The sequence below is a fragment of the Coleofasciculus sp. H7-2 genome (genome assembly GCF_042747725.1).
GTDB lineage: Bacteria > Cyanobacteriota > Cyanobacteriia > Cyanobacteriales > FACHB-T130 > FACHB-T130.
On the sequence record NZ_JBHZGO010000014.1, the window covers coordinates 2,777 to 50,022 of the forward strand.

Consider the following 47,246-nt stretch of genomic DNA (forward strand, 5'->3'; position numbering starts at 1 on the left):
ATGCCATAGATGATGCCGTCGCCACCAGAGAATACCTGCTTGAAGTTCCATCCAGTGCCAACTTTTTTGCCGCCGTCACCCGCTGTCCATCTGAAAGTGCCGTCAGCTCTTCCATCGTGGCGATACCACATTAAGTCGCCATTATCTTTGATGCCATAGATGATGCCGTCGCCACCAGAGAATACCTGCTTGAAGTTCCATCCAGTGCCAACTTTTTTGCCGCCGTCACCCGCTGTCCATCTGAAAGTGCCGTCAGCTCTTCCATCGTGGCGATACCATTTGAGATCGCCGTTATCCATTACGGCGTAGATGATGCCTTGCACGCTCTCTTGTGTCCTGCTTTGGGCAATAGAAAACTGCCGAACAGGACTGCTCTTAACAGTAGAAGCTGAGACTAGAGGAGTATGGACACCCAGCGATGTAGCAGATACTCTTGGGACGGAACAAGCAGCACCGATCGAAGTTGCGATGGCAACTAGCAGAGCTGTTCGACGCAGAATGGTCGTATTGGTAAGTGAATGAGACTTTGATGAGAAAAACATGGTGAACCTACTTTGTGTGTAAAGATTGCAGTGAGTTGAATACTGAGTTTGTACTCTTCTGATGACTGATACGTTTGGTATTTGGATTTAGGCACCCACGATGCCTAATCCTAATTTGCTCAGTCATAGATGGTTGCTACCCGTTATCGTGTAGTAACGGACTCCTCAGTCCAGGGAGAGCAAGTCGATCGCCCTAAAAAGTGTGAGTTGCAACCTTGGACTTTGAGTGTATAAACACGATTTGATTGAACATTGTTGAAAGTGAATGATCCGGAGCGATTTTCTAGTTGTTTTTCTCCACCTCCTACTCGTGCATATCGAACATTGAAAAAGTCCCAACCATCATTAGTAAATTTGAAGATAATCTGATTGCCGGACTGATACCCTGTGATACATGGTTGGCCAGCAGGGCAAAGTTTGACATCGTTACCAAAGCCGCCAGCCATAGCACTCTGTCCAAAAGACAAACTCAGACCCGCCAACATTGCGGATAGAAAGCGAGCATTTAGTGTGTTCATTTTTGTTTTCCTTAGTTGGTTCAATTCAGTTCTGATTTTCTTAGTCATAGTCGAATTTTGGTAGAGTCCCTGATTGAACCAGAAGGGTCATATCGGTAGCTAGTTAATCGTTGATTACTCACCTAAATTAGGCTTTCATTTCTGCTTCATGTCTACTATGGTTACTGATCAGAACTCGATCTGATAACTGGGGAAGTTCTGGAAGTTTCTATCAATAAATCAGACAAACTTAGGTTGCAAATCGTGTTTGAAGCAAAAAGTCTGGAAAAGTCAGGTTAAGTTACCCAATTGCTTCACTTATCAATCCTTGATATAACCAAGGGTATTCACCTTGCTTATCTAAGTTATGCACCCTGAATCAGAACTGTCTTGGGAGCAAACTCAAAATCTAGTTGGCACACTGGTATTTAAACATACTGGAAAGCATCTCAGCGACATTGAAATCGAGGTGCTGCAAGGTGCGTGGGAAGGCAAGAGTTATGAGGAGATTGCCGAACAACTCTTTCGCAGTGTTAGCTACATCAATAAAGACATTGGTTATCGATTGTGGAAGAAGCTCTCGGACGCATTAGGAGAAGACGTTACTAAAAAGAGCTTTCGACAGGCGCTCAAGCGAGAATGGCAAAGGCAAATTGATTTAGAAACCACCTCACCAATGTTAACTTTTGCAACAAATTTAGAATTTCCAGACGGACCCCTCGCGTTAGATTCTCCTTTTTATATAGAGCGTCCCCCAATTGAATCCGACTGTTACAAAGAGATTTTGAAGCCGGGTTCTCTTATTCGGATTAGAGGTCCCAAACAGATAGGGAAAACCTCTTTACTCCATCGAGTTTTAGCCTATGCCAAGCAACAAAATTATCAAGTTGTTCGCCTGAATTTGCGAAAAGCTGAAAAAACAGTCTTTACAAACTTAAATAAATTTTTACGCTGGTTTTGCTTGAACGTTACCAGACAACTGAATATAGAACCAAAACTTGATGATTATTGGGACGAAGAAATTGGTAGCAAGGTAAGTTGTACAGGCTACTTTCAAACTTATTTATTAGCGCAACTAGACACAAATTTAGTAATCGCCTTGGACGAAATTGATACCGTTTTTAACTATCCTGATATTGCTGAAGATTTTCTGGCGCTACTCCGAGAATGGCATGAAGAAGCCATGATTGAGGAAAGTTGGCGAAAACTTCGATTGGTTATAGCGCACTCAACAGAAGTGTATATCTCCTTAAATATCAATCAATCTCCGTTTAATGTTGGGTTGCCGCTAAGATTGCCGCCGTTTAATCAACAGCAAGTCCAGACTTTGGCTCAGGTACATGGTCTGACTTGGACTGTTGAAGAAACCCAACCATTAACCACGATGGTCGAAGGGCATCCCTATCTGATTCGACTTGCCTTGTATCACCTTGCACACCAAGATGTGACACTGGGGCAATTACTGCAAGCTGCTCCCACTCATGCTGGGATTTATAGTGACCATTTGCGGCGTTGCTTAGGGCATGTGAAACAGCAGCCAGAATTAGCCGCAGCATTGAAGCAGGTTGTGACTGCTCAAAGTCCAGTTCAGTTGGAATCCGTGGCTGTCTATCAGTTAGACAGTATGGGACTCGTACATCTCAATGGCAACCAGGTAACACCGAGTTGTGAGCTATATCGTCAGTATTTCAGTACCAATCTTTCTTGAGAGTTGAGTTCTCCAAACCTAGCAAAATGATCAATACAATCTATCACGGAGATTACGAATATAAGGTTGGAGGAAGCTTACCGCCCAATGCACTTTGTTATGTAACTCGGCAAGCTGACCAAGAACTGTTAGCAGCTTTGGAAAAGGGTGAATTTTGTTATGTATTCAACTCTCGGCAGATGGGAAAGTCGAGCTTGAAGGCGCGAACGATGCAACTGTTGGAAGCCAAAAAAATTGCTTGTGCAGCAGTTGATGTAACTAAACTCGGTGCAAAGCAGGTGACTGCTGACCAATGGTACAAAGGGTTAGTGGTGGAATTGGTCAGAGTTTTCAAGCTTTCAGGAAAGTTTGATTTGAAAGCTTGGAGAAGCGAACAAACCGAACTCTCGGCAATTCAACAACTCAGTCTGTTCATTGAAGATGTTTTATTGGTCAAAGTTTCTAGTCCTAGAGTCTGTATTTTTTTAGAAGAAATTGATAATGTCAAAAGCTTAAATTTTTCAACCGACGATTTGTTTGCCTTAATTCGCGCTTGCTATGAACAGCGCTCGCACAATCCCCTCTACGATCGCTTAACCTTCTGTTTATTGGGAGTCGCAGTCCCAGCCGAGTTGATGGTTGATAAACAAAGAACCCCCTTTAACATCGGTCGAGCAATCGATCTGACCGGGTTTAAACTGGCAGAAGCTAAGTCACCTTTAACTCAGGGATTAATCGCAAGCGTAGATAATCCGGTGACGGTTTTACAAGAGATTTTAGACTGGACAGGTGGGCAACCCTTTCTCACTCAGAAGTTATGTAAGCTGGTTGCAGAGAAAGCTGAAAGCCGAAAGCCAAACATTGAGCAGTTGGTTCAACGGTATATTGTTGAGAATTGGGAGTCTCAGGATAATCCTCCGCATTTGAGGACAATCCGCGATCGCATTCGAGGCAGTGGTCAGCGCAGAGGTCGGCTTTTAGGGCTTTATCAGCAGATTTTACACCTCAAAGCAATAACAGTAGATGACAGTCCTGAACAAATGGAATTGCAACTGTCAGGATTAGTCGTCAAGCAACAAGGCAAGCTCTGCGTTTATAACCGCATTTATGAATCTGTTTTTGATCAGACTTGGGTTGAGAAAGAATTAGCCGCCATTCGTCCTGATTTTTATTCGGTAGCGTTAGCAGGTTGGCTTGAATCAAAGGGACAAGAAGAGTCATGGCTGTTGCGCGGAGAGATGTTACAAAAAGCCCAGCAGTGGGCAGCAGATAAAAGCATTAGCGACCAAGATTATCGCTTTTTAGAGGCGAGTCGCGAATTAGAACAAAGCGATTTACAACAGCGGTTTCAGGCAGAAGCAGAAGCTTCCGGGATTCTGGCAGAAGCCAACCTGGTACTGGCAGACGCCAATCAAACCTTGACACAGGCAAACCACAAGGCTACTCGACGCATCCGGACAGGCGGGACGATCCTGGCGCTTTCCCTATTGGTGGCGATCGCAACGGGAATCTGGGCGGTAAGGATGATCCAGGAGACACAACTGGAAAGAATCAAATCCCTTAGTCTCTCCTCAACGGCTGCACTAAATGCCAATCAAGAACTGGATGCCTTACTCGCTGCCCTCAAAGCTGCCATTCAGTTAAAAGCCGCTCCTTGGGCCGATGCCAACACCCAAGCATCTGTCCGGTTGGCTTTGCAGCGATCGCTATTTCAAATCAGTGAACGCGATCGCTTAGAAGGTCACAACGATCAGGTCAGAAGTGTGGATTTTAGTCCAGATGGCAAGACTCTGGCAACTGCGAGTGAGGACAACACAGTCAGGCTGTGGAGTATTGATGGACGAGAACTCCAACGACTATCGGGACAAAATCAGTCTTTCAGAAGTGTGAAGTTTAGCCCGAATGGACAGCGAATTGCAGCGATCAGTGCCGACAACACGGTTAAAGTGTGGACGGTGGAGGGCAAAGAATTGATCACCTTCCCTGGGCAAGCCGATGAAGAAAATTTTATGGCTGATCTTTGTTTTAGTCCCAATGGTCAAGTGATTGCGGCTTCTGGTACCAACCATAAGGTCAAACTTTGGCGGATGGATGGGCAGGAAATCAAAACACTGGCGGGACATGAGTTACAGGTTTGGAGCCTTAGTTGCAGTCCGGATGGACAAACCATCGTCGCTGCAGATCAAGGGGGAATTGTCAAACTTTGGCGGATGGATGGGCAGGAAATCAAAAGCTTCCGGGCAAGTCCACAAGCAATTTTTGGAGTCAGTTTTAGTCCGGATGGTAAGTCATTTGTCACAGCAGGTGGAGACACCCAGATTAAACTGTGGAACCTAGAGGGAAAGATGATTACAAAGATTGGCAAACATGATAATTTCGTCATTGGGGTGCGTTTCAGTCCAGATGGTCAGACAATCGCCTCAATCAGCGCCGATAAAACTGCCAAATTATGGAATCTGGAGGGACAATTACTCAAAACGTTCAAAGGACATCACAACTTTGTGTTTGGACTTAGTTTTAGTCCCGATGGTCAGGCGATCGCGACTGCTGGCGGAGATGATACCGTCAGGTTGTGGAAGTTGAGCAATGAAAATCATCAGACCTTGATTGGACATACCGATTCTCTATATAGTGTGAGCGTTAGTCCCAATGGCAACACCATTGCCACAGCCGGAGATGATCAGACAATTCGGTTGTGGAGTCGGGCGGGGCAAGCGCTGGCAACGATTAGCGCCAAGAGCGGTAATTGGAATCGTATTTGGAGCCTCAGCTTTAGTCCCGATGGCAAAACCATTGCCTCTGCCAGTTGTAACAAAACTCTCAAACTTTGGAACCTCAAGGGACAACTCCTGAAAACCTTCAAAGGGCACAGTAATGAAGTCCGTGAGGTGAGTTTTAGTCCCGATGGTCAGACCCTGGCGACTGCCAGTTACGATGGCATCATTAAGCTGTGGCAGATTGACGGTCGAGAACTGAGAACGCTCAAAGCAAATGCGGGTAAGGTATGGAGTGTGAGCTTCAGCCCCGACGGCAAGCTCATTGCCTCTGCTCACAACGACGGCACGATCAAACTTTGGAACCTTCAGGGACAAATCTTAAAAACATTTCACGGGCACAGCAACTACGTTACCCGCGTCCGGTTTAGTCCCGATGGCAAAACCATTGCCTCTGCCAGTCGTGACAAAAAGATTAAACTTTGGACGCTAGACGGTCATGAATTGAAAACACTCACAGGACACTCTGCTGGTGTGACAGCACTAAGCTTTAGCCCCGACGGTAACAGCCTTGCCTCTGCCAGCGATGATGGCACAATTCGGCAGTGGAATGTTGGCGAAGGGCAAGAGATCCAAAGGATCACAGGACATGGTTATCCATTCTGGAATCTGACTTTTAATCCGGATGGTAAAACCCTGGTTTCGGTCAGCGATGATGCCCAAGTTGAAATCTGGAATACCCAAATGCTAGAACCTGAGCAGTTAATAGATCGGGGTTGCCACTGGTTGAAGGATTATCTCAAGCATAACGTTAGGGTCAATCCGCGCGATCGACAGATGTGCGATCACGAAGCGCTGCTGCAAAGCGCAGATCGCATTTATTAAAGAGTGAGAATTTTAAATACAGAAACACTTAATCCGAAGTTTCCAAAACTATCATCTTGTTTAGCAACCGAGATTTTCTACTGCCACAGCAGGTTTAGGAAATTGCCGTCAATCTGACTCTGTTGAGTCAAGGAGTTATTTATGAATCGTCGTGAATTTTTAGCCTTTTACACTCAAGGTCGGTATCTATATGACAGGCTCGGTAACAAAGTAATCTTGCGAGGAGTCAACAAAATGTCGGTATGGGATGGAGACGATCCCACAGGCAGTATTTCCTTTCCAGAGATTCGCAAAACGGGAGCTAATTCAGTCAGGATCATATGGGCTATAGCAACTCAACAAGGTCCAACAGACCTTAATGTGCTCGATCAACTGATTACCAATGCTAAAAACAACCATCTCATCCCGATGATTGAGTTACATGATGCTACAGGCGACTGGAGTCGCCTCCAGGAATTGGTGAACTATTGGGTTCAGCCCACTGTTGTGACGCTTATTCGGAAACATCAAAAATATCTATTAGTAAATATTGGCAATGAAGTTGGGGATGACAAGGTGAGTAGCGATCAGTTTACTGCTGGTTACACAAGCGCTATTAAAACCATGCGCGCCGCAGGAATTCGTACCCCTTTGGTGATAGACGCGGCGGAGTGGGGTAAAAATCTAGCAGTTCTCAATACTACTGCACCTACTCTACTCAACGCTGACCCGGACAAAAATTTGCTTTTCTCAGTTCACCTTTATTGGTCTATGTCCGATGGTGCTGATGCTAACTTTATCCGATCAAATTTACAAAAGGCAGTTGATCTAGGCTATCCCCTGATCGTGGGAGAGTTCTCTAGTTTTGGAGGATACGCTGGTCAGCATAAAAGCATATGCAGCCCAGATGGGAAAATCGACTATAAAACCATCTTAGAGGAATGTCACAAGCACGAAATCGGTTGGTATGCTTGGGAGTGGGGACCTGGCAACGCTTTTAATGATTCCCTTTGCGCTGTGATGGATATGACTCCTGATCGTTTGTTCAACAATCTCAAGCCGGGATGGGCGACTGAAGTGGCAGTATCCAGCCCTTACAGCATCAAGAAGACCTCGGTTACACCACCCACTATGTAACACCTACATTCCACAGGTTGTTGATAGAGCCAGAGGTATTTTGGGCAAGAACCTCGGTATTTTGCGCGGGGATTGCCTTTGTTGCAAGTCTAGCGGGTCGAGCCAAAACGGGAGCGAGTTTGCTAAGTAGAGTAGTAGCTGCTCCAGCAACAAAGCAGCTACTTATCTGTAAAAGGTGACGTCGAGAAAGTTGATTAGACACAGCAGTTTCTCCCTCGTAAAAACGGACATCAAAAACCTCAATCACAAGGATGTAATCTTCTCTTTCAATAGCGTTTAGATTAGAGCGATCGAGGCTATGTCCTTAATTATAGGAGAGTTCTCTCGCTTCGGAGGATATGCGGGTGAGCATCAAAGCATCTGTAGTCCAGAGGGAGAAATCGACTATAAAACCATCTTGGAGGAATGTCACAAGCACGACATTGGCTGGTATGCCTGGGAATGGGGACCTGGCAACAATTTTACCGATCGGGATTTACGCAAAGCTTATACATATAGCGTTCTTGTCGGTTCAATCCCTCTGTGGTTGCCCCCAAATGTGGTGATGTTGCGTAAGTCCTGTGATTCCCTTTGCGCGGTTATGGACATAATTCCAGATCGCTTGTTCAACAATCTCAAGCCGGGATGGGCGATTGAAGTGGCACTGTCCAGCCCTTACAGCATCAAGAACACCTCGGTTACGCCACCCACTATGTAAAATTTATCAGCCAAAAATTCTTAGGGAAGATAGCCCCTATACCAAGCTTCACGGTAATAGACTTGTTGTGAAATAGGGAATGGTTGTGAGCAAGCGACTCTAGCAATTTCAGGGATTTACGCAGCCATCAAGTAGAAGTTCCACAATCCGGTTGCCGTCAGCATTAAGTGGTCATTGAAGTCAGTCACGCGATTCCTGCAAATCTGGCTGACCGCACCATAGCGCTTGCGCCTTCAAAAACCTGTTCCAGATCGCAGAGAACGCTGTAGGGGTGGCTGTGCGCTCGTTTACACCCTTGGTGCGCCTAAATTCGGAGGTTTCCTCCGAGGCGGCGCATCCGCTTTTTAACTGATGCCCCTTGGTCAGAGTCAAAGCTCAATGAACGAAGGTTGGAGGTAATGAACCAGTGTAGTCAGACCAGAATCAGCAGAGGATTTAGCTTAAGAAACTGTTTGTAAATAAACGTGAAGAGAAACTGAACCGAGATTGAATCCAGGATAGTGATAGAGATGCGTTCTTCAACCGAGTAGCGGTGATGAGTCATAATATCTACGAGAGTGACTTGAAAGATGCGGAATGGAAACGGATAGCCCCGCTGCTACGGTTGGAAAAGTTGTTGGGAAGTAAGCCAGATGTAGAGCGGGCGCGATGTACTTGATGCGATTTTCTACCGCGCCGATAACGGGACGAAATAGCCTAAAAAGCTTTATATGTATAGGGTGTAACAGTTCATGATAGAAAAAAATAGTCCTTCCATTTGCAATAAGACCTATCTGTTAAAAATGTTACCTAAATTTTTACCAAAACCACTTAAAAAGTCAACTGAGTACAGCAGAATTCATTTTCCTAAAAATTTTGCTTCATCTCCTACAGTCAATCAAAAAAGTGAGCTTAGAAAGGTTAGCAAATGCTTTACCCTTAGCAATTAAATTTGAGAGTCGAAGAAAAAGAATACAACGTTTTTTATCATTACCCAATTTAACAAGTGAAAAATTTGGTTTCCCATAGTTAAGAAATGGTTGAAAACATACTTTACCGATGGAAAAATAGTTTATATCGCCATTGTATAGAACAAATTGGAGTTGCATAAATTTATTTATGGTTAGCGTTATGTGGGATCAAAGAGCATGCCCAATATATTTTGAATTATTACCCAAGTTGGGTTCTCCTAAGTGTTTGTGCGATCGCGAGTAATCTGGGTTTAGTTGGATCCCACGACGGTAAGAAGCGATCGCTTTTGGGACTGTGCTGGCGGGTGTGGATCGACAGTGGAGACTTGACAGAATTAGAATTCCGGCAATCTACAAGTACGGGGATAAACTCAAGCTAAATCTGGGCAATAGGTCTTCACCCGATAATTCTGTGGGAAGATTTCGCACTTCCACGTCCTGTCCTGGGCGATAAATTTCCACTTGCTGTTGTTGGGGGTTAATCAACCATGCCAATTGCACCCCTGCATCCATATATTCCTGCATTTTGGAGCGCAACATTTCTAGATCTTCTGTTGCCGATCTTAACTCAATGACAAAATCGGGTGCGATGGGGGGAAATTTACGCCTTTGTTCGGGAGTGAGGGCTTCCCAGCGTTCCCTACGAATCCAAGCAGCATCAGGAGAGCGATCTGCACCATTGGGTAACTTAAATATCGTGGAAGAACTGAAGGTATAACCGAGTCTAGTTTGCCGATTCCAGATTCCCAAATCGATAATTAAGTCGGCTTCTCGATTGCCACTTTCTCCTCCAACGGGTGACATGATAATTAATTCTCCCGAAGCCGTTCGTTCAAATTTAAACTCGCGGTTATTTTGACAGATTTTGTAGAACTGTTCGTCTGTCAGGTGAACGGTGTCTAAATTTAATGTCAAAGGACTCATAATCATACACCTACTCGGAATGGCATTCTGAGTCTAACTCTGTATTTCTCTAACTTATCTGATTTACGGCTTAGTTAGGGAAGGAGAAATAGACGGCTTTAACAGGTTTTTGGTTGCAACTGCAAGGCGCGACGATAACAGAGACTTGCTTCGTTAATTTGACCGCCTTCGGCTAAGATATCCCCTAAATATTTGTGCGATCGCAAGTAATCTGGGTTTAGCTCAATCGCACGTTGGTAAGCAGCGATCGCCTGTTCCCATTTCTTCTCTTTTCCTAAAACCTTTCCTAGTTCCAAATATATTTCTTTCGTTGTCCGGCTAAAATTGGAGTGCGGTTTGGTAAGACGCGATCGCATCCGAAAGGCGAGTTTGCCTAACTAAAGCATTGCCTAGCTGCATTTCAATAAAAAAGGCTATTCGCTGGGCTGGGGACAATGGATCGATGGGAACATAGACAGCGCCAGCTTTAAGGATGCCCTAAATTGCTACAATTTCTTCAATGGATTTGTTTAAGCAAATACCGATGCGATCGCCTTTTTCAATACCAGCGTCTCTGAGAACCTAGGCTAGTTGATTGGAAAGTGTGTCTAGCTGCTGATAGGTTATGGCGTTGTTTTTATAAATGACTGCTTCTTTAGCTGGGTATCGCTTGGCGCTGGTTTCTAGAAGCTGATGGAGTAGATATGGCATGGTTTAGTTCTTTGAGATAATATTACTGCACAGGATCTAACTTTGTATTTTCTAGGAAAGTGTAGGCTATTCGGTCGGGTTGCCGGGAGATGCGATTATGCACTCTTATTGACGAGAGTGCGATTCTGGTTCCGGGACGCTACGCGATCGCTCATGTTGTCACTGACTAATAGAAACCTAGATGTCCGTAAAATTTATAACTGCTACAACACCCGCTTGAAGATTTAGTATATCTTTACGCAATGAAGCGCAGCCAAAATTCCCAAAAATGCGAAAGTACGAAAATCATTGCCGAGTAGAAAAATAGCTTTTGCCATAGCAATGCTGAATAATCCCGCATTGCTACCCTTAGCTGTTTTGGCAAGGAATGATGTTCCAGCAAATCTGTTAGAGCAGGTTGCCAGACAAATAGATAGATAGAATTGAAGAACGAGAACAGCAGCAAAATATTTCTGCTTGTGTAGAGGTATTAGCAGCCTTAAAGTTTGATAGACAGTTAATTCGACAATACTTAAGGGAGGAACTTATGCAAGAATCACTTATTTATCAAGAACTTATCCAAAAAGGTGCAAAACAAGGCAAGTTAGGAACTCTAACTCGGATGCTTTCACGTCGATTTGGTACAATTTCTCCGGAATTACAACAACAGCTTCAAGGACTGTCAATTGAGCAATTAGATGATTTAAGTGACGCGCTGTTCGACTTTTCAGCAATATCCGAGTTGACTACTTGGTTACAAAATCAGCAATGAGTTAAGCGATTTGGGATTTTGGATTGTCTCCATGCCTCAAAGTCTTGCATTTTACCACTTCTTTTAGTCTTTAATATTGTCCAATTTCATTCCAGCCGACCAACCGCAACGGATACCGGCAATAGAGTCTTGAATGTATTGAAGCAACACAAAAGAAGGGAGATTGTGAGTAAATTTTAGGCGCAGAATTCTTAACAGACAGCGGTAGATAAGAAGTAAAGCGAGGTGGACAACAAATATAGGTAAAGGTATTTTTTGGCAACCATGCTTCAGGGCGAAATATGTGGTATTTTTGGCTAGCGAGTACTAGCAGGTAATTCGTTTACAAACAAGCTTTAACCATCTTTGCTTCTTCTGCTAGATACTCAGCTAATTGGGCTTCAATTTGCTGTTTGACAATTTGGCGATACTCCAGGAAATGTTCTAGTTCAGAGCAAAGAGATAAATAACGCCTCAAGCCGCCTCGATAATGTCGGTATAAACTATACAGGTGGAGCCAGAATTGCCAACGAGTTTTTCGGACAACCCCTTGCTGCCAAAAAATAATCAGTAGGGGTCGCATCGATGCCCAAGTCAGTTTTTTATGAGTAGCTTTTCGGATTTTGGGATACTTTGCCCGTGCCAAAATCACAGACTGACGGTAGGCGCGGTCTAGAAAACGCTCTGGTTCGTACAGTTTCCAAAATGCTTCGACATACTCGCGGCCAATCTCTTCCAAGGGACGGGTTGGCACAAAGTTCGTTAATGTCGTTTGATTGATATTGCCCAATTCGCTCCGGAGGCGTCCCTCTTTGTTGAGTCGATGCCAGAGGGCGGTATCGGGTAGCGCTTGCAACATACTGAAAACGGCGGTAGAAATTGCGGTTTTTTCGACAAACTCAACAATGCGATCGCCTGCTCCCGCTTTTTCTCCATCAAACCCGATAATAAATCCTGCCATTACCCGCAGTCCTGACCGCGTAATTGCATGAACGGCTTCGCTCAAAGAGTCTCGCGTATTTTGATACTTGCGAGTTAAAGTTAAGCTCTCTTCATCGGGTGTCTCAATTCCTAAAAAGACAGATCCGAAATTACACTGCACCATCATATCCATCAGTTCTTGGTCTTGTGCCAAATCAACGGATGCTTCGGTGACAAAAGAAAAAGGATAGCTATATTTAACCATCCAGGGTTTTAACTCTTTTAGCAGAAGTTTGACATTTCGCTTATTACCAATAAAGTTATCATCCACCATAAAAATGGTGCCTCGCCAACCCAACTCATAGAGACGTTCTAATTCAGCCAAGAGTTGTGCTGAGGTTTTGGTTCGAGGTTTGCGACCATACAGAACAATGATGTCGCAGAATTCGCATTGAAAGGGACACCCCCGCGAAAACTGAACTGACATCTGTGCATACGCACTAAACTCCAATAGGTCGAAGCGTGGGATGGGTGTTTGGGCGACATCGGGCTTTTCTCCTCCAGACCGGAAGATTCCCGCATTTTCTTCCCGTTCAAGCGCTTCTACAAACATCGGTAGGGTGATTTCTCCCTCATCAAGAATCAAATAATCAGCCCCAGCCGCTTTGGCTTCGTCGGGTAAAGCGGTTGGATAAGGCCCCCCAACTGCAACTGGTTTGCCTCGTCGTTTCGCCTCCTGAATTTGAAAGAGGAAATCTTCTTTCTGGACAATCATTGCCGATAAAACAACTAAATCTGCCCAAGCCCAATCCGCTTCAGTTATCTGACTCACATTCCGGTCTACTAACTTAAATTCCCACTGTTGGGGAAGAATTGCTGCTACAGTTACTAAACCCAAGGGCGGCAGCAAGGCCTTACGACCTGCCAGCGCTATGGCTTTTTCAAAAGACCAAAAACTTTTAGGAAATAGGGGATAAATAAGTAAAACTCGCATTTTTTGAATCCTTATAAACTAAGGGATAAGTAGAGGGAGCTAATTAACGTAAGGTGGGCACTCCCAGAAACAACTTTTTGTATGGGTTGTAAGGTTTATCATGGGCACTGCTTACCCTACAACTTTGTCAAATGCAAATATTTTTTAATAGTTTTATAGTTCTCCTTCTTCTAGATCGTTGTCTGCGGATGGTACTTGGGTTGATTTTAGCCATTGAATAGTTTCAATGCGATCGCTCAATTCAACTATCGTAACCGCTTCAAACAAAGAGCGTATGGGTAATTCTACTGAAAAGGTTTGGCGGATACGAGCAAGGATTTTAGTTGCCATAAGGGAATGTCCTCCCAGTTCAAAAAAGTTGTCGTGGAGTCCCACTCGTTCGACTCCTAAAACTTCTGCCCAAATCTGAGCTAATTTCTCCTCTGTGGGAGTACGAGGTGCAACGAATCTGGTTGAAACATTGGTTTGGATTTCCAGTTCGCTTAAGGTGCGACGGTCAACTTTCCCGTTAGCAGTCAACGGGAGAGCATCTAAGTTCGTGAAGACTGAGGGAATCATATAATCAGGAAGTTTCTGTTGGAGAAATTTTCGCAACTCTTGTTCGGTTACGTTCTTCTCTTTAGAAACAATATAAGCAGCTAACCGATGGTTGCCTGATTTGTCTTCTTTCGCAATAGCTGCAACTGATTTAATTTGGGGATATTCGCTTAAAGCTGCTTCAATTTCTCCAGTTTCAACGCGGAAACCTCGAATTTTAACTTGCTCGTCAATCCGACCAAGAAATTCGATGTTGCAGTCGGTTAGGTAGCGAACTAAGTCTCCAGTTTTGTAAAGGCGGGCGTTTTGTTCATTGCTAAAAGGATTGGGAATAAATTTTTCTTGCGTTAAGTTGGAGTCGTTTAAGTAGCCTCTAGCTAAGCCAATTCCGCCTATGTGTAATTCGCCTGGAATACCGATCGCAACAGGCTGTAAATTTCGATCTAAGATGTAAGTTTGTACGTTAGCGATCGCGCGTCCGATCGGTACTTGTTGCTGTATATTTGCGGATGTGTTTATGGGATACATTGTGGCGACAACTGTTGCTTCAGTGGGACCATAAGTATTCACTAATTTGGGATAATCGCCTACACGCTTTTGCCAGATTCTCACCAGTTCTGGAATTGCTCTTTCTCCGCCAATAATGACCAAGCGCAGCGATTCAGGAAGAACGATATCTGTTGTCTCTAATTCAGAAACTATTTGATGCCAGTAGGCTGTCGGCAAATCTAAAACTGTTAGATCTAAATCTTGGCAGGTTTTCAGAAATGTTGCTGCCGAACTCAACATTTCATCAGTTCGTAACACTAACGTTACGCCAGAAGTAAGACAGGGGTAAATTTCTTCGGTGGCTGTATCGAAGCTAATAGAGGCAAATTGGAGAATGCGATCGCTTAGCGTTAATCCATATTCAGAAATAGCAATTTGGGTAAAATTGACCAAAGAGCGATGTTCGATCGCAACTCCTTTAGGCTTTCCTGTAGAACCTGAAGTATAAATTACATAAGCCAAATTTTCTGGCTTAGTTGCACTCAGTAAATCCTCTTCGCTTTCTTGAGATAATTTTTCCCAATTTGTATCTAAGCAAATAACTTGTGCTTTATTTTCAGGAAGCAAAGATATCAGCTTTTCCTGAGTTAATAGCACTTGCACTTGCGAATCTGACAGCATATAAGCGAGGCGGTCTTGGGGATAAGCTGGGTCTAACGGTACATAAGCCCCACCAGCTTTGAGAATACCTAATAGCCCCACAATCATCTCTAGAGAACGTTCTGCACAAAGACCTACTAGCACCTCTGGTTTTACTCCCAAAGACTGAAGATAGCGTGCTAATTGATTTGCTTTGGCATTCAATTGGGCGTAGGTAAGAGATTGGTCTTTAAAAACAACCGCAATCCGATCTGGCGTTTTTTGCGCTTGATCTTCAAACAGTTGAAAAATAGTTTGCTCGGTTGCAAATTTTGCTAACTTTTGATTAAATTCGCCTAAAATACGTTGTTTTTGGTCAGCAGAAAGCAAATCGATTCGACTAACTGGTTGTTTTTTTTCTTCTAAAAATGAATTTAGTACCTTAAGAAAATGTTGAATAGCTAAACTTTGTAGTTCCTTATCAAAAACATCTTTGTGAAAATCGAAGTCGAGAACCAGGTTTCCTGATGAATCCCAATCGCGTATTCTAACAGCGAGGCTTTCAGTCCGATGTCCTGCATGAACCGATTCACTTGTTACTTTGACTCCCTGAAATTCAGAGGAGGCTTGAAGCTCATAGTTTAATAAAATATCGTAAATCGGGTTCTGAATAGGATTTTCAAGCGCATACTGACCGTATCTGATCGCTTCGGATGTTGTACTAGAAATTCGATTAATTAAAGATAGGATACTATCATCCTCTTCAATTTCAATTCGTAGGGGTACTTCCTGTGCAAAAGAGCCTATTGTTTTCTTAAAAATCTTTGACCGTCGATTGTGTAACGGCATTCCAATTGAAATCCGCTTTTTACCACAGATATGGTAAAGATAAATTGCCAAAATTCCTAATAAAATATTAAATAAAGATGTGTTATCTGTACTTCCAGTTACCGCTTCACAAGCAGCGATCGCTTTAAGTTTTTGAGTGCGATCGACACCCAGATCGCAGGCAACTCTTTCCGCAAGTGTTGTTTGTTTTAAACGGCGCTGACCGTAAAATGCCATCGGTTCAATTGGTTCTGACAGCTTTTGCTCCCAATAGGCTTTAGCTTTTAAATATCGGGAAGATTCTTGATATTTTTTATCGTAAGTTATGTAATCTTGAAATTGAGGAATTTGAAACGGTTCTTGTAATTCATTGTTCAGAGAGCGCTCGTAAAGGGTAGATACATACTCAAAGATTAATCCAAAAGAAAACCCATCGGCAATAATCTGATGGATCTTTAAGTACCAAACATATTTTTGCTCGGATAATTTTAGGAGTACGCAATCAAATAAACAATTTTTTAAATCAAAAGAAATTTGCGATCGCCTGTCGATCCAGCTTTGCAGTTCATCAGGATCGGAAATTTGAGAAAAATCGAAATATTCCACAGTATAGGGGAAATTGGCTATCACCCGTTGCTGGGGCACTCCGTCAATTTCTTCAATCACTGTTCTTAAAGCATCGCTGGCATTCACAAGTGCCTGAAACGCTGCTTGGAAGTGTGCGAGTGAAATATAGGCTGGGATGGAAATACTGAAGGCATTGTTATAAACTAGGGCTTCTGGATACAACTGTTGCCCTAACCAAATTAGGAACTGATTAGCGGTTAAATTCGAGCGATCGCGAAAATTGTTGAAGTCTTTTCCCTCTACTAGAGAGGTTGCTTCATTCAAATTTCCTAGTAATTGCTGCCGTTCAGCTTTGGTCAAAAGTGGTAATTCAGACAACTGCCGATTCAGATTGGCGACGATGCCTTCTAACAAGGTTTGGAAATGATTTTTCATCCGCTTGATAGTTGAGGCATCAAATAAGTCGGTATTGTATTTAAACTCGCCAAAAAGTGTTTCTTTGCCTACCACCATTTCTAAGGTCAAATCAAACGCGCCCTCTTGCCGAGCCATTTTAAAAGGCTTCAGCTGAATATCGTCCCAATTAACTGCGACTCCTGCTTCAATGCCTGCCACTAACTCTATGCTTTCTGCAAATTGTTGGGGCTTTTGTAAAATAAATGAAACTTGGAAAAGTGGCGATCGACTGGGATCGTGGTTTGGCTGCAATTGCTTGACCAGCAAGGGAAAGGGATAATCTTGATGGGCGATCGCGCCTAACACCGTTTGACGCACTTGACTGAGAAAGGCTTTAAATGTGGGATTCTCAGAAAGATTTCCTCGCAAAACAAGCAAGTTCATAAAGTAGCCCACAATGGGTGTAAATTCAGTTTGAGTCCTGCCTGTCATGGGAGATCCCACGAGAATATCTTCTTGACCCGTGTAGCGATGCAGCAATACCTGAAAAGCTGCCAATAGAGTCATGTAAAGGGTTGTGCCTTCCGCCTGGGACAATTGCAGAAGTTGCTGGGTGAGTTCCTGCGTCAGCCGAAAGGGATGAGATGCGCCATTAAAAGTTTGCACGGGCGGACGCGGACGATCGGTTGGCAGATTGAGCATCGGTAACTCACCCGCTAGTTGTTTCTGCCAGTAAGTCCAAAGTCTTTCCCCATCTGCACCTGCCAGCATTTCGTTTTGCCAGCGAACGTAGTCCCCATACGTCAAAGTCAGCGCCGGTAGAGAGGCGCTGGTTCCCTGTTTTGCCGCAGAGTAAAGTACCCGCAATTCATCGAGAATCAGCCAAATTGACCATCCATCGCAGGCAATGTGGTGGATGGTTAGCAACAGGATATGTTCCTCTACAGAACGAGTAAATAAATTAACCCGCATGACGGGTTCTTGTTCTAAATTGAAGGGACGCTGGTAGGTTTTAAATACTTGCCGAGCTAACTCGTCTGCGTTCCAGGTTGCTGCGTCTATTTGCTCGAAGTAAACTTCTTGATACCCATGAACTTCTTGCACGGGTTCGTTGTTTTGGATCGCAAAAGTATTCCGCAAGGAAGGATGGCGATCGCTCAGCATTTGGAACGCCTTTCGCAAGGCAAAAATATCGACATTGCCTCTGATGCGTGCGGTAAAGGCAACGTTGTAAGCGGGGCTTTCCGGGGCATTCTGGTACAACAACCACAGAATTTGCTGACCGTAAGAGAGGGGATACTGAAATTTAGCTTTGCTAGCCTTTTCTTGCAACAGTCGTGCTAGAAGTGCGCGTTTTTCTTGGGGCGAAAGATTGCTCATAATTATCTAATTTAAATTTTTAACAAATCTAACACAATTATTATCTTTTAAACTTGATTATCAGCTGCTTTCCGAACCCATAGAATTAAGTAAAGCGTCTACTTCTTCATCACTTAGATTATCCAATTGGTTCAATATCTGCGCCGCATTTTCAGAGTTGATGCCGTTGTTTAGCTCGATTTGGGTTGGTGTAACTCCAGAAGTAGCAGAGGAGGGTGTATCTATTTCTATTAGGCGATCGCTTAGGTAAGTTGCCAAACTGGTGACATTGACGCCTTCCATAAATTTCACAATAGGAACGTCTAATCCCAAGTGAGTTTTCATCAGACTTCTCAGTTCGATCGCCGTCAGAGAATCAAGTCCCATTTCAGTTAAACCGCGCTGTAAGTCGAGTTGGGCTGGCTTTAACCCCAGCACTTTTGCCACCTGTTCTTGCGCGAACGTTAATACCAGGGGGAAGCGATCGCGATCGGTTGCTTCCTGCAATTGACGGCGAATTTCCAGCTTAGGCGCAGGCTGAGAAGAAGTTTTTCCTTGTGTCGGTGCTTGGCGAACTAATTCTGAGAATAGAACCGGATTGGCATCGTTGGGAAATCGTTGTAAAAACTTCGACCAATCATAAGAAAACACACCAACTTGCACGGCATTTTGTGTGAGTAACTCGCCCAAAATTTGCAATCCCAACTCTGGAGACATCGCGCCGATTCCCCGCGCTTCTCTGCGGCTTTGAATGCGATCGTCCAAGCTAGCTGCCATGCCAGCATCTGCCCAAGATCCCCAGTTTATGCTTAATCCCGGCATCCCCAATTGACGGCGATAATGAGCGATCGCATCCATAAAAGCATTGGCGGCGGCATAGTTGCCTTGACCCCGCGTACCTATCAATGCTGTCACCGAAGAAAAACAGATAAAGAAGTCTAAAGGCAAGTTCTGGGTGAGGCTATGCAGATTCCAAGTTCCTGCTATTTTTGGAGCCATTACATTAGTAAAACGCTCCCAATTTTGCTGTAGCAATGCGCCATCATCCAGAACTCCAGCAGCGTGAATGATACCGCGCAGAGGCTCTCCGCTAGTTTGAATTTCCTCCAAAACGCGGGCTATCTCTGAAGCATTGGCAACATCTGCCTTGACAATTTTAACGTTAGTTCCTGTTTCTTTTAGTTGATAAATTGCTGCTTGTACCGTGTCAGTTGCATCGCGACGACCTGTTAAAACTAAGTGTTTCGCACCTTGTTCTACCATCCATCGAGCTACCTGAATTCCCAGCGCTCCCAAACCGCCAGTAATTAGATAAGTACCATTTTCTCGAATCGAAATCTGCTGTGAATCGGCAGTTATTTCTGGCATTGAAATGACGATTTTGCCAATATGCTTGGCTCCAGCCATGTATCGGAACGCACTGACAACATCAGATATGGGAAATATTTGGTAAGATAAGGGTTGCAAATCGCCTTGCTTGAACTGTTGCGCGAGTTCCCCAAACATTGATGGGACTAATTCTGGAGTTTGTCGCCTAATTTCACCTAAATCAAACGGAAAATAGGAAACATCCGACCTAACTTCGCGCACCTGCTGTTCATCCCAAATGCCAAGTTTGCCAATTTCGACAAAGCGACCGTTTTTACCTAGCACCTCAAAGCTTTTCGCAATAAATTCGCCGTTCAAACTGTTGAGAATAACATCCACGCCCTGTCCCTTTGTGAGACTCATTATCTCATTGGCAAAATCTAAGCTGCGGGAGTTCATCACGTATTTCACTCCCATCGATTTGAGGAATTCCCACTTACTCGGACTCGCTGTTGCAAAAACTTCCGCCCCGGCTTTTTGAGCTAATTGGACTGCTGCTTGACCTACACCTCCAGCCGCAGCGTGAATCAAAATGCGATCGCCTGGTTTGATTTTCGCTAGATGGTGCAATCCATAGTAAGCCGTTAAAAAAGCGAGGGGAATGGTTGCGGCTTCTGCAAACGTTAAATTGTCTGGTTTTGGAACGATAAATTGAGTGGGGATGGTGACAAAACTCGCGATCGCATTATGCACCTGCATCACTGCCATCACTTCATCGCCAACGCGATAGTTTTTCACCTCTTCTCCTACGGCGACTATTTTTCCAGCACACTCAAATCCAAAGCTCATCTCGCTCGCAGAAGTAATGCCCAAATGCTGTGCATAATATTCTTTGAGCATTCCCAGCGCATTCAGCACGTCTCGGAAATTCAGTCCCGTGGCGCAGACTTGGATTTCTACCTCTCCCGCTGCTGGCGAACGTCGCTGCATTGGCATTAAGGTAAGATTTTCTAAACTGCCGTAGTTAGATATTTTCAGTTGTACAGGTTCTTGAGATTTACTAACAGTTTCTACTTTCTGAGAACGTCGTATCAATCTGGCAACGTGACGGACTCCCTGACGATAAGCAATCTGATTTTCTGAATCTGGAAAAAGCGTTTCATTCAGCAGAATATCGATTTCACTTTCTTCAAGCGGTAAGTCAAGACAAGTGCAGTGCAATTCTGGATGCTCCATTGCAATGACGCGCCCTAATCCCCATAGTGGTGCTTGTTGTACTTGCAAAGGAACGGATGCAGGTTGTATGGGTTGAGTTTCTTGAGTGACTAACCACAAGCGAGGAAGCGTTGACCATCCACTTTGAATTAAAGCCTGAACGAGATGCAGCCCGCTGCCACAACCCACAACTTGGTCATTTTGTAAAGCAGTTACAGAGTTGATTTTTGTCTGGTTCAAACTCCATAAATGAACGACTCCCCGATAAGGAGATTTACTTTCAAGAGCGATATCCTGTAGCAAATCTTGGAAGTCTTCTGGATTGGATGGATTGATGCGATAATCGCCATCTCCAACTTTTTCGTAACTGAGTCCTGGAGACACCAGAACGCACTTTGCACCCAATTCTTTGAGTTGTTGCGATAACTTTAATCCAATTCCGTTTGTATCAGTAAAAATCAGCCAATTGCCTGGTGCTTTAATACTGTTCGGATAAGGCGAACCTACCCCCCCAACCCCCTTCCCTAAAAGGGAGGGGGGAGAATTCAAAGCCTCTCTTCTTGCAGGAGAGAGGTTTGGAGAGAGGGTTTCCAGATCGCGCGGTTGCGATCGCCATACAAACTCATACAGCCAATCGCTGGTATCCTTATTTCGGAGACGGCGTAACAGCACTTGACGATTCGTTCTCCGAGACTGGCGACCGATTACTTCGGCAATGACTTCTCCATTTTCATCAAATAGAATTAAATCTCCGAGCGTGCTTCCGTCTGGCGAGGCATCATTCCGCTTTTTAGCATGACACCATAGATGAGTAAACCGACTGGGACGCTTGTAAAACTTGAAGCTATCGATGTGAAATGGAATGTAAATATAATCGCTGTTTTCTAGTTCTTTAAACCAGAAAATCGCTAGGGTTTGAAAACAAGAATCAATTAAACCCGGATAAAACTGATATTCGCTCAAAATATCGTCCGGTAACTGAGGAAGTTGCATCTTTGCTAAAGCATCTTCCTCTCCCAGCCAAATTGTTTCTATCCATTGAAATGAAGCTTCCCAGTTATAACCAATTTCGATAAAGTTGGCGTAAAATTCCGAACCAGAAATCTCCTGTTGACACCGCTGCCGAATTTCTTGCCACTTCGCTGATTCAGAAGTTGTAATCGTTATTGATTGGGAGTAACGCACTTTTCCAGTTGCGTGCAGACTCCAGGAATTAGCATCATTTTGATCGGCTCCTTCTTTGAGGCTGGCTAATTGGAAAGTAGTTTCTTTAGATTGAGGATTCAGTACCAATTGAACGAGCCGACTGCCTTCTTCAGGTAGGATCAAAGCATTGGGAATATATAAGTCTTCAATCTCGCAAGATTCAACACCAAAAGCTTCTTTAACTGCCGAAAAAACCATTGAAATATGAGACGCCGCCGCAACAACTACCGCTCCATAGATTTTGTGGTCGTTGACATAGAAAGGTGAGTTGAGGCTAAATCGAGATTCAAAGCGAATTTCTTCAGAAAATGGCAACCGCAGCCGTTGACCGAGTAGATGATGGTATTGATTGCCTGGAGAAGATAGAGAAGTTGCAGTTGAATCTTTTGCCTCTTTGTTATCTGGTTCCAGCCAAAAGCGTTTTTTCTGCCAGGGATAGGTCGGTAACGCGACTTTGCGACGTACATAATTCCGGTCAAACCCCGACCAATCTACTTTAGTTCCGCGCCTGTATAATTCGCCTAAACTTTGCAAAATTTGTTGCCAATCTTGTTGTCCTTGCTGCAAACTCTTAAGCCAGAGGTAAGGAGAATCTGCATCAGATTCAGGGATACATTGGCGACCCATTCCTAACAGAATTGGTTTTGACCCTAATTCGAGAAATACTTCATAACCTTGTTGATGAAGTGTTTCCATACTTGCGGCAAATTTTACGGGGTGGCGGATATGATGACACCAATATTCCGGCGTGGCGATTTCAGCAGTTACCTGTTTTCCTGTGACGTTAGAAATTAAAGTAATCTGCGGTTCGGAGTAAGTCACTTGTTTGGCAACTTGCTCAAAATCCGCTATCATCGGTTCCATCAAGGGGGAATGGAAGGCGTGAGAAACTTGCAAATATTTTGTTTTTAACCCTTGAGTTTCTAAAGCGGCACAGATAGTTTCTATGGCTTGGCTGTGACCGGATATCACAATACTTTGCGAGCCATTAATAGCAGCGATCGCTACTTCGGCTTTATAAGGTTCAATCGTCGCTAATACCTGCGCCTCTGTTGCTAGAACTGCTAACATTTTGCCATTTGGAGGTAGAGCCTGCATCAGTCGTCCCCGTGCGGCAATTAGCTTTAAGGCGTCTTCTAAACTGAATACTCCGGCAACGCAAGCAGCAACGTACTCACCCACGCTATGACCCATGACTGCATCGGGAATGATGCCCCAAGATTGCCATAATTCAGCTAAGGCATATTCCAAGGCAAATAAGGCGGGTTGAGTGTAAGCAGTTTCGTCGATTTTAGATGGGTTACTATTCGATTCTGGATACAGAATTGAAAGCAAGGATACATCTAAATAAGGGCGCAATATTTCATCGCAACGGTCAAGAGTTTGGCGGAAAGTGGGTTGGGTTTCGTAGAGTTGCCGTCCCATGTTGATATATTGGGAACCCTGACCCGTGAATAAAAATGCAATTTTGGGGGATTTGCCCCGTACTTGTGCGTGCGTCAGTCCGCTAGTTTCTTCCCCTTTTACAAAAGCCCCTAGCTGTTCTTGCAATTGTGCAATTGATTCAGTGACTACCGCTAAACGATGGTTAAAGTGGGTGCGTCCGGTATTGGCAGAAAAACAAATATTAGCTAGGTCTTCTGTTGGTTCTTTGGTTAAAAATTCCTGATAACGTTGTGCTAATTCTCGCAGCGCATTTTCAGATTTAGCGGAGAGAGTCAAAAGATGGGATGAGCGCTCTATTGTTGCTAACGGAAGCCCAGAATTGGTAGGCGCTTCTTCTAAAATGACATGAGCATTTGTACCGCCAACTCCAAAAGAATTAACCGCAGCACGGCGGGGAGTGCCGTTGGTTTTCCATTCTGAGAGCTGGGTGTTGACATAAAAAGGACTATTGGCAAAGTCAATTCTGGGATTTGGCTGTTCAAAGTGGAGATTGGGCGGGATTAATTTGTGTTTAAGAGTCAGGACAGCTTTAATTAGTCCCGCTACACCGCTGGCAAAAATCAGATGTCCGATATTGGTTTTGACCGAACCAATCGCACAGTATTGCTTTTTTTGCGTTTTGGCTGCAAAAACTTTAGTTAATCCGGCAATTTCGATCGGATCTCCCAGCGCTGTTCCCGTACCGTGTGCTTCTACATAAGTAATAGTTTCCGGGTCGATTCCAGCTAATTCCTGAGCTTTAGAAATGACTGCCACTTGACCGTCAATACTAGGTGCTGTGAAACTTTCTTTCACATAACCATCATTATTAATTGCTGAAGCTTTGATTACAGCATGAATGCAATCTCCATCGGCGAGTGCTTCACTGAGTCGCTTTAAAAGGACGATTCCCACCCCATCGCCATAAAAAGTTCCCTCTGCTTTAGCATCAAAAGCACGACAATGACCGTCGGGAGAAAATATCATCCCCGGTCGATAAAGATAACCAATTTTTGGATTAACTCGGATGAAAATACCACCAGCTAGCGCCATATCGCATTCGTTATTCAGCAAACTTTGGCAAGCTAGGTGAACTGCAACTAAGGAAGTCGAACAGGCAGTTTGAACGTTGATTGCGGGGCCTTTTAAGTTGAGTTTGTAAGCTACCCGCGTTGGTAAACTATCGTGAGCGTTTGGTAACCTGATATGCCAAAGTTGGGTAAATTGCTGAATTTCTGAAGGGCTAAGGTGGGGATAAATGTTGTTTAATAAGTAACTGCTTAAACCTGCACCTGCGTAAACGCCGATCGCACCTGGATAAGATTCTGGCGCGTAACCGGCGCTTTCGATCGCTTCCCAAGCGTGTTCTAGAATTAGTCGCTGTTGCGGGTCCATCAGGGTGGCTTCGCGATCGCTCATCCCAAAGAAAGCCGCGTCAAACAGGTCAATATCTTCTACGAAGGCGTTGGCTTTGACGTAATTGGGTTCGCTCAAAAATGCTGGGTCTACTCCTGCATCTAGGAGTTCCTCCTCTGTGAAATGGGAAACAGATTCCACCCCATTTTTCAGGTTTTCCCAGAATTCGTCGATATTTTTGGCTCCTGGGAAGCGACCCGACATTCCGATAATAGCTATAGCATTGCGATCGCTTAATTGGGATAACGGTGATTTTTCTAACATTTTTTATCTTTGCAGTAATTTTAAATTAGAATGCTGAATTTTTGAAACTAATCTAAATCAAATTGTTATCAATACAATCAATTTTTACTAAGTTAAGACTTTTAGCTCCAAGTGCGATCGCAAGCAACTGCAAACATACTCTATCTCTTCAGGTGTAAGACCAAAATAAGAAGGTAAATTGATGCCCCGTTGATAAACTTTATGAGCAACAGGTGTTGACTTTGGGGTTCGCTGATACATTGGCATATCTGAAACTGGGTAAAAGTAAGGTCTAGTTTCTATTCCCTTCAGTTCTAAAGCTTTCATGAGAGCATTTCGCTCTGCTTCTGTGTATCCCTTTATCTCAAGGCATACAAGCCAGTAAACATTGCGGACATAATTAGCAGTAAAATTAAGCTTTATACCTGGAATATCCGACAAGTAATCTTTATACAGTTTAAATATCTTAATTTTACTCTCAATTAATTCATCTATTCTGTGAAGTTGAGCCAGACCTAAAGCTGCTTGTAAATTGGTCATGCGATAGTTAAAACCAAGCTCGTCATGCCAGTATTTTTTTACGGTACTCATTGCCTGGTCTCGCAAATACTTTGCCCTGTGATAGAAGGCTTCATCATTCGTGGTTATCATTCCTCCTTCTCCACAACTCACAATTTTGTTACCATAAAAACTAAAGATGCCGCAATCAGCTAAAGAGCCTGTTTTTTGTCCTTCTATTTCTGCTCCATGAGCTTCAGCCGCATCCTCTAGCACTAATAAGTTATATTTTTTAGCCAGTCGATTTATCTCGATCGTATTCGCAGGATGTCCATAAAGATGAACTGGAATTATAGCTTTGGTATTTTCTGTTATCGCTTTTTCAATTTGAACTGGGTCAATACACAGGCTGTCTTCTTCTATATCAACTGATACAACTTTAGCACCTGTATAAGCCACAGCATTAGCAGTCGCAATAAATGTTAAATCGGGGATAATAACTTCATCTCCTGCTTTAATTCCATAACTTGCAAGGGCGAGATGGATTGCTGTAGTACCGCTGGAAGTTGTTAGGGCATATTTCGTGCCGCAATATTCAGCAAAGCTTGCCTCAAATTCGTTGATATAGCAGCCTAGAGAGGATACCCAGCCCGAATTCATAGCATTATTAACATATTCAATTTCTAATTGTGTGATTGATGGTTTTGATAGAGGTATATCTTTTTTCATGAAATTTATAGAATAGGTTTATTCGAGCAGGTAAGATGCAAATACTTTAGTATTTTGTATAATATTATGATTTTTGTACCATATGTTTGAATTATTCGCCACAGTTTGAAGCTGTGTTAAAGACAAATTTTGTAAAGAACGATCGGGTACTAAATAATGCTTATGCATTTCTAAACCATCGGCTTCTGAAGGATTATAGCAAGAACAAATAGGAACTAATCCATGAGCGCAAAAAGCAGCAAAAACGCTCGATTTACCCAAATCTCCCGGAAAACGGCTATAATCTATAAAACCTGCTAAAGAATTTAACAACAATTGTCTGACGGCTTCAGCAGGCTGAAAACCCATCTGCACTAAACGTACTCCTGGAAAGTCAGAGGGTTGTAAGTTGAGAGATTTACCAATATCGCAAATTTCTTCGATACCTAAAGCTTGGCAACTATAAAGGAGTGCTTTCAGGTAATTTTGGTAAACGCGGGAGCGATCGCTCCCACCAAAGACAATGATTCTACGACTGCGATCGCTTAAAGGTGGAATCCGATCGTCGGGTTCGCCAATCGTTGAAAAATCAGGGATACAGGTAACAGGATGTTGTAACCAACGCTCTAGCACTGCTTGAAATCGAGCGCTATCTGTTACAACTGTAGTAGCAATTTTGGCAAGGCGACGAGACACGAAACTCTGAATCGGGTTTAAAAACTTTAGTTTTTTAAAATTAAAAAATGGTAACTCATGAAACATGACAATTAATTTAATATTACGCTGCCTTACTGCCATTGCCAAAGCTGTTGGTAGCCAGAAGGGAGCATCAATTTTTCCCTGTAGATAAGGATAGTTACTGTAATGTAAAATTATTCCATCTATATTTCCGGGTAATACTGATAAAAATGCTTCTGGAGTATAGGCAGAAATGCTAGTAGCCGGAAATCCAGCCACGAGCGGTTCTATCTCTATTCCTTGTTGGAAAACTAAAAACTGTGTGGCGATTCCGTGCGCGTTTAAAAGTTGACTGGCTAATTGAATTGAATAATCACCAACTCCATCAGTATGAGGGGGAAGTCGAGGTACGATTTGAACAATTTTCATAAAATTAACTCCTGCTTTTAGGGTTGAATTTAATAGCTCTTTCAACTAAATTATTAGCTCTGATTTTCTTGCACTTTTTCTAAGGCAAGCTTCACCCTTTCAACTAAAAGTGGCAAAGATGATTGGTTAAATAAGTTGCCGAAAATGCCGGAAATTTCGTAGCTTTCTACTTTCTTTTCTGTAAAACTTTCCCATCCTAACTCAGAACCAAAGTACCATTCTAAGAGTTGCGTCTTGGCGCGGAAGAGGGTAATCGATCCTGGATAAATTTGCGGGGTGTATCTGGCTTTAGCCGCTCGGTTCGCTTTTTCGGCTTCCAAGTAACGAAGTTCATGACTAATAGGATCGTTGGGCTTTCGTGAATGAGCGTTACTGTCTAGTATAGAATTATTTTTAGGGCTAGATGAATTTAATTCTAATCGCTTTTGACTCAGTTTTTGCTGGAATTGAGCTTGAACTTTTTCTTTCAACCAATCCGAAAGATAAATAAATTTTCCCCACACATTTCGTTGCTTTAGATTCTCTGCATGGTAGTAGTATGTTTTGTTAAGAAGAAAACTGCTTTTACGAAAAAGAGCTTGGGTTCTCCAAAGCAGATTATTTTTTGGTAATGGTTTAGGTGCGTAAGCATCAATCAAAGCCAGTAATGCGATTTTTTCACCTTGAGCGTGAAGCTGCTGAGCCATTTCAAAAGCAACAGTTCCTCCAAAGCAGTGACCGCCGATAAAATAAGGGCCATTGGGTTGGATCGTGCGGATTTCTTTGAGACAGTGAGCTGCCATTTCCTCAACCGAATTTTGAAAAACTACCTTACCCTCCAAGATAGGGTGTTGCAGACCATAAAAAGGGCGATCGCTCGGTAAAAGATGACTAAATTTAGCCCATGTTATTGCATCTGCTGCCCCCCCGTGAAAGAAGAAAGGCACTTGAGAACCGCCCGGTTTAACAGGGACAAGGCTAGACCAACGATTCGACCATCCTTCTTGGCGCAAGATACAGGCTAGTTCTTCAATGGTTGGTGCTTGAAAGAGAATGGCAACTGGAATGTCTTGACCCAAATTCTTCTTAATTTGGCTGAATAATTGCACGGCCAGTAAGGAATGTCCACCTAAGTCGAAGAAGTTATCTTGAATGCTAATAGAGGAGATGCCTAAAACCTTTTCCCAAATTTTAGCGAGGCGGAGTTCTAAATCATCTTTAGGAGCGACAAAGTTTTCAGTTGATTCCTGCCTGCTGAAGTCGGGTATAGGTAAAGCGCGTCGGTCTATTTTGCCGCTGGGTGTTAGAGGAAGGGAATCTAATTTGATAAACGCTGATGGCACCATATAAGTGGGCAATTTATCTTTGAGGAAGTTTCGCAAGTTCGTTACCAGAGTTTCAAAATTCTCTTGTTGGTTAGAAACGAAATAAGCTATCAAACGCTTGTCGCCGGACACAACTTCACGGACAACAATTGCAACGGTTTGTACGGCTGGGTGTTGGCTAAGCGTTGCTTCAATTTCACCAAGTTCAATGCGAAACCCACGAATTTTTACCTGGTTATCGATGCGACCGATGCAGTCTACTCGACCATCGGGTAAGTAGCGAGCCAAATCCCCTGTTTTATACAAACGAGTATTGGGTTTAAAGGGAGCAATCATAAATTTCTCTTCTGTTAGTTCGGGTCGGTTCAGATAGCTCCTTGCCAAACCTTCGCCACCAATATGTAACTCGCCGGGAACACCAATGGGAACTAACTGTTGATTGCTATCCAAAATATAAAATTGGGTATTGGTAAGCGGACGCCCAATACTAATCGGTTCCTTGGTGTTTTTAACTTGATAGCTCGATGACCAGATGGTGGTTTCTGTAGGACCGTAAAGATTCCAAAGCACTTTTCCTTTATCGAGTAATTGATGGGCAAGTTCTCTCGGCAATGCCTCACCAGTTGAAATCATCGTGAGATGAGGAGATCCTTGCCACCCAGAGGCTAGAAGTAATTGCCACGTTGCTGGCGCTCCCTGCATGAATGTTGCTTGAAATTTATTGATAGCTTGAGATAATTGAACACCATCTAAAGTGACTTCGCGCCTAACTATCGCTAACTTAGCTCCAACTGCTAAAGGGAGAAATATTTCTGCCACGGAAACGTCAAAAGAAATAGTTGTAACAGCTAGCCATGTATCCTGAGAAGTTGGTTGTAATTGCTGTTGAATCGCACTTAAAAGATTAACAACGTTGAAATGAGCAAGCTGTACCCCTTTTGGGTTCCCAGTAGAACCGGATGTGTAGATTATATAGGCTAAGTTGTTAGCAGTGACACCACTATCTAAATTAGACTCACTTTCTTGGCTAATAACTTCTTTTTGAGCATCAATATATACCACCTGTATGCTAGGAACGAGCCGCTTGATCGTCAATCCTTGCTGAGTTAGCAACACGGGTACTTGGGAGTCTTCTAGCATATAAGCGATGCGTTCTTGAGGATAAGCCGGGTCAAGGGGGACATAAGCTCCCCCAGCTTTGAGAACGCCCAACACCCCGATAATCATCTCTAAGGAGCGCTCTAGGAAAATACTGACCAATCCTTCCGGTTTTACTCCTAGTCTCTGCAAATAGCGTGCTAACTGATTTGCCCGAGCGTTTAGCTCTTGATAAGTTAGTTGCTTATCTTCAAAAACAACCGCGACTGCATCAGGAGTGCGCTTCACTTGCTCCTGAAATAACTGATGGATGCACGTTTGTTTGGCATACTCCATCTGAGTATCATTCCATTCAATTAATAACTGATGTCGTTCAGTTTGAGTTAATAAAGGAATCTCCCAAAGATGCTGTTGAGAATTACTAATAATGCCTTCAAGTAAGGTTTGAAAATGACTTGCCATCCGCTTGATGGTCGCGGCTTCAAACAAATCGGTGTCGTACTGAAATAGGCAGGATAACCCTTCATATTGCTCGGTAATCTCTAAGGATAAATCGATCTGTGCAAAACCCGTTTCTAATTGGCAATTATCCATTTTTAACCCTTGTAGCTCGACTGCTTCGCTGGGTAAATTCCTGAATTGAAAAAATACCTGAAATAGTGGGGTGTGGCTCAAATCTCGTTTAGGCTGTAGCTCCTCTACTAGCTTCTCAAAGGGGATATCTTGGTGAACATAAGCTCCTACTATCGTCTCCCGTACCCGGCTCAAGAGTTGCTGAAATGTCAGTTGACTTTCTATTTGAGTCCTTAAGGCTAAGGTATTGATGAAATTTCCAATCAGTTTCTCAATTTCCGCGCGATCGCGACCCGCTGTATGAGAACCGACGACTATATCAGCCTGACCAGTATATCGATATAGCAGCGTCTGAAACGCTGCCAATAGGGTCGTAAATAGTGTCACCCCTTCGTGCTGGCTCAAAGCTTTCAGTGCTTGACTTTGGGTTTTAGGTAATAATAGTAATTCTCTAGCGCCTTGGACAGTGCGGACACCGAAACGGGGTCGGTCGGCAGGTAGTTTTAATATTGGTAATTCCCCCGCTAGTTGCTGTTTCCAGTACGTTAGTCGCTCCGTTAATTTTTCGCCTTGCAACTGTTGTCGCTGCCAAGCAGCAAAGTCTGCATATTGAATAGGTAACTCTGGTAAAGGAGAGGGTTTTTCAGTAATAAAGGCATTGTAGAGGGCAGCAAGTTCTTTAAGCAAAACACCCATCGACCAGCCATCAAAAATGATATGGTGTAGGGTCAGCAATAGGATGTGTTCTTCCTCCCCCAGTCGCAGTAAAGTTGCTTGAATTAAAGGTAATTGGGATAGCTTAAATTTGTGCTGCGCTGCTTGAATTGCAAGGCGTTGGACTTCTGCATCCCGTTCGGAAGTCGGTAAATGGCTCAGGTCTACAAGCGGTAATGTTAAGGTGAGAGCGGGTACGATTGCTTGAATCGGTTGTCCATCTACTATGGGAAAGCTGGTGCGGAAAATTTCATGACGACGCACAATTTCATTCAAGCTTTGTTCTAGCGCTGCAACGTTCAGCCGACCTACTAAATGAATATTGCTAGGACGATTATAAGCAGGATTTTCCGGCTCAAACTGGTCTAATAGCCACATTCGCTCTTGAGAGAATGACAAGGAAGCAGAATTTTCACTCGTTCTTTTTGAAATGCTTTGTTTAGCATTTGATTTGGCAGATTTTTCTTGAAGCTTTTGCTCTAAAAGCGCTCTTTTTGCAGGAGAAAGTTGAGCAATTCTTTGAGTAATTTCACTCATAAATTCTGGTTTAAGATTTACAATTAATATTTAAGGCATTTCATTTAAAAGCTTCTGGGTTTCCTCTTCAGATAAAGCCTCAATGTTAGCTAACAAATCCCGTAATTCCTCAGATTCTAATGCCTCCGCTTGAATTTGAGCTATTTTTACTGCCATGTTAGCAATTGTAGGTTGTTGAAAGAAGATGAGAAACGACAATTCTACTTGCATGGCTTCTCGCACCCGATTGACAATTTGAGCAGCTAGAATAGAATCCCCACCTAACTGAAAAAAGTTATCATGAATCCCGGTTTTTTCAATCCTTAGCACTTGCAACCAAATTTCTGCAAGTTTCACTTCGTTCGTAGTCTGAGGCAGAGCATATTCTACTGGCTCTGCTGTTGGATTGGATGCAGTTAGCTCTAGTGTTTTAGCTAGACCAATCCGTTGCAGTTTCCCGGTTGGTCCTTTAGGAATTTCATCTAGAAATAGAACGACACGAGGAACTTTGAAATCCGCGAGTTTTTTGGCAGCAAATTCTTTAATTTCTAGCTCACTGGCATTAATTCCTTCCTTTAAAACTACAGCAGCAGCAACATCTTCTCCTAAGAGAGTGTGGGGTGCGGCAAAGGTAACGGCTTGTGCGACAGCCGGATGTTCTAGTAAAACTTCATCCACTTCGCGAGGGGAAATCTTTTCACCCGCTCGATTAATAATTTCTTTAATTCGACCCTTTAAAAATAGATATTCATCCCTATCTAAATAGCCTAAATCTCCTGTCCGGAACCAACCATTGGTACAAGCTTCTGCATTCGTTTTAGGATTATTTTCATAGCCTTGAGTGACGTTATTTCCCTTAATAACAACTTCTCCTATTTCACCCGTTGAAAGTAAATGACCCGCTTCGTCCATAATGGCGATTTCTGGTCCTGCTGCTAAGCCAACTGAACCAGGTTTGCGCTCTCTGGGGGGTAGGGGATTGCTCGCCATTTGATGGGAGGCTTCTGTCATGCCATAGGCTTCAATTACGGGGACATTAAAGGTAGCTTCTAATTGCGTCATGATTTGGGGTGCTAAGGAAGCAGAAGATGAGCGAATAAAGCGAATTTTGCTGCGATCGATAATATCGCGATTCGCTTCAGCCTGTGACAAAATTGATTGGTGCATGGTGGGAACGGCTGAATACCAGGTGGGCTGAAATTCTTCTATCCAGCTAAAAAATTGCGGGGCATAAAAACCAGGCACACAAACAATGCTAGCACCAGCGCTTAGGGATGAAAGTAATGCTGCAACTATTCCATGAATATGGAATAGAGGCATGATATTGAGACAGCGATCGCCCTCCGACAAACTTAGCGTTTTGCGAATATTATTTGCTGAAGTGCAAAGATTTAAATGAGTCAACGGCACTATTTTGGGGCGAGAGGTTGTGCCGGATGTATGCAGGACTAAAGCTGTATTATTAGACTGAATATTTCGGATTGATGAGTTTCTATTGTGGGTAATTTTTGTTTGACAATTTAAGGTAAAACTACCAGCTTCAGCTTCCAATGAAGGATATAGTTCGATAATCAGAATACCTCGTTGTTTAGCGACAATTCTGGCAGCTTTACCCACTCCCGGCTGAATTATCAGCGCTTTGGCATTCAGATCCGAGAGATAAAAGTCAAATTCTTGTTCGCGATAGGCTGGGTTGAGCGGCGCACAAGTGGCAGTCGCCGCGATCGCTAAAAAGGCAACTGCCATTTCTGGGCTGTTCGGAAGGACAACGGCAACGCGATCGTTGGGACTAATTCCCAGACTGTTGAGTGTGGCGGCTGTTTGGTTGATGCGATCGTACAAACAGCGATAGGTTAAGGGAGTGCGTTTTGGTGCAACAATTGCTACCCTATCTGTATTTTTTTGAGCCTGAACTCGAATGAGTTCGGGAACGCACACATTTGGCGAAGATTCTGTAATTTGTTGCTGGAAAGAATTCATAATTTTTCCACTTCTGTGTTTTCTATTTTATCCAATACGCTTTTCATTTCTTGAACTAGAAATGGCATTGATGCTGCATTAAATAAATTACCAAAGATTCCAGGTATCTCATGAATTTCTACTCCTGCCGCAGCCAGGTCTTCCCAACCTAACTTTTCACCAAAATACCATTCTAACTTTTGCTTGTTCGCTCGGAAAAGAAGCAGGCAGCCTGGGTAAACTTGAGGTATATATTTAGCCTTAACTTCTCGATTCATTTTTTCAGCTTGTAAGTAGCGTACTTCGTAGGGAATAAATTTATCAGTACTTTGGGGATTAGCTGAATTTTGATGAATTGGCTGAGGTTTGTTATGGTTGCGTTTTTTAGTAGCTGAAGATTTGGATTTAGTCAGCTTAGAGCCTACCTTTTTTTGTAACCAATCCGCCAAATAAGTTAATTGACCAATAAAATTCTTCTGCTTCAGCTGCTCGGCATGATAATAGAAGGTTTTGTAAATTAAAAAATCCAAGTAGTGGTAAGATGCCCTAATTCCTAAAAATAGTTTATTATTGGGCACTGTTTTAGGTGCATAAGCATCGACCAAGGCTAGAATTGACACTTCCTCACCTTGAGCCTTAAGCTGTTGGGCTATCTCGAAAGCGATCGTACCGCCAAAACAGTGACCTCCGATAAAATAAGGGCCATTGGGTTGAATAGAGCGTATTTCTTTGATGCAGATAGATGCGATTTCTTCAACAGAACTTTGGAAAGTTGCTTTTCCATTCAGTGCCGGAAGTTGCAAACCGTAAAAGGGGCGATCGCTCGGCAATTGGCGACCAAATCCAGCCCAAGTCATCGCCTCCGCAGCACCACCGTGGAAGAAGAAAGGCGGTTGAGAACCTTCTGGTTTAATTGGCACCAAACTTAACCAAGGCGTTGACCATCCTTCTTGAGAAATTATATCAGCTAATTTTTCAACTGTTGGGGCTTGAAAAAGAGTGGCTATCGGAATATCAGCACCAATGATTTTCTTGATTTGGCTAAACAATTCTACCGCAACTAGAGAGTGTCCTCCTAACTCGAAGAAATTATCGCGAATGCCTATCGGCTGAACGCCTAAAACTTTTTCCCAGATTTTTGCTAACCGCAACTCTAAATCATTTTTAGGAGCAACAAAGGTTTCTGCCGATTTTTGTTCAATTAAATCGGGTGCGGGTAAGGCGAGCCGGTCTATTTTACCGTTAGGAGTTAAAGGTAAGGCGTCTAACATGACAAATGCTGCCGGAACCATATAATTAGGCAATCTATCTTGGAGGAAGGTGTGTAATTCCGCAGCAGCGGGAACTAACTCTGGATGAGGAACTAAATAAGCGATTAGACGCTTGTCGCTAGAGAACTCTTTTGAGGCCGTTACGACGGTTTCTTTAACAGATGGATGTTGAGCTAGAGTCGCTTCAATTTCGCCTAGTTCGATGCGGAATCCGCGAATTTTGACTTGAAAATCTCTCCTGCCCAAAAATTCTAGATTGCCATCTGTTCTTAAACGACCCAAATCTCCGGTGCGATAAATGCGGTAGTTTTCTCCTTGAAGATCGGGGAAAAATGCTGCTTGCGTTAGTTCTGATTTTTGCCAGTAACCTAAAGCAATGTGTTTGCTCCTGATGGCTATTTCCCCATAAATTTCCGCATTATTTCCAGCGCGATCGAGCAATAAAATCTCGGTATCTTCTACTGGATACCCTACAGGAACGAGATTTCCTGGATCGGCAGTTTCCTTGTTAATAAAATACTGAAGGGTAACAGTCGATTCCGTCGGGCCTAAACCATTAACGAAGATGCAGTTTTGGGAGAAATATTTTTGATATAATGCTACATCTTGTTTAACGACTTCTTCTCCCCCTAAAACTACTAAACGAACCTTCGGTAAAGCTGATTCTTCTGGCGGCGCGGGTAGGGTGGCGAGAAAGTATCGATAGACAGTGGGAGTTGAGTGATAAATGGTAATTTCTTGTTGCCTCAATCTCTCGGAAAAATCGTTTAGACCTTCTTCTTTGATGTCGATCGGATATAGAGTCGCGCCATTTAACAAGGCTCCAAAAATATCCATAATCGCCGCATCAAAGCTGTAAGATGAGAGCAGAGTGAGTCGATCGCTAGGAGCAATGTGGAGATTATTCGTGTAGTTTCTGATGAAATGCAGAACGTTGCGATGGTTTTGGACGACTCCTTTAGGTTGTCCGGTAGAACCGGAAGTGTAGAGAATATAAGCTAAGGTATCTGGTGCAATTGTTATTTGCACTTCGTTTCCAGTTTGGCTGAAGTCAATTTCATCGAGATTGATGAGGGGAATTTTCCCTTGGGTTAATTCTTCAGCTAAAGCCAGATTTTTACTGTTGCTTAGAAGTGCGGTAGCTTGGCAATCTTGCAGGATATAATTCAGTCTGAGTTTAGGATAAGTCGGGTCGAGAGGAACATAAGTTTTGCCCGCCTTTAGCACTCCCAAAATAGCAGCGATCGCCAAAGCATCATGTTCTAATAATAGGGCAATTCTTTCGGAAGTGCTGCCATAGAGTTGGAGGAGAGATTGGGCGATATTGCTCCGCAACGCTATCGCGATCGCATTCGCTTGATCGTTTAAGGTGTCATAAGTCCACTGATGCTTTTCAGTGCAAACTGCGATATTGTGCGGATATTTCCTCACCTGTTCTTCAAAGCGATCGGGGATAGATTGCTCAATGGCAGATTTAGGAAACTCTGTATAGGGTTGAGACGGACAGACAAGATTTTTACCAGCTTGCAGTCTTTGCCGTTCTATTGGACTCAATAAAGGCAGATTACCAATAGGTTGTTCTGGAGCGGTGATAATGCTTTCTAATAAAGTTTGAAAACGCTCTTTCATCAGCGCGATCGCTTCCGCTTTGAATAAGTTACGATTGTACACCCATTCAATATTAATTCCGTCTGTATCCTCTTGTACGTATAGGCTTAAGTCGAACTTAGTTAAGCGTTCTGGAAAAGACAGTACCTCAAGGTTTAAGTTTGCCATTTCCAGGGTTTTATTCCCTAAATTTAGCATATTAAACCACACCTGAAAGATAGGCGTATAGCTCAAACTTCTTTGCGGTTGGAGTTGTTCAACTAATTTTTCAAACGGTAAATCTTGATGAGCGTAAGCTCCTAATGCCACCTCCCGCAATCGACTCAGTAAATTACGGAAATTGAAATTTTCTTCTAACTGAGTTCGCAAGACGATCGTATTGATAAAAAATCCGATTAATCCCTCAATATCTCGACGATTTCGACCTGCTACAGGACTGCCAACCACAATATCTTCCTGCCCGGTATAGCGGTAAAGTAGAATTTTAAAAGCCGCTAATAAGGTCATAAACAGCGTCGCATTTTCCTGCTGGCTTAAAGCCTTGAGGCGATGCGAGAGTGTTTTAGGTAACAATTGAGATTCGCTAGCCCCCTGGAAAGTTTGAACGGCAGGACGGGGATAGTCAAAGGGTAATTCCAAAACGGGAGGAGCGCCTCCTAGCTGCTGTTTCCAATAAGCTAATTGGGTTTCAAGTATCTTTCCTTGCAACTGCTGTCGCTGCCAGCCAGCAAAATCAGCATATTGAACGGGTAGTTCTGGCAACTGGCAGGAATTTCCGCTGATGAAGGCTTCATAAAAACTCGATATTTCTCGAAAGAATATCCCCATTGACCAACCATCAGCAATAATATGATGTATTGTCAACAGCAAAACATGAGATTCTTCACTCAACCGTAGCAGGGTAACTCGCAGTAAGGGAGCGGTGTTTAAATCGAAGGGGCGTTGTGCTTCTTCCTTGGCTAGCTCTTGGATTTGAGTTGATTGTTCTTGAGTGGTTAATTCTTGTAAGTTGATAACGGGTAAAGTTAAAATAATTTCTGGTTCGATTACCTGAATTGCAGAACCTTCAATTGCCTGAAAACGAGTCCGCAAAGTTTCGTGACGCTTAATAATAGCTTGGAATGCTTGCTCTAGAGCCGTGATGTTAAGTCTTCCCTTTAAATGCAGCGCTCTGGAAATTTTGTAAGCGGCTCTTGCCCCGTCTATTTGCTCTAACAACCACAGTCTGACTTGTACAAAAGATAAGGGTATGTCTCTATCTCTGGGAATTGATGAAATAGTTTCTTCCGGCGGTATTTTATCTTCCCAATCGAGATTTTCTGCGAGTTCCGCTACCGTTGGTTTTTCAAACAAAGAACGTAGGGGCAACTCTACCTCGAAAGCTTGGCGGATGCGAGATATAATTTGAGTTGCTAAAAGAGAATGTCCCCCCAGTTCAAAAAAGTTATCGTAGATTCCGACTCGAACACCTAACAATTCACTCCAAATATTGACTAAGATTTCTTCCGTTAAATTGCGGGGTGGAACAAAGTTAGTTGAAACTGTCTCTTCAATATTTGGAATGGGTAAAGCACGGCGGTCGATTTTGCCATTGGGAGTTAAAGGAATGGCATCTAAAAACACAAAAGCACTAGGAATCGCGTATTCTGGGAGTTTGGCTTGCACAAAACTACGCAATTCCTTGACTGTTGGTTTTGGCTCTGAATGGGAAACTAAATAACCCACTAAGTATTTGTTTCCTAATTGGTCTTCTCTGGCAATAACGGCTGTTTGTGCGATCGCTGGATGTTGGCTAATTACGGCGGCAATTTCTTGGGGTTCGATGCGAATTCCCCGAATCTTCACTTGCTCGTCTATCCGACCCAAAATTTCCAACAATCCATCTGGACGATAGCGTCCGCGATCGCCAGTATAATAAACTAAATCTTGTTCGTCGTCGCGATAGGGATTTTTGACAAATCGTGTCTGAGTTTCTGTTGGATCGTTAATATAACCTAAACTGCGAAATGGTGTCCGCAGCACAATTTCTCCCGGTTCTCCAATGCTGCACAATTGGTTATTTTCAGTCAAAATTAATACTTGAGTTTCCGAGAGCGGCGAACCTATCGGCTGAATTCCAGCCGACATTTTTTCAGGCACGATATAGAAGCACTTGGCTAAAGTTGTCTCCGTCGGACCATAAAGATTAACGATTTTACCCGATTCCGGAAAAGCTTCTCGCCAAAGGCTTACCAAGGTTTCTGTCAGCGGTTCTCCGGCAAAGAATACCCAACGTAAAGCTTTTAAAGAAACCCCTGCGGGTTTATCGATTAACCAAGATTGTGCCAAGGTCGGAACGGTGTGAAGTAAAGAAATTCGCTCTCGCTCCAACCAAGGTAAAATAAAGTTAGCACTCAGGTCAGATCGAGCCGGAGGTAAACAAAGCGTTGCGCCACTAATTAAAGGCAGAAAAATATCTCTGAGGACAACATCAAAGGATAATCCTGTTAATTGACCGACTCGATCCGTCGATGCGATCGCAAATCTTTCGCTTTGCCAATGGAGAAAATGCGCTAATCCTTTGTGACAACCTAATACGCCTTTGGGAACGCCAGTCGTCCCGGAAGTGAAGAAAATATAAGCAGCATCGTCAGGGAATAGACTAGGTAAATTAATTGAATTTGTTGAAGGTTCTAAATCGAGAAGTTCTCCTGTCTCTGGACTAATTCTGATACAAGGTAAAGACTCTACTAAATCTGCTGGCGGATGCTGAGTGCCAACGGAGATTAAACATTTTGCTTTGGCTTCAGCAAGCATTAGTTGCTGCCGTTGTCGAGGCAAGTTGGGATCGAGTGTCAGGAGTACGCCGCCACTGAGAAAAACTGCGATCGCACAGGCAATTAGACCAAAACTTCTGATGCCGTATACTGCTACGACTTCTCCCTTTTTAACCCCCTGGCTTAATAAAATTTGTGTTAAAGAATGAGCGATTTGGGATAATTCTCTATAAGACCAATTGCGATCGCCTTGAGCGATCGCTGGATGTTCTGGCGTTTGCTCTACCCAATTTGCAAATCGATTCGTAACTAATTTATACTCCGGATGCCCTAAAACAGCAGCGGGATTGGGAAATCCCAGCGGTAATAGCGGACGGGGTAAATCCGAGATGGGTTGGTTCGGATTGGTTGCAATGCCTTCCAGCAAAGTTTGAAAATGCTCTCTCATCCGAGCGATCGTTTCCTTCTCGAACAAATCCCCGTTGTACACCCAATCCAGTCTTATCCCTTCAGCTTGCTCCCGCACATATAAAGTTAGATCGAACTTAGATACAGCTTCCGCACTAGGAAGAAATTCTACCTTGAGTCCAGGCATTTCCATTGCCTTGAACTCTAAATTAACCATATTAAATAACACTTGAAATAGGGGATTGTAGCTCAAACTTCGTTCTGGTTGAAGTTCCTCTACTAACTTCTCAAAAGGCATTTCCTGATGCTGATATGCCCCTAATGTCACCTCCCTAACTTGACCCAAAAGTTCTTTATAACTAGGGTTCCCATTTAACTGAGTGCGTAGCACAACAGTATTGAGAAAAAAGCCAATTAAACCTTCGAGTTCGGGACGGTCGCGACCTGCTACAGGAGTGCCAACTACAATATCTTGCGAACCGCTATAACGAGAGAGCAAGACTTTAAAAGCGGTTAATAGGGTCATAAAAAGCGTGACCCCTTCGCGTTGACTTAAGGTTTTGAGTGCTTCGCTAAGAGTTTGATCGAGCTGTTGAGATTGCTTAGCGCCAGCGAAGGTTTGAATAGTGGGTCTTGGGCGATCGAGCGGCAATTCTAACAAAGGAGGTATGCCGTCGAGTTGTTTTTTCCAGTAACAGAGTTGTTTTTCAAAGGCTTTTCCCGCCTGCCATTCTCGTTGCCAGCCAGCAAAATCAATGTATTGAATCGGTAAATTGGGTAATGATAAAGAATTACCTTTAGAAAAGTCTGAATAGAGAATTGTAAGTTCTCGATACAGCAAGTTTAACGACCAACCATCAGAGATGATGTGATGCAGGGTCAGCAGTAGAATGTGTTCTTTTTCATCTAAACAAAGTAAAGTTACTCGAATTAATGAATCCTTTTCTAAATCGAAGGATTGTAAGCGTTCGTTGTCGATTAACCTTTGTAATTCAATCGCGCGATCGCTTCCTGAATATTTCCGTAAATCTACTGAATTTAAGTATAAATTAGCACCGTCTCTAATGATAGCAATAGGGCTTCCATTGCGTGGAGAAAAGTTAGTACGTAAAACTTCGTGACGCTCAACGATCGACTTTAAAGCTTGCTCTAGGGCAGTAACGTTTAGTTGACCTTGCAAACGCAGTGCCATTGGTATATTGTAGGCAGGACTTTTGCCTTCCAGTCGATCGAGAAACCACACTCGTTGTTGGGCAAAACATAGAGGTAAGTCTTGGTTTCTGGAAACAGGTTTAATGGACGTGGGGGCGTCTGGATTAACTTGCTGGAGAAAAGCTAAAATCTCTGATTTACGCGATCGCATTTCCGCCAGCATATCTGGGGTCAGAGTTCCTGGGGTAGCACTGTACCGCAAACGCTCTCCATCAATCCATAGCTTAATCTCAAGACGGCGCAGTTCCGATAAAAATTCTGTAATGGGTTTCATTATTCTTCTTAGACATCATTCTATGAGGACTACTAATAAATCATGAATAGGTTAATGACAAAACTCCTGAATTTACTAGAGGTTATAGTATAAGATAGCCAATAGGCTCAAGCGATGCCAATAGTTTTAGCTCAGGACTTACGCAAATATCACCACATCTGCCACCGCAACCACAGGGAGATTGAACCCGAAAAAACGCAATATGTATAAGCTTTGCGTAAGTCCTGTCTGTAAAGGAACAAATATAGGGCTGCGATGTAGAAAGTCGAGTCTTAAAGGACTTACTTAAAGGTGATTAACTGACTGCCATTGACTTCACACTTCATGAGTTCCTGTTCGTCCAGCAAGACTCGCCACTACGGTCGCTAATTCGGCTGGCTCCACAGGTTTAGGGATGTGCATCTGAAATCCGGCAGCGATCGCTCTCATCCTATCCTCAGCCCTAGCGTATGCTGTTAGTGCAATAGCGGGAATCTCTCCTCCTTGCTCTACCGACAGTGCCCTTACTTTCCGGATCAAAGTGTAGCCATCCTCTTCTGGCATCCCAATATCGCTCAATAGAACATCTGGTTTAAGAAGTTTGATTACCTCAATTGCTGATTCAACCGATGCAACGGCACGCACAGAAGCTCCGCACTCTTCGAGTACCGTGGTGATAAACACACGGGAATCAGCTTCATCGTCCACGACGAGTACCTGTAAGCCATCTAGCGACGGTGGGTCGAATGACACTTTGCTTCCCACCGTTGGGTGTACCCGTTTCTCCTGGCTTGTCTCCAAGCGGACAGGCATCAGTGGAAGCTTGAGAATAAATGTCGCTCCCTGCCCTTCACCTTGACTTTCTGCACGAACTGTGCCACCGTGCAGTTCCACCAAGTGGCGCACAATCGCTAGACCAAGACCGAGTCCGCTGTACGATCGGGTAATCGAGCTATCAGCTTGACGAAAGCGGTCGAAAACATAGGGCACAAACTCAGAGCTGATGCCAACCCCTGTATCGATTACTGTTATTTCAATATGGGAGTTAACTCGTTCGAGGCGAACTTGGACACGTCCTTCTTTAGGTGTGAACTTGATCGCATTGGATAACAGATTCCAGATTACCTGTTGCAAGCGGTCTGAGTCACCTGCAACCGGCCCTGCCGCCGGATCGAGTACGCTTTGCAGTTGAATCGCCTTAGCATCAGCCGCTGGACGGGCGGTATCAAGCGCTGCTGCAATGACTGAAGCCAGCTCAACCGGGCGGACATTCAGGCGCAACTTACCCTGAATAACGCGAGAAACATCCAGCAAATCCTCCACCAGCTGTGCTTGTGCCCTAGCACTGCGCTCAATTGTCTCCATCGCCCGCGCGGTAGTTGCCTCGTCAAATTTGCGGGTATTGAGTAATTGAATCCACCCCAGCATGGCATTGAGGGGCGATCGCAATTCGTGGGAGAGAGTTGCCAAAAACTCGTCCTTCATCCGGTTCGCTGACTCCGCAGCGGCGCGTGCCTCCTGTTCCGAGGCAAGTAGCTGGTTGCGTTCGTCTTCAGCTCGCTTGCGTTCGGTGAAGTCGCGCATGATTTTGGCAAAGCCTCGTAGCTGCCCAGTCTCATCTCGTAAGGGCGTTACCATCCCACTTGCCCAGAAACGGGTGCCGTCCTTACGCACGTGCCAGCGTTCATCCTCAGCACGACCTTCTGTTACTGCCGTTTCCAGTTCTTGCTTATCTGCACCGCACTCTATGTCTTCAGGTGTAAAGATAATTGAGACAGATTGACCCAGTATCTCGGCTTCCTGATAACCTAAAATGCGCTCTGCCCCAACGCTCCAACGAATAAAAAGCCCGTCTGTGTCGAGGAAGAAAATTGCGTAGTCTTTGACATTCTCCAACAACAGGCGGAACCGCTCTTCGCTTGCCCGCAGCGCTTCCGATCCCCACTTGCGATCTGTGATGTCAGCGACGATGTAAACGGCACTCGTGAAAACTCCACTCTCGTTGAACACGGGATCTGTGGTTACAGACAACCATCGTTCACCACACCGTAGCTCCTCGTTCTCGCGGCGACGAGTCTCCTGGACACGAATCAAGGGAGTTACCTCGACGCAACCCAGCGTATCTTGCATCAGCTGCTGATAAAAGCAACCGTCGATCTCGCCGAACGGTTTTCTCAGAAGATTTGTCATGGCCCTGTTAGATCGCAAGATTCTGCCACAGCGATCTAGTAAACAAACACCATCGCTCATGGCATCGAATGTCGTTTGCCACTCCTTCGCCATTGCCAGCGCCGACTCTTCAGCCTCTCGGATGCGGAGCAGAGCTTTCACAGTAGCGAGCAACTCTATTGGCTCTACCGGCTGGGCTAGGTAACCATCTGCACCACTCTCTAACCCTTGTACCTTGTCCTTACTCTCGACAAAACTAGCAGACAAATGCAGTACGGGAATAGAGGAAGTAGCAGGGTTTGCCTTGATCCGGTGGCAAACCTCAAACCCATTAATATCAGGAAGCTGCACGTCAAGGATAATTAAGTCTGGCGGTTGCTGTGCGACCAATTGCAGAGCCATTTCGCCGGTGGCAGCCTCTTGAACCTCAAACCCCGCTTTCCGAAGCATCCGATTGACGACATAGCGATTGGCTTCGTTGTCGTCTACGTGCAAGATAGTGATCGGGGTGCTATCAGACATGGTCTTCCTCTCCAGTTTCCAGGACTAGCCCAGCTAAAAGGAGTGCTTCCCGGACAAGAGCGATCGCTACTTCACGCGATGGGTTCTCTTTTGAGAGAATCGCTACTGTGCTTTCAACAAGTACCGAGCGCTCCTCTGGTTCAAGAAGCTTTGAAGTATTAATAATTACCGGAATATTTTTACTAGCTGGATTGGCTTTTAGCTGTTTTAAAACCTCAAACCCGCTCATATCTGGCATAACTAGGTCGAGAAAAATGCAAGCAGGATTTTCTAAGCGGGCGTGACGGATGCCTTCGCCCCCTAAAGTTGCCTCAATTATCTTAAAATCAAAGCAATTTTTCCGGGTGCTGCTACCCGTACAATCGGCTAAATATTGCTTGAGTAGATACTGGGATACTGGGTCATCGTCAACAATCAAAACTTTTTGCAAATGCTCTCGCTTAACTAAAGTATTGAGTTTTTCGAGAAGCGATAATCGTTCCACTGGTTTAACAAAGAAGGCATCTGCGCCTAAGGCGAGAGCTTTCTTCTCGTTGTCAACAACGGTGATAACAACGATCGGGATATCTCGTGTCGAAGAGTTTGCTTTCATCTCAGAAAGTAAATCCCAGGTATTTTGCTCCTCAAGCAAGATGTCTAATAGCACAGCTCGTGGCTTAAACATTTGAAATGCTTGTTTTACTTGCTTGAGCGATCGCGCTGGGATAATCTGATAACTTGACCCCGCAAAATACTTCTCGTAAATGAACAGCGTCTCTGGGTTATCTTCTACAACTAATACCGGATAGCGAGTCGCATCTAACTGCAGAGTATCCGTTTCAAATGCCTCCTCTAGATCGCCCCTGTAAACGAGTGGTATGGTGGCGAAAAACGTGGAACCAAGCCCTGGTGAGCTTTTGATGAAGACACCGCCTCCCAGCAACTCGGCTAACTTCCGCGAAAGAGGCAGTCCTAAACCTGTTCCTTTAACCCGCTTTTGAAGGTGAGAATTCACCTGAATAAATTCCTCAAAGATCCGCTCAGTATCCTCAGGTGCAATTCCGATACCTGTATCAGCCACAGAGAAGACGACGGTGTTGCTATCTAGTTCAGCTCTGACGAGAACTTCACCTTTTTCGGTATATTTTAAGGCATTAGAAATAAAATTTCTCAGAATTTGGGCAACTTTGCCCTCATCAGTGCGGAGCGTGGGAAAGCCAACAGGTTCTTTAAAAACCAGAGAAATTGAGGAATTATCAATAAGAAGTGGTCGCAGCATTCCTCTGAGAGTAGCGAATAGTTCGCTCACTTCAAACTCATTCGGATGAACGACAATTTTTCCCGCCTCGACCTTTGCCAAGTCTAAAAGGTCGTTCACTAACTCCGAAAGACCTTCAGCCGATTGACGGATAAACGTCACTTGCTTTTCTTGATCGGCTGTCAATTCACCATCTATCCGATCTAGCAGCAGTCTGGAGAGAGACATAATCGAGTTGAGCGGCGTGCGAAACTCATGGCTCATATTGGAGAGGAAGCGAGTTTTGAGTTCATTGGCTCGCTGTAAAGAAACTGCTTTCTCGTCTAACTCGGCATATAATGCCACAACACCCCGATTGGTATCCTCTAGTTCGCGATTGACCTGCGCCAATTCGGCTTGACGCTTTTCTAGTTCCGCTAGAGTGCGAAGCAGTTCTTGGTTCTGTTGCTGAATTTCCTCAAATGGATTTTGAGGCGCTCTCATGACTAACTCATCAACAATCTGCCCCAAGCGCTTTGCTGTCAAGATCGGTGCCAGCTTCGGCAAGGTTTTTCCCATCAGCACTTCTGTTCCTTGCCCTGGCTTAGACTCGATCTGAAACCGATCCATCAGCCGCTTGGTGCCAATGATGCCTAAGCCCATTCCGGTTTCTGATTTATACTGTCCATCCAGAATAGTCTTCAGATTGGCGATGCCCGACCCTTGGTCACGAATGCATATCAACAAGCTCTGAGGCGATTCGCCTTCCACCCGAAATTCAACTTTACCCCCACTGGCATATAGGAAGGCGTTGCGGGCAATTTCAGATACAGCAGTGGCAATGCGCGTCCGATCTTGAGAGTCAAACCCCAAAGCTTGAGCAATCTGGCGTGCCCGCTGACGGGTCATAACGACATCTTGCTCGAATCGTATTTCTATGGTGAGGAGATTGGTCATTAGTCAATTGCTAATGGCTAATAGCTAATTAATTTATTGTTCATTAGCCTCTGCTCTTGAAGCTTTTCAGCTTTCTTGGCGAGTAACCAGCACAGTTACGTCATCGCGACCTCGGTTGAAATCGCGGTACAAAACTCCAGCGATCAGGCTGGGATGCCTGGTTATAAGACCAGCATAGCGATCCAAACGCCACTGCGTACCTAACCCATCGGAGTGCATTACCAAAAGCCCTCCGATGGGCCACTGATAGACAAATTCCTGAATTTTGCGAACCTCATGTCCGACAGTGCCGTTGTGGGAAACCATGCTATAGCTTCCTTCGGGAGAAAAAACGCAGCCAGCGATATTCCCAACTCCGGCAAAACGAACGACAAGTCGTTCAAAGTCCACTTCAGCGATCGCTAAAGCGGCTCCACGAGTACTCCGGAGAGCCGCGTGAGCCGCTTCAATAATCTCTTTGGGACTTTTGTAGACATTATCTCGAAATATCCTCACGGCTTCTATGGACGCTTGGGCGGCTAGAGGGCCGTGACCCAAACCATCCGCGACTAATAGCAGACTGCGACCGGGCTGTTGGTCGATTGCCCACGCATCACCCGACACCTCCTCCCCTGTCATCGGCAGGCACACTACGCCAATCTCTAGATTGTTGTTCGATTGCTTTGCGGGTATTGAGCTAGCCCAGAGGTGGCTTAATAAAGCTGTGCCCACCTTTGGAACAGAATGAATCTCGAAAAAAGTAGAAAGCCGATTAACTGCCCCCAAACCATTTCCAGGAGTCCCTGCTGTAGAAAAGCCGTCGCGCAGACACTGGCTGAGATTGCTGATTCCCGGCCCTTTATCCAAGGCTAGGATTTCTATACCCGCGATCTCATTTTTGGTTAAAGCTTGTAACAGCAGCAGACCGTCTTTAGCGTGCAGAACCAGGTTATTGGCGATCTCAGTGACGACAATACCAACCTGCCCCCGCTCAGTTTCGTTGAAGCCGAGACGATGTGCTAGAGCGATCGCTATCCGTCGCGCTTCACCAACCTGACTAGACTCTAAAATGGGCAAAGCGACGGGATAGTTCATGATTAACTTACCTTATACAGCGAGAAGGCTCACACTGTACCTGTACTCAGGTCAGTGTTGAGATGAATTGCGCGTGAGTTGAGGAGTGTGGTCTGACCACATTTGAGCGCAGTGAGAACCGGGAAGACCACAACGACGAAACGAGCAAAATATTCTGTTTATATAACTGTCTAAATATATGTTACCATAAACTAAGAAACACGGTAAGGTCAGAACCATACTTCGACAGGCTCAGTAACCATGTACAGAGCAGTTAAAGTCAGAGTCTATCCCACTGATGAGCAAGAATCCTATCTAGCTCAATGTTTTGGTAATACTCGTTGGTTGTGGAATTATATGCTTAACTCT

General features: G+C 44.1%; 24 protein-coding genes and 2 pseudogenes. 9 read left to right on the forward strand and 17 right to left on the reverse strand.

What is annotated here, in order from left to right; genetic code table 11:
* Positions 1–542, reverse strand: a 542-nt coding sequence (locus tag ACFW2W_RS02300) for a tachylectin-related carbohydrate-binding protein (protein ID WP_378172792.1), incomplete at its 3' end; no start/stop codon positions are given.
* A 143-nt stretch (positions 543–685) separates the two neighbouring features.
* The gene (locus ACFW2W_RS02305) at positions 686–1,108 is read right to left on the reverse strand and encodes a fibronectin type III domain-containing protein (RefSeq protein ID WP_378172795.1); all 423 of its coding nucleotides are present in this window, start codon (positions 1,106–1,108) and stop codon (positions 686–688) included.
* A 298-nt stretch (positions 1,109–1,406) separates the two neighbouring features.
* Here ACFW2W_RS02305 and ACFW2W_RS02310 point away from each other — a divergent pair, with 298 nt between their 5' ends.
* The 3 genes from ACFW2W_RS02310 (at position 1,407) to ACFW2W_RS02320 (ending at position 7,441) form a co-directional block, all read left to right on the forward strand.
* Positions 1,407–2,747, forward strand: coding sequence for an AAA-like domain-containing protein (locus ACFW2W_RS02310; RefSeq protein ID WP_378172798.1), 1,341 nt, complete (start codon positions 1,407–1,409; stop codon positions 2,745–2,747).
* 26 nt (positions 2,748–2,773) lie between these two features.
* The gene (locus ACFW2W_RS02315; protein WP_378172800.1) at positions 2,774–6,325 is read left to right on the forward strand and encodes an AAA-like domain-containing protein; all 3,552 of its coding nucleotides are present in this window, start codon (positions 2,774–2,776) and stop codon (positions 6,323–6,325) included.
* Positions 6,326–6,466: 141 nt separating this feature from the next.
* On the forward strand, positions 6,467–7,441 hold the full coding sequence (locus ACFW2W_RS02320) for a glycoside hydrolase family 5 protein (RefSeq protein WP_378172803.1): 975 nt from the start codon (positions 6,467–6,469) through the stop codon (positions 7,439–7,441).
* On the opposite strand, the gene ACFW2W_RS02325 is transcribed toward ACFW2W_RS02320, so the two are convergent.
* A complete protein-coding gene (locus tag ACFW2W_RS02325; RefSeq protein ID WP_378172806.1) occupies positions 7,434–7,643 on the reverse strand; it encodes a hypothetical protein in 210 nt (69 codons plus the stop codon). The two genes, ACFW2W_RS02320 and ACFW2W_RS02325, sit on opposite strands and share 8 nt — an antisense overlap.
* Positions 7,644–7,739: 96 nt before the next feature.
* Between ACFW2W_RS02325 and ACFW2W_RS02330 the strand changes: the two genes are divergently transcribed.
* The 4 genes and pseudogenes from ACFW2W_RS02330 to ACFW2W_RS02345 form a co-directional block, all read left to right on the forward strand.
* A complete protein-coding gene (locus ACFW2W_RS02330) occupies positions 7,740–8,138 on the forward strand; it encodes a hypothetical protein (RefSeq protein WP_378172808.1) in 399 nt (132 codons plus the stop codon).
* 235 nt (positions 8,139–8,373) lie between these two features.
* Positions 8,374–8,581: pseudogene (locus tag ACFW2W_RS02335) on the forward strand (hypothetical protein); the annotation flags it as partial.
* 92 nt (positions 8,582–8,673) lie between these two features.
* Entirely contained in the window at positions 8,674–8,796 is a 123-nt protein-coding gene (locus tag ACFW2W_RS02340; protein WP_378172811.1) for a hypothetical protein, read from the forward strand.
* Positions 8,797–8,960: 164 nt separating this feature from the next.
* Positions 8,961–9,305, forward strand: a pseudogene (locus tag ACFW2W_RS02345) (IS4 family transposase); the annotation flags it as partial.
* Between the two features lie 134 nt (positions 9,306–9,439).
* Here ACFW2W_RS02345 and ACFW2W_RS02350 read toward each other — a convergent pair.
* From ACFW2W_RS02350 to ACFW2W_RS02360, 3 genes are all read right to left on the reverse strand, one after another.
* The gene (locus ACFW2W_RS02350; protein ID WP_378172813.1) at positions 9,440–10,018 is read right to left on the reverse strand and encodes a Uma2 family endonuclease; all 579 of its coding nucleotides are present in this window, start codon (positions 10,016–10,018) and stop codon (positions 9,440–9,442) included.
* A gap of 92 nt (positions 10,019–10,110) precedes the next feature.
* The gene (locus ACFW2W_RS02355; protein ID WP_378172816.1) at positions 10,111–10,368 is read right to left on the reverse strand and encodes a tetratricopeptide repeat protein; all 258 of its coding nucleotides are present in this window, start codon (positions 10,366–10,368) and stop codon (positions 10,111–10,113) included.
* 205 nt (positions 10,369–10,573) lie between these two features.
* The gene (locus ACFW2W_RS02360; protein ID WP_378172819.1) at positions 10,574–10,702 is read right to left on the reverse strand and encodes a hypothetical protein; all 129 of its coding nucleotides are present in this window, start codon (positions 10,700–10,702) and stop codon (positions 10,574–10,576) included.
* Positions 10,703–11,228: 526 nt separating this feature from the next.
* Here ACFW2W_RS02360 and ACFW2W_RS02365 point away from each other — a divergent pair.
* The gene (locus ACFW2W_RS02365; RefSeq protein ID WP_378172821.1) at positions 11,229–11,453 is read left to right on the forward strand and encodes a DUF4351 domain-containing protein; all 225 of its coding nucleotides are present in this window, start codon (positions 11,229–11,231) and stop codon (positions 11,451–11,453) included.
* Positions 11,454–11,775: 322 nt separating this feature from the next.
* On the opposite strand, the gene ACFW2W_RS02370 is transcribed toward ACFW2W_RS02365, so the two are convergent.
* The 11 genes from ACFW2W_RS02370 to ACFW2W_RS02420 form a co-directional block, all read right to left on the reverse strand.
* Complete coding sequence (locus tag ACFW2W_RS02370; RefSeq protein WP_378172824.1) at positions 11,776–13,347, reverse strand: B12-binding domain-containing radical SAM protein; 1,572 nt, start codon at positions 13,345–13,347, stop codon at positions 11,776–11,778.
* Positions 13,348–13,500: 153 nt separating this feature from the next.
* On the reverse strand, positions 13,501–18,183 hold the full coding sequence (locus ACFW2W_RS02375) for an amino acid adenylation domain-containing protein (RefSeq protein ID WP_378172827.1): 4,683 nt from the start codon (positions 18,181–18,183) through the stop codon (positions 13,501–13,503).
* A gap of 60 nt (positions 18,184–18,243) precedes the next feature.
* Positions 18,244–24,996 carry an SDR family NAD(P)-dependent oxidoreductase gene (locus tag ACFW2W_RS02380; RefSeq protein ID WP_378172829.1) on the reverse strand — a complete coding sequence of 2,251 codons (6,753 nt, stop codon included), beginning with the start codon at positions 24,994–24,996 and terminating at the stop codon, positions 18,244–18,246.
* Positions 24,997–25,083: 87 nt separating this feature from the next.
* Positions 25,084–26,202 (reverse strand): DegT/DnrJ/EryC1/StrS family aminotransferase, encoded by a 1,119-nt coding sequence (locus ACFW2W_RS02385; RefSeq protein WP_378172832.1) that lies wholly within the window; start codon positions 26,200–26,202, stop codon positions 25,084–25,086.
* 18 nt (positions 26,203–26,220) lie between these two features.
* A complete protein-coding gene (locus ACFW2W_RS02390) occupies positions 26,221–27,333 on the reverse strand; it encodes a hypothetical protein (RefSeq protein ID WP_378172835.1) in 1,113 nt (370 codons plus the stop codon).
* Positions 27,334–27,341: 8 nt separating this feature from the next.
* Positions 27,342–31,514 (reverse strand): amino acid adenylation domain-containing protein, encoded by a 4,173-nt coding sequence (locus tag ACFW2W_RS02395; RefSeq protein ID WP_378172837.1) that lies wholly within the window; start codon positions 31,512–31,514, stop codon positions 27,342–27,344.
* Positions 31,515–31,544: 30 nt separating this feature from the next.
* On the reverse strand, positions 31,545–33,473 hold the full coding sequence (locus ACFW2W_RS02400) for an AMP-binding protein (protein WP_378172840.1): 1,929 nt from the start codon (positions 33,471–33,473) through the stop codon (positions 31,545–31,547).
* On the reverse strand, positions 33,470–40,981 hold the full coding sequence (locus tag ACFW2W_RS02405) for an amino acid adenylation domain-containing protein (protein WP_378172843.1): 7,512 nt from the start codon (positions 40,979–40,981) through the stop codon (positions 33,470–33,472). The genes ACFW2W_RS02400 and ACFW2W_RS02405 overlap by 4 nt, the downstream gene beginning before the upstream one ends.
* Before the next feature lie 315 nt (positions 40,982–41,296).
* Entirely contained in the window at positions 41,297–43,651 is a 2,355-nt protein-coding gene (locus ACFW2W_RS02410) for a response regulator (protein WP_378172845.1), read from the reverse strand.
* Positions 43,644–45,824, reverse strand: a complete 2,181-nt coding sequence (locus ACFW2W_RS02415) for an ATP-binding protein (protein ID WP_378172848.1) — start codon at positions 45,822–45,824, stop codon at positions 43,644–43,646. Before ACFW2W_RS02415 ends, ACFW2W_RS02410 begins: the two co-directional genes overlap by 8 nt.
* Positions 45,825–45,890: 66 nt before the next feature.
* Positions 45,891–46,898: a SpoIIE family protein phosphatase gene (locus tag ACFW2W_RS02420; protein WP_378172851.1), complete on the reverse strand. Its 1,008-nt coding sequence runs from the start codon at positions 46,896–46,898 to the stop codon at positions 45,891–45,893.
* A gap of 240 nt (positions 46,899–47,138) precedes the next feature.
* On the opposite strand from ACFW2W_RS02420, the gene ACFW2W_RS02425 reads away from it, so the two are divergent.
* Positions 47,139–47,246: helix-turn-helix domain-containing protein (locus tag ACFW2W_RS02425; RefSeq protein ID WP_378172853.1), on the forward strand; the 108-nt coding region annotated here is incomplete at its 3' end.

What these genes read in the sequence shown, in the direction of transcription:
- ACFW2W_RS02410 (WP_378172845.1), bottom strand. Translation starts at nt 43,651, where the DNA reads ATGTCTGATAGCACCCCGATCACTATCTTGCACGTAGACGACAACGAA.
- ACFW2W_RS02330 (WP_378172808.1), top strand. Translation starts at nt 7,740, where the DNA reads ATGTCCTTAATTATAGGAGAGTTCTCTCGCTTCGGAGGATATGCGGGT.
- ACFW2W_RS02405 (WP_378172843.1), bottom strand. Translation starts at nt 40,981, where the DNA reads ATGAAACCCATTACAGAATTTTTATCGGAACTGCGCCGTCTTGAGATT.
- ACFW2W_RS02415 (WP_378172848.1), bottom strand. Translation starts at nt 45,824, where the DNA reads ATGACCAATCTCCTCACCATAGAAATACGATTCGAGCAAGATGTCGTT.
- ACFW2W_RS02365 (WP_378172821.1), top strand. Translation starts at nt 11,229, where the DNA reads ATGCAAGAATCACTTATTTATCAAGAACTTATCCAAAAAGGTGCAAAA.
- ACFW2W_RS02350 (WP_378172813.1), bottom strand. Translation starts at nt 10,018, where the DNA reads ATGATTATGAGTCCTTTGACATTAAATTTAGACACCGTTCACCTGACA.
- ACFW2W_RS02320 (WP_378172803.1), top strand. Translation starts at nt 6,467, where the DNA reads ATGAATCGTCGTGAATTTTTAGCCTTTTACACTCAAGGTCGGTATCTA.
- ACFW2W_RS02400 (WP_378172840.1), bottom strand. Translation starts at nt 33,473, where the DNA reads ATGAATTCTTTCCAGCAACAAATTACAGAATCTTCGCCAAATGTGTGC.
- ACFW2W_RS02310 (WP_378172798.1), top strand. Translation starts at nt 1,407, where the DNA reads ATGCACCCTGAATCAGAACTGTCTTGGGAGCAAACTCAAAATCTAGTT.
- ACFW2W_RS02360 (WP_378172819.1), bottom strand. Translation starts at nt 10,702, where the DNA reads ATGCCATATCTACTCCATCAGCTTCTAGAAACCAGCGCCAAGCGATAC.
- ACFW2W_RS02420 (WP_378172851.1), bottom strand. Translation starts at nt 46,898, where the DNA reads ATGAACTATCCCGTCGCTTTGCCCATTTTAGAGTCTAGTCAGGTTGGT.
- ACFW2W_RS02385 (WP_378172832.1), bottom strand. Translation starts at nt 26,202, where the DNA reads ATGAAAAAAGATATACCTCTATCAAAACCATCAATCACACAATTAGAA.
- ACFW2W_RS02340 (WP_378172811.1), top strand. Translation starts at nt 8,674, where the DNA reads ATGAGTCATAATATCTACGAGAGTGACTTGAAAGATGCGGAATGGAAA.
- ACFW2W_RS02355 (WP_378172816.1), bottom strand. Translation starts at nt 10,368, where the DNA reads ATGCGATCGCGTCTTACCAAACCGCACTCCAATTTTAGCCGGACAACG.
- ACFW2W_RS02370 (WP_378172824.1), bottom strand. Translation starts at nt 13,347, where the DNA reads ATGCGAGTTTTACTTATTTATCCCCTATTTCCTAAAAGTTTTTGGTCT.
- ACFW2W_RS02315 (WP_378172800.1), top strand. Translation starts at nt 2,774, where the DNA reads ATGATCAATACAATCTATCACGGAGATTACGAATATAAGGTTGGAGGA.
- ACFW2W_RS02380 (WP_378172829.1), bottom strand. Translation starts at nt 24,996, where the DNA reads ATGTTAGAAAAATCACCGTTATCCCAATTAAGCGATCGCAATGCTATA.
- ACFW2W_RS02375 (WP_378172827.1), bottom strand. Translation starts at nt 18,183, where the DNA reads ATGAGCAATCTTTCGCCCCAAGAAAAACGCGCACTTCTAGCACGACTG.
- ACFW2W_RS02395 (WP_378172837.1), bottom strand. Translation starts at nt 31,514, where the DNA reads ATGAGTGAAATTACTCAAAGAATTGCTCAACTTTCTCCTGCAAAAAGA.
- ACFW2W_RS02305 (WP_378172795.1), bottom strand. Translation starts at nt 1,108, where the DNA reads ATGACTAAGAAAATCAGAACTGAATTGAACCAACTAAGGAAAACAAAA.